Source organism: Collimonas sp. OK307, from assembly GCF_900113705.1.
In the GTDB taxonomy this organism is placed as follows: Bacteria; Pseudomonadota; Gammaproteobacteria; order Burkholderiales; family Burkholderiaceae_D; genus Collimonas.
In genome coordinates, this window is record NZ_FOQI01000008.1 from 56,441 (window position 1) to 114,111 (window position 57,671).

Below are 57,671 nucleotides of genomic sequence, written 5' to 3' on the forward strand. Positions count from 1 at the left end.
GCAACAGATCGGATGCTTGCGCCGCGGCGCGCGCTGCCGTGGCATAAACTTCGGTGAACACCCGGCTGCCTTCGCCGGAAGGCGCAAGCGCCCGTTCCAGCGCAGCTTCGGTGAGGGCCGCCGAACTGACGCTATTTTGGCGCAGGGCTTCAGACAGGGTATGCAGGGTAGGGGGCGTGGTAGTCATGCGGCCTCGGGAAATGAATGAAATTTGATATCTGGCTTAGGCAACTGCCGGCAGTACTTCAACCTGGTAGTGATGGCGCAAGGTGCGTTGCCGGCGCGGATCGAACAGTTCCATTGTAAATGACTGTGCCGGGCGGATGCCACCGATTGCGCCAACGGTGCCGCAGGTCATGCCGCTGCCTGCCGGCAGCATGGCGGCGCCACCGGTGTAGCCCGCGATCAAATCCTGCGGAGTGCGCAGCGACGCCAGCGGGCCTTCCTGATATAGCAGTTCTTCACCGTTTTCTTCGATGTAGGAACGGATCACCAGTTCGTCCCAATAGTCAGCCACGTCGGCCAGACGCCAGGCGCTGGTGGCGACCGGTTTCACGCATGCCTGTTTTGACAGCGCTACGCTGTGAGCTTCCAGCTTGCGGTCGGTGTGGTCGGAGGCGATGCTGACATACAGTTCGCCGTCTGCAGCAAAGACAAAGGTTTCTACTTCGCCAGATGAATCGGGACCGACTACCTGCACCTGTTGCGCCTGGGTCAGCTGGTTGCTGGCGATGCGGTAATACAGCGGAACGGCGCTCGGACGCGAGATGCCGAGTGCTGCCAGTTCTTCGATGTGATGCTCGATGGCGGCGTGGTCGCGCCCGGCCCAGCCGGCCACGATCAGGGTGTTGATGTCGGTGTCGAGTTGACGGGGGCCTTGCTCGGTTTCGATTTGAAAAGAGATTTGCATGATGATTCCAGCTATAAAGAGGCAACCGGCCTGGCGTTTAAGCCAGGCGGCGCGGATTTAAAATGAATGAGGAAAAAGGAATGAGTTTGTAACTACCGGACTTTTTTGATGAACAGCAAAACCAGAATCGTCGCGCAAAACTCCAGCGCCGCTACGAAGTAGAGGCCGGAAGCCACGCTGCCGGTGGTGGTTTTCAGCGAACCGATCAGATACGGTGCGGCGAAGCCGGCCAGGTTGCCGATCGAATTGATCAGCGCAATACCGCCGGCGGCTGCGGTGCCGGTCAGGAATGCAGCAGGAATCGACCAGAATACCGGGAACGCAGCCAGGATCCCAATGGCGGCCAGTGTCAGCGCACATAGCGCCACCACCGCATTGCCGATGAAAAATCCGGTCAGTATCAAACCGATGCTGGCCACCAGCGTCGCCAGTGCACAGTGCAGGCGGCGTTCGCCGCTGCGGTCGGAATGGATGCCGTTCCAGATCATGGCGACGGTGCCGGCAAGGAAGGGGACGGCAGAAATCAGGCCGATCTGCAGGTTGCCGACGATGCCGATTTCCTTGATGATGGACGGCGACCAGAACGCAATCGTGGCATTGCCGCTGACCACGCAGAAATACACCGCAGCACAAATCCAGACCCGGTAATTGCGGCAGGCGTCGCGCAGCGAAGCGTGTTTATTATCGTGATTTTCAGCGGCCAGTGCGCGGGTCACTGCTTGCTGCTCTGTCTGGCTCAACCATTTGGCGTTGAGCGGTTTTTCCGGCAGGTAAAGCAGTACCAGGATGCCGGCCAGGACTGACGGAATACCTTCCAGCAGGAACAGCCATTGCCAGTTGGCGAAATGGCCGACGCCATCCATGCGGCTCATGATGAAACCGGCAATCGGCCCGCCGACCACGCCGGCGATCGCGAACGAGGTCATGAACAAGCCGTTGACGCGCGCCCGCCGTGCAGCCGGGAACCAGTAGGTCAGGTACAACACCACGCCAGGGAAAAAGCCGGCTTCGAACACACCCAGGAAGAAGCGGATTACATAGAACGTCGCCGGTGTCTTGACGTACACCATGGCCATTGAGGTCAGGCCCCAGAGGATGGTGATGCGGGCCAGGGTTTTGCGGGCGCCGATTTTCTCAAGCAGCAGGTTACTCGGTACTTCAAACAGGAAATAGCCGATAAAAAAGATGCCGGCGCCGAGACCGTAGATGGCTTCGCTGAATTGCAGGTCCTGCAACATTTGCAACTTGGCAAAGCCGACATTGACCCGGTCTATCCAGGCCAGCACGAACAGGAATACCAGGAATGGAATCAGCCGCCAGGCGATTTTCTTGTAGGTATCTTCCAGCGCAATCGCTGCATTATTGATGTTGTTGCTCATTTGATGTCACCCGAAAATGGATTTGCTTCGCAGCAATTGGCGAAGGATGGCGCGGTGTTTCTTTGACGACCGTCACCGGTGGCCAAATTCGTTGCGGACAAACTTGGCTACCGGACGATTTGAGTATGCGCAGTCGATTAACAGCTGTCCAACAAGAAATTGTCAGCGCGATTGAATGGAAAATCTTATGAGCAAAAATGGGGAGATTGGGAGGGGCGCGCGCACAAATGGTGCCGTGCCTGCCTAGGCAGGCGGAAAGGGCAGTTCCAGCGGGCCGGCCGGCAGCCTGGCGATTTCAGGTCCCCAATTCAGTGCGAATTCGGATGCGGTTTCCTGGGCGATGCTGGCAATCGTTTCGGTCAGCGCATTTTCCGGGTCGTTGCGAAACGAGGCCATCAGCAACAAGGCCGGGAAATCGGCGTCGACCCGCAGCAGTTGCAAGCTGCCGTCATTGAGCTCGCGCTGGATGATCGCCGGCGGCACCACGGCAACGCCGAAACCATCGCTGACCAGCCGTATCATGGTCGCCACCGACGTAATGCAATTGATGTGCAGCGAGCCGCGTTCGCTGTTGGAAAACAGTTGTTCGATGATGGTATGCGGCCCGGAGTTGCGGGCAAAGCTGACCAGCGGGAAGGCAGCCAGATCGGACAGGCTCAAGGTTTCGTTGCCGATCTCCAGCTTGCTGCTGCCGACCCAGCGCATCGGCAATTCGCACAATTTGAGATTGCGGATATTCGGCGCGATCACCGGCTCCGCCTGCAGCACCAGATCGAGGTCGCCCTTGCTGAACTGCTCGCGCAAGTGGATGGTGGTGTCGCTGGCGATTTCGATTTCCAGTTGCGGAAACAGTTTGTGGATGCGGCCGATCAAGTCCGGGAACCAGCTGTGCACGATCGATTCGATCACACCTATCCGCAGCACGCCGGAATAGTTGTCGCGAGCCGACATGTCTTCCTTCATTTCGCGCATCAGCTTGACGATGCGTTCGGCATACACAAGCGCTTTGCTGCCATCGGTAGTCAAGGCCACTTCGCGCGCGCCGCGATCGAACAGGCGTACGCCGAAATCTTGCTCCAGCGTGGCGATGCGGCTTGATACCGCGGCCTGGGTGGTGTGCAGTTTTTCCGCCGTCAGCCGGAAGTTTTTCAATTTCGCCAGCCAGACGAAGGTTTCGAGAAAGCGGATGTTCATCGGCGCTGTCGAGAGTCGATCATGGGTAAGCGTTCAGTGTAGCGCATTGCCGTTGTTTGCTCATTCGCCAGGCAGTTTGCCTTCGTCGGTGAGCGTAATGAAGCGCCGCAGCAACGTGCGCAAGGCGATGGTGTCGACTGCGCCCAGGCTGCCCAGCAATGCGAGCTCGGTTTGCTTGCCGGCATTGGCAATTTCTTGCGCCAGCGCCTGGCCGATGGCGGTCAGGTAAAACAGTCCGCGCTCGTTGCGCTCGCCCTGATCCACCACCACTTGCAACAAGCCACGCGCTGTCATGTCGTCCAGCACATTGATCAGCGGCGTATGGCCAGCGTAGACGAACAGGCGATTCAGTTCCGCCAGGCTGCGGCCGTTACGCGCGGCCAGCGTGTTGAGCACGAAAAATTCAGCATCGTTCAAGCCTTGCAGTGCGCCGAATTCGCGCAGCTTCCCATATAAATGGAAATAGGCGCTGCCGAGCAGGTAACTCATCGAATTTTCATCGAAACTGTCGGAGGCGGCGGTGGCCTTGATCAACGCTTCTGCTTCATCGGCCAGTTCCTTGCGGGTGGCGATGGCGTAATTGCCGCGCTGGTAAACCAGAGGGGCGATGTCGGAATGTTCAAAGTGCATGACTTCGCCGACCATGATGATATGGTCGCCGCCATCGTAGCGGTAGGCTGTCTTGCATTGCATGCGGGTAGTGCAGCCGTCCAGCAACGGCGCACCGCCCATGCCGGTTTCGAGGTCGAGACCGGCGAATTTGTCGTGTGCGCGCTTGCTGAAATGGGTGGCCAGCTGGTCCTGGTCGTGCGACAGGATATGCACCGCCCAATATTCAGCGGCTTCGAAAGCCGCCAGGCTATTGGACGATTTTGACAAGCTCCACAATACCAATGGCGGATCGAGCGAGACCGAATTAAAGCTGTTGGCGGTGACGCCAATCAGTTTGCCATCGGACGAGCAAGCGGTAACGATGGTGACGCCGGTGGTGAAGGTGCCCAGGGCATTGCGGAATTCGCGCTGGTCGAACGGGGGTGACGGCTGGTGTGCTGTGGACATCTGCATTGCTTTCTAACAAATACTTTTTGGCATCATGTTATCAGGCTCTGGGCTGGAGTGAGGGATTGTTTATCCGGATGCTTATATAAGTGCGTTATCAGCGCATGCTACGATAACAATCTATTAAGCCTTGTCTTTACTATTTGCTCTTCCTATTTTTTGAAAAGATCATCCGATGTGGATAGATACCCACTGCCATCTCGACGCCGCTGAATTTGCCGGCGAACAGACGCTGGTCGCGGCGGCGGCGGCGCAGCAGGACGTCAGCTGGATTGTGATTCCGGCGGTGGCGCAGGCCAATTTTGCTACGGTCGCCGCACTGGCTGCGCAACTGCCCAATTGCACCTATGCGTTGGGCATACATCCCTTGTATGTGCCGCTGGCCGAGGAAACTGATTTGCTGGCATTACGCAATACGATCGCTGCGGCGTTGGCAGACCCGCGTTTTGTCGCGATCGGCGAAATCGGCCTCGATTTTTTTGTCCCCGGCATGGAAAGCGGTCCTTTGCGTGAAAAGCAGGAGCATTTTTACGTCGAACAGCTGAAATTGGCGCGTGAATTCGATTTGCCGGTCTTGCTGCATGTGCGCCGCTCGCAAGACATTCTTCTCAAACATTTGCGCCGGATCAAAGTGCAGGGTGGTATCGCCCATGCATTCAACGGCAGTTTCCAGCAAGCCGAGGCGTTCATTGGCCTGGGCTTCCGGCTCGGTTTTGGCGGTGCGATGACATTTACGCGGGCGCTGCAAATACGGCGTCTGGCGGCCGAATTGCCATTGAGCGCACTGGTGCTGGAGACCGATGCGCCCGACATGTCGCCTGCCTGGCTCCATCCGGACATCAACCAGCCTCAACAGATTCCCCGTATTGGCGCTGTGCTGGCCGAACTGCGCGGGATGGCCGTACCTGAACTTGCGCAGGCAACTGCCGCCAACGCCCGCGCTGCATTGCCGCGTCTGGCGGCTCTGGCTTAAATAGCGCAAGGCGGCGAGTCTGCGTAGCGCCGTCATAGGGTTCGTGCTCGGCGTTGCATTTTTGCAAACTCGGGCGTCGCTGCCGGACGTTTGGTTATTGTGCGGATTGCTGCTGCTGGCGATATTGCCGGCCGTGACCGCCCGCAAAATCCGTCATCCATGCCTCAAATCAGCCGCGAACATGCTGGCCGGCGCCTTGTTCGGCATAGCCTGGGCGGCACTGTTTGCCCAATATTATCTGCAGGATGTGTTGCCGCCGGTATGGGAAGGGCGCGACATCACCGTGATTGGTACGGTTGACAGCTTGCCGTCTTATTTCGAATCAGGTGCCCGTTTTACTTTTGCTGTAGAGAAAGTGCTGGATCAGGACGGCGTTTCACCGATCGTTCCAAAACGCCTGGCGCTGGCGTGGTACCAGACCGAAGGTCAACTGTTGTCGGCTCAAGTACAACCCGGCGCGCGCTGGCAATTGACTGTGCGCTTGAAACGTCCCCACGGGAACGCGAATCCACATCTTTTCGACTATGAAGCGTGGCTGCTGGAGCGCAATCTGCGCGCCACCGGCTACGTGCGTTCCGATCAGAAGCTGGCGTTAAAGAACCAGCAGTTGCAGGCATTCGTATTCAGCCCCGGCAACCTGATTCAAGTATTGCGCAGCGGTTTGCGCGAGCGGATTTTGCAAGCCTTGCCCGAGCATCGTTATGCCGGCGTGCTGGTGGCGCTTGCAGTAGGTGACCAGCGCGCCATCGATCAGTGGTGACCGACATTTAAGAAATGAACAATTCTTTTTCTTAATTCTTTTATTTTGCTCAGTTTTGCAGATTTAGTGTTTTTAGATTTGTATTTGAAGCCTGAAGTGAACCAAGAATTTAGTCGCGGTGATTTTCATTTAAAACCTGAATTGAGCCAAAGTAGTCCAAATATTTAATCAGTCACTTATACGCAATTCTCTAAACCGGGTAATGCGATAGTCGTTACAGCAAAAATACTCGTACTTTCGGACAACACGGGACTTGATAAACTACTTTTCGTGAAGATATGGCTATTTTGAGCCGGCTGCGACAGGCTCAATTCGCCCCTGAACGGCCGGTCAACGCTTCCTGCTTGAGCGTCTGCAATGCGCAAACAGACATTCAACCGGCACCCAAGCTGAGAAAAAATGCACTGAATATTTGGCTAGTTGACGAAATTGGCTGTTTTCTCTGGAAAACACATGGATTACCAACACGGCATGTGATTGCGAGCCCTCTTTCTACGGCGTAGACTAACGGCAACACTACTACACGCCAACGCCAATCCATGGATATTTTTGCGCTGCACCCGACCTCGAAAAAACACTTTTTTATCACCGAAGCGACCTATTTCGAGCAGACACAGCGCCGGCCGCAATGGGCCACCAAAACAAAAAGCATCCCTCAGATGCCGCTGTATCTCGCCACTTGCCCCGAATGCAAAAATGCCATCGAGATTCGGGAGCTTGACCGCGTTCGTGGGGAGAACAACAGGGCGCCTATGGCCCCATTCGGAAAACACTACCAGCACGACGTATCAGGCCTGGACATCGTGTACAGCCAGGAGGCGTATGACCGTTGCTCCTTACGCGCAAAAGTTAGCCTTGGCGCATCTGAACCACGGCAGAACACCGCATTCAATGCAGAGATTCTGATAATGCTGGTGGAGCACGCCGCGGTTATTCGAGGAACCATTAGCAATGTGATTGGCATTAAGGTTAGTTCGAAGCTCTTCAAATCTATGATGAAGAAATTCATCGAAGAATCGCGCTACAAGTGCAAAGGTGTCATCCCCTCGAATCTACCTTTTGCGATGGCCTACTGGATGGAGAGCCAAAGTTTGGTCGGGCAGTATGTGTTTGACGTCAAGATGGTCGAGGCCGTCAATAACTCACACCATTTCTGCATCGATGATGAACAAATTATTCCGAAAGAATGGAAGAAAATCCGGGAGGACGCCAAACGCGCCGGCCGGCTGCCCGCGACAAAGATGTCCTGGGGTGCGCACAACCTCGCCTTTTATTTCGGGCGACGTGTTCATCGTGGCGCCGAGCACAACGGGGAACTCAATCACATGACCCTGAAGGTCACGGAACACCCAAACAACAAGCAAACGGGCCGTGAAATTTACTCGACTAAAATCGAGTATTCGAATAGTCATTTTTTCAAAGCGATTGTTGCTGAAGAACGGCAATTGGCGCAACCTGAGAAGGCACAAGAAACACTTCGAAAAAAAATTGAGGCAGGGGAAATGGCCTTCACCTTTATTGCACCTTTGCTGCCCAAGGACTGGAAGCCCAGTTGGCGGAGTCAGACGAATCCGCAGTAGGAATCAACGATGAGTGTCTTCGAGCGACCGCTATTTGGGAATTTCCTGGACCGACGGATATTGACTGACTACTGTCTGTCACGCCTGCATGCTACTGTGCGCGTTGGTCAACCTTCCTTGGTTCCGTTCTCTCTGACCCAGGATAGTATCGATATCTGCATTTGGGCGACCTTCACAGCTTCCAATTTGCGCGATTTATAGGGGGATGAATTTCCAATGACGCCCGGTGCCGAGTAGTGGATTGAGTAGGTCAAACGGTTTAAGTAGGTGTGGCCGCCCTCAGCGTACGCTGCCTTTTCTGCCTCATTAAGTTCGAGCTGAAAGTCATATTGAAATGCGCTGTGGCTGCAGGCAACATCAAGTAGGACGGCATCGCCGTCCTGGACAAGAAACCATTGCTGTGGCTCATGGTCAAGGATTTTCATGTAGTGCTAGCGCCCATAGAACCATTGCATGAACTCGCCGGCAGTTTCTGGCGATAGTTCTAGCAAAGCTTCTGCGACAATATGCTGCCCCTTTGATGCTGCGATAGCTGAGAGAGCGCAAGACAAAAACGAATTATCCCATTCGCGAACTGCAGCTGCACCAACGATAGTTGGCAGTCGCGATAACGATTCGAAGTAAGAAGCAGCGAGGTCTTCTGGTACCGCCAATTTATGTTTCGCACGACAAATTTCGACCCACGCAGGAAACTGAAAGTATGCGGAGTCGGCCTTCAACGGCGCAGAAGCAAGAACCTGAATTATGTGCGGAACTGCTGCGAATGACGCTGAATAGACGTCCCCTTGGTGAGCAAGTGAACTCCACAATGAAAACCACGGCTCCGCATCGCCCCTTGAGTCCGGAACATTGGTAAGCTCCCTGAGCAAATCTGGAATATCGCTTGCCGTGCCATAGGCATGTTGAAGTTCAGACCAACGACTGCTGTTAAGACTAAGCAATATCCTCTCCCAAGTTGCATTCAATGCTCAAACGGCAGGCACTTTCTGGCATCAGTCCCACCAATCCCAATTTTTCAGCGAATGCCAAAATTCATCACCGTACTTCAACGCCAGTATTCCGCATACAAAAACAGAAAGTACTATCACGGCGGTAGCGGCTCCGTACGAAGATAACGTGAGATTAATGACGAATGCAATCCCTAACAGAGCGCCCAAAAAAGCACCGCATCCAAAACAGGTTATTTTTTCCGAATCATTTAAACTGCTGTCTTCTTTTTTAATCATAATCAATAGGACTTAAGCCGTAGACCTCGTAGTATTTCATATACAACCTCTGGGTCAATCTGGGCATGATAGTTGAAGTGAATGTGAAGAGCGGAATTTCTAATGTCTAAGCTTTCCTTATCCCCTAGGAATAAGTTTTTGGGAGCAGCCCATTCTTGGGCAATGACCGCAAGCGTGACACTAGAAACTGCCGACCAAGTGGCTTTACCACCAGAGATACTTACCAAATAGTTGGACCGGGCAATCGTCGTCAACGCATCAGGAAGCGACGTGCCATCAGCAAACTCGAACTCACGACGATGAGGCGCATCAACGTCATCGCCTGCTGCTACGCTGTCTCTAGTGGTTATTATCTTCATTGCGTATTCTTTGGGGAAAATCTGCGAGAGTCGGAGAATATGGGTTTTCGACCATCCTATTTGTCGCGAAGCTGGCTGATGTAATCATATGCGGACAACTTCCTGTGCTGCGCCCAGGCACTGGGAGCATCGGAGTATTTTGTAACTACCTCATTGAAGTGATGGATGGCGGCATCGGTTTTGCAAAGTGAAGAATAGCAAAACCCAAGATTGAAATGACGCCACCCTATGTCACCACCGAAAGCATCTTTGTGCGATAAGGTGTCTGCCTCATAAGAGCTAATGATTTTGGAAATTGAATCGTGTTGCACAAGGTAGGGAAGAGCTGCACCAAGTACAAGTTCTTCAACGAGTTGAAAATTTGTATCCAAGCTATCCAACTCGCGCGAAAACCATCTGTCTGGACCTCCCGTCAAATGACCAATGCGTTTGACGGCGCCCATGGAAATCCCCTCATCTAAGGAGTGCATGAAACTCCAATAGACATTGAGGGTGTACTTGCCTTCCAAATGGCCTGTTCCCGGCTGAAACTCAATGCCTTGCCTCAATCCCGGCAGTTTGCGCTCAGGAATGCGAGCGCGTTCAAGCGAGAAGCCCATTGACTCGAGATGTGTCTTAAAGAGCTGCCTGATTTTAGTTTTTAACTTTGCGTTGCTCATCGTTACATACTGGCGTGCGTTTATGGCAAAGGGTTTGTTAGTGGCCAAAGCCAGTTTGGGCAGAGCGCTTTCTCCATAAGCCATTGATTATTAAAGATTGGCCGTATAAATTTGAATTTTCAATTCTTTACGGCCATTGCCCCAGATACCGGGTCACATTCACTTTTATGCCCATTCGGTGACCCACGCAAAGCAAATTGTAGGCTTGAGTTGCAGTGACAAAAATCCCATGCCTGGCTGATGAAATTTGAGGAAAAGGACTTCTCTTTGGGAGGTGCAGTCCAGGCTCCAGTCGACAACGCCCTTCAAATTAAAATCAGCGCGAAGCGTCCTGTTTTGCCACCATTTGAATGAAATCTCACCTTCGCCCGGCGCAATGACGGCAACAATCCGGTCGTCGTCGCGAGTTGAAACGAATTTTGCACCGTAATACCAACCTACCTCCGGAATAAGTATTTCTGGTTCAGTCTCAAAAAACGCAAGATAGTCGTCAAATTCAGGTTGGTATGCCATGGGAGTCTTACGAGTATCAAGTTAAGCGCCTTTTGTAAATCGGCGAAGTTGTTGCATGATTACTGAGTATTGTGATTGGAGAGCTAGATAGCAAAGATTTTCTGCATCATAGTTGATGCCGATTTCATGCAAAACTCTTATCCCTTTCTCGTTCCCATTTTGTGCAACGATGTACAAGCTATCACGTAGGCCGTAGAGTAGCCACAACGCCCCGTCTTTCATGCGGAAGTAAACCCTCTTACTGTTCTGCTCAACGATAAGTCCCGGCCTCTCACTTAAAATGACTGCCAGCATCTTGGATACATAGGCGTGCTTGTCCGCATTGCTTTGTGTCGCAGCTTCACTTTGCTGCCGATTTCTAGTCGCATCGAATTTTTCTTTTTCAACTCGCTTCTGTTCGTATTCGCCTTTCTGAAGCGACAATTGTTCTAAATTTTTGGTTTGAAGATTATTTCTGATTGCTGCTTCCTTAGCGTTAAACAGCCAGCACTTGTACTCACTATCTGTAAATAGAATTTTTTCAAAATCTGCAACCGTATCTAGCCGATTTTTAGACAAGTCAATTTCTATTGCGGACAGTTGACGTTTCTCGAACGATGCCAGTCTTTTGGCCTCAGTCTTTTTCGTAACCGAGATTTCGAGCAATAATTCGCGACCACCAGTACGGAGCACCAAATCTGGCCTGGTATGGTGGCTACGCTTTTCAAGCTGAACCGAGTCAATATTCACCTTCTTGCTTGGCAAAATTTTTTGATTCTCAATCCACTGAACAGGGCCAGGAATTGATTCGTAGATTACCAATTCCGGAGTTACAAAATATCCATGCGCCGAAATTAACTCCTTTGCTAACCACTGGAGCATTGTTTCGACCGCATACAGGCATTCCGTGCCGGATTCATGCGCAAAAGAATGCGACTTGAGCTCTCCTTGCCTAGCGATTAGTGACTCACCGCATGACAGGCATCTGCATTTACATGCTTTGCCTCGAGATACTGCATCGACATGCGTCAACTCCTCAGTCTCATTCAACGCATAGACCACCATGCGCTGATGGATTGCGCTCAAAGAAATTGAAGAATTTAAAACTTTGAATTTCTCTGTAATCATTTAAGAACATGTGGAGGAATGCATATTTGGCAATCTAGTCTGCTACCAGCAGAAATTTATCATTCGCTAGTTTGGATTATTTCTTAATGGAAAGTTGTATTATAGACAGTAAATGACAATCGATTGCAAGCGTTGCGTGCTGGAAACACACATTTATCAAGAACTTATTGGCCGGCATCGTTCATTTTTCTGTACGTTCGCAAAATCGCTCCGGGGAAGGCTGGCCGATTCGCTGGCGACGGGGTATATTAATTTGGCAGTTGCTTATCTGCAGTGTTGCTGCAGCTCCTTTCTGGTAATGTGTTCTTCCTGGCAACATAACAAGAATAGAAAACCACCTTTAGGGGCTGACAGTGAGATATGAATATCCAGAAAATCACGGTTTATCTGAGACAACCGTTAGCCACCTCGTTTTCAAAGACGGGGAAAACCCGGCACTGAGCAATGCTCAATTTGCGGCGCTTGACGCAGGCATTGGTCGTGATGAGAGCCTTTTGGTCGTTTCTCCAACATCGACTGGAAAGACACAGATTGCGCTTTGGGCAATAGCGAAGAGCTTGGAATCCAGTTGCAATACCGTCTACCTAGTTACCCACCGCGCCCTCGCGAAGCAGAAATTCGAAGACTTCAGAACACTTCTGCTCCCTAGCTATCTAGGTGGGGACGGTTCGTCGCTAGTGATGGCAACGGGAGATTACATAGAAGATGCGGATGGCGAACCTCCGAAGGAGCCATTGGCAGCGCCACTCCTTGTCGCAACTTACGAAAAATATCTGGCACTATTGTCCGCTTCGGGAGTGCCCTCTGATATGCGCAGAACCGTCGTGGTTTGCGATGAAATACAGCTTCTCGGAGACGCGAATCGCGGGCAGAGCGTCGAAGTACTCCTGACATTTCTCAAGAATGCGGGATGGAAACAATTTGTTGGCCTGTCTGCAGTACTTCAGCCAAAGGACGCAGAAGGTCTTGCCAACTGGTTGGGAGTAAAGCTGGTTGTCGAACATGCTCGCGAAAAACATCTCAGATATGAATGCTGGACCGAGGCAGGCATTGCAGTTTCGAGCTCCGAAAATCCTGACCATATTGAGGACGGGCTGTCTGCACCTGCGGGCGTAGACAACAGACCAGTTTCGGTTCTTCTGTCCTTGTTGAAGGAGAAGGCACCTCCTTTGCCTGTCATTGTCTTCTGTATGAAGAAGCAAGATACATATGACCTAGCAAGGCAATTTCTGGACGCAGCTAAACACGCCAATAAAGGGCAACTCTCCTTAGCCTTTGATGCACTTCCCGAAACTACCGCGAACAGCTTCCTCGCAAAAACACTTGAATATCGCGTGGCTTCTCACAACGCTGATTTGACAGAGGAGGAGCGAAACATTGTTGAGCAGCATCTCCTGGCCGGAAAGCTCGACGTTGTATTTGCGACTTCTACACTCGCGGCTGGCGTGAACTTTCCTCTCGGCGCCGCAATATTTGCCAGTTGGCAGCGGTGGGACTTTGACCAAGGAAAGCATGTTCCAATTGAATCAGCTGAGTTTCACAACATGGCCGGCAGGGTCGGTCGAATGGGATTCGAGCATGAACAAGGGCGAGTTATTTTCTTTGCGAACGGTGGTGCAGAGGCTCGCAAAGCGCGCGAATACTTGAATTTGGGCGACCTTCCTGCTTTAGTGGCAAGAGTCACTCCCGAAAAATTTAATCAACTCGCATTGCAGCTGGTTGCATCGGGTTTATGTTCTTTTAGAGCTGACCTCGAAAAACTCGTATGTACAACCTTTAGTGCTCTTCGCGAGCAAGACAAAAATCTAAAGAGCTTTGCATCTTGGCCAGAAAAACTCGCATCTGCCGTTAATGGATTAGTAGCTGAAGGTCTGCTAATTCAGACCAGCACCGGGAAGCTAAGTGCGACGCCAGTGGGGAGAGCGGTCGGGCACAGCGGGTTGTTACCTGAGACATGTATGTTTCTCTTGAACTATCTTGCAAATAAGGCCGACGCCTTAATCCAGTGCCTTCCTGTTGCCGGCTCGGCAGGTAACGTCCCGAAGCTGGCATTTTTGTTGTTCAGCGCATGTTTATCGAGTCCCGAGTTTCGCGCTTTCAACGGCACTCGTCCGACTCGTTTTTTGCCTTATCCACTGGACAAATACCCACTTTTTGACGCGGACGTATATTCGGCGGACTTGGTGGAGTCGGTGTGGCGAGCGGATATCATGCCGATTAATGCCGCAAAACTCAGCTGCGACTGGATAGATGGAGGCGAAATTCGGCAACTTGAAAGCACGCTGCCACATCTCAGTGCAGGTATGTTGTTTGAATTATTTCGGAATCTTGGCTGGGTCTTGCAAGGGCTTTCCGCTATCGTGACAGCGGCTTCTGATAAACGCGTCGCTAAGGAATTTCTACCTAAAGCACTCCAGCGGAGAGATGTAAATCTAGAGACGTTAGCCAAACTCCCGCGTGTAATTCGGCGATTAAGCTTTCGTTTGACAGAAGGCCTGCCAGATGATGTTCTCTGGCTGACATTTTTGAATCTACCTGGTCTAGGGTTCCGACTCACCCGCGGCGAGATTCTCGCGCTCAGAGCGGCTGGTTACTCGTCACCAGAGAGGGTTATGCTCGGCTCGGGTGAGGCCGATGCGGCTCGTATTGCGGTATTTGCGAAAGCTAAGCCGACTCCGCAAGTGAAAGCGAATTGGCTTCGGGACGCGTGTCGTGATTGGAAGAGTCGCCAACGACAACGGGCTGCCGAACGACATCAAAAAAGAGCCGCCCGATGCCTGCGACCTGACCTTGTCGAGCAGTACTATGCAAAGAAAGGTGCTGAATTCGAGCAAGTTTTCGAAGGCATACTGGATTTTTTGAAAATCCAATATGAAAAGCTTGACGACAAAAACAAGACAGGTGCCCCAGATTATCTTTTGAAATTAAAGAACTCCCCAGCATTAGTCATTGAGCTTAAGTCCAAAGAAGGGGATAAGCTGGTTGATTACAACAAGGCAGTAGAAGTTCTTGCCGCCGCTGTCGTGCATGGGCATAGAGATATTTTTTGCGTGACACTTTGCCACCCAGGCGTGGACCCAAGTGTGCCAATGGTCATCGAGGCATGTGGCCTACTTAGCGTCGTTGAGAGTAGCGACCTTGGCGAAGCATTGCTTCGACTTTGCGAAGGAAGACTTTCGGAAGAGCAGTTATGGCGGTGGCTTGCAACTCCAGGTCAAGCTCTTTCGGGGGAACTACCTTTCAGAGAATATGGCTGATTTGCTTTTTGCTAGCATGACGTCTCTCACATGGACATTCAGCCGAATGTGACGCGTTATTTTTATAAAAGTGCCTGTTTGACCTATATTGACGGAGAATTTCCAGCATTGAAAAGAACTCTATAGTTCGCCGATTGTGCTTACGTCGCCCGCGATTGTGCCAAAATGATTTGAATTTTCTCCCAGCGACTATCCTTTTTGCATTCTCCGTACAGTTTACTTGCGTTGGACCAGGTTCCAGTTTTGAACACGAATTTTCTCCAAGGAATTTCTGTCCCAAGTTTTGCGATAATTCCATCAATGAGTGTACGAAGGTCATGTTTTCGCTTTGAGCGTCCTCTCGTTTCTTGCTCAGAAAATATTGGGTAAATTGAGCGCCATTCTTGGTCCGTTATTTCCCATCGACTATCAGTTGGCGAAAGCGCCTCGTCAGGTCGCGCGACGAAATCGAACGGTTGTTTTGTCCGAAACGATGCTCCTTCGTGGAACACGATTGTTGTCGGGTGACCCAAAGCGAACTCAAAGGGCTCTTCCTCTGCAGTGATTTGCAATAGGGTCATTTCAGTAACGAAGAATTTTTGCTTTTTCTTCCTACCCTTTACAACAACTCGTGCCTTGCCGAGAGGCAGGTCGCATGCAAACTGGCCTCGGCACGCATAATCGTACGCGCTGTTCCACATTCGTTTTGCAGATGGAAAGCACCACATCCACGATAATGGTTGTTGTAGCGATAGGCAGCTTTGGTTTCGGCCGCTAAGTCCTGACATGACGAAATGGACGCCGGCGCCCTTTAGGGTTGGTACGCAGACTTGCTCCAAACTTTGAGGACGAAAGATATGAACGGCCATTAAGTTCAGCGGACGAAATATAGCTTTGAATAAAACGCCGGCCGGTATGAGATAGGTCATTTGTTCATGCTGGATTTTAAACACGCGATGGTGCTCCTTGACTGAGTCGGAGATTCCAAAGCCGTGTAAGTACTCAGCGACTGAGGCGAGCTGCCAATCTTGAAAATTCGTGTCAAATTTTCTTTTATGGCGGGAGGCGTTGTCTTTCAAGAAGCTCCCAATCTCGGTTAATGGATGGGATTGACGTGTTCCATCCTTGTCGATTTCTATCGCAACGAATTTTGTATTTTCTCTCGCAATTTCTTCAACCCATCGCATAAACACCCCCAGATAATAGGGGGTATAGCGAGTCAATTTAGCCTTTTTACATAAAACGGAAAATATTTTTTGTGGGAAATCGGTAGCGTTCAGGGTGCATGAAATGACACTATTTCTGCATGCTGCTATTTATCGAGCTTGGCGCCGGCGATTCGGAGTTTGAACAGGAGATTTACTATGTTTGGATTTGAAAATTTCGACAAGGGCGGCCGTTTTTGGGAAATTTTTCCTTTGATGCCGATAAGGCCCCCAGCAACCGCATTTAGTCATGAATTCGGCCAGTGTCAAATGAGGCAGATGTTGGCGCAATGTCTTAAGACCCGCTTTAATTTTTTTACTGAATTCTTCGTCTAGAACGGAAGTGTCGAAAGGTCTTTTCCCTGGTTTTGTGTAATCCAGTTTTTTTTCGGCACTCCCGCAATGCTCCAGGAAGGTATAAAGCAAGATATGTTTCACTGGGATAAAAGGCACTTCCGTCCTACGTCGGACCATGAGGGCGGGCCAGGAATTTCTTCGTTCCAGCGGGTAACTGCACCCGGCATTAACCAGAAATCTCGAGCCATAGGCACGCTGCAAGTCCCGAGCTAGCTGCCAGCTTGCAATGGATGGGGAGGACTGGAGATAGCCCTTGTGTTCAGCTAGTTCTCTGTACTGAGCATGCCAATCGGCCACGCTTTGTGGGTAGTCCGCATGCTTTGCAAGTGCGTCTTTGGAATGGCGAGCAATTTCCAGAAGTATCGAGCCAGGTATCTCAAAATCGATAAAGCGGCCCATGACTTCATGTGGCAGGTAGTAGGACCATCTAGCATTGAAGTACTTAACTGCTATATTTGTTTCCTCGAGCACTTGACCGTGCTTAACGCAATAATAGACGGCTGGCAGCATATGAGACCTGTGCCAATAACTGGTTCCGAATTCTTGTAAATCCTCAGCGACGCATTGGCGACATAGACGTCGATAAAGTACTCCTGATGTCACCGAATTGGCTAGTGAATTAAACGAGCCGCCTGATACTCCCTGCCTTTTGAGTACCAGGTCTTTGAGACGTGTCATCAATGCGGCCGGCATAAAGCTGACGATATAGGGGAAAGAACTATGGGAAAACACTAGCTCTTCAATATCGATGTCCGTTAGGACGGACAGTTGCTTTAAGTAAGACGGTAAGAAGATGGAGCTGTATGTTCCACGCTCGCCGCTGACTGCAAAAACAAGCTCTTTATGGGGTAAGCCGATTTCCCGGCATGCCCTACCGATGAGACTTCCTAGAAGCTCATCCGGATAAGGCCGTGGGAAATACAACATAACATCAGACCGGTAGAACCTTGCCGAGGTCACAAACCGCACCCATCTGCGCTAATTGTTCATAAACGCTGGTGTTTTGAGACTTCGCTAACCGAATGGCGTTGCGCAGGTCGCCGGAGGCAAGAATTGGTGCTGGTTGGAGTTTTGTTGTTTTTGATTTCAATTTGGCGGGTGATTGAAGATGTTTGAGCGCCAAAGCTGCGCCGTCCAACGTATTGCTCGCCATGCCACTGGCCTCGACGTCAGATGCTATTTGGCTGGCATGTTCGGCTTCGACACCTAAATGCGTGAGGACGGTTGCTACCGATGGTGCAAAATACTCGTTTCCAGGACGTGTTGATGCCGCTCTAAGGCGCTTGCCTGTGTATTGACTCTCAGCGTTACGCAACATGTCTTCAAAATCAAGCGGAGCGATGTCGTCGTAGGCCTCCAATGCCTTGAGATTATTGTTGCGCAGTGCCTCAATCATCGGCATCACCATGGACAGTTCCTTCTTGGCGACAGCGTCAATGAGCTGAGCCGTAATGGTTTCGGAACCATCCAACATGGCACGCCATTGGCAGGCGGCAAAAAGCTTGATTGCAATATCTATGACACCCTGTGAATAGTGATACATTGTATCGGACAGATGAGGATTGAGGTCAATCGGTTTCTGTGTCCACTGGAATTTCCACAGTACCCCTAAAAAATCATCCCATTCGCCAGGTTCCTCGGGGCTTCCCTGCATTAGTCTGTCCCAATAGACGGACCCCTTGCCGACAGAGCGACGCGCCTGTCGAAAATCCATACCCAGGACGCGCCTGGCCTTATTGGTGCCAATGAACATAATTGGCACTCGCAATTCATTGGACGCAGAAACCAGCAAAGTCATCAATGATTGCTTGTTCTTCGGGGCGTTTTCAAGGTTTTGAATTTCATCGCACACAAGCAATCCGACGCAGTGAATATGCATCACGCGAGCTACGTGATTCATTAGCGTCTCTACGCTGGGTTTACCTCGCATCCCATATAGTTCATAGTAGTTTGCGTCTGGAATCAGGCTGTCAACTTTTCTAAGTATGGAGTGAGCTAAGCCTTTGACGCTGACCCCATCGTGCGGAGTTTCGATATGCAGATACGGAATTTGCCAAATGCCTAGCACCGGATGATGTAAGACTGTAGGTGTCATTGCTAAAACACGCTCAATTGTCGTGGTTTTTCCGACGCCGGAAGGCCCGATAAGTGATGTCGATAACTGCGGCGTTGTTGAGGCCCGGCCCGTTGAGAACGATATACCGGCTTTCTGGTTTTCGTATATCTTTTGGAACATTTGCGTATGCTGAATCGTACGTGGTTCGCGACCTACGTAACCCTCACGCATCAGTACATCCAACGTCCGCGCCAGTTCAACGTGACGTACCAGTGGCACCATGAAACTCGATAAGCCTGCCACAAGCTGCATGCGCTGATGCATGGCCCAGTTTCTCTGGTCCGAATGAAAATCTGGGTATTGCATAAGGGCTTCAGTTAGCGCAATATCGTCGAGACTAGGGGGTAGTGCTTCAATCAGCGGATTGCCTTGATACCGCGACAGGCGCGGGTCAGAGTAACGTGCTTCGACAGCGGTATTGGTGGAGTTACGATATTCCATTTTGCATTTCCATTCTCTTCATTTTTAGTTTCTCTGCGAGCGACATTGACTCAGTGGGCGCCTGTTCAGGTGTGGTCAAGGTTTGTGTCGCTAGCACGTTGGTCGGGGAACCGGAAAAAGTATTTTCTGATGGATGTGCTGAGGGCATTACGGCTTCCTCCTGCCTCCGTATCCTTCGTTCTTCTGTCCTGTCAACCACGATGTCCGCTTTCCGAGCACTACGTGATTTGCCTTTGCTTACGATTTTTGTTTCTGTGCGCGCGCGTTTTGCAATTGGGTCGACGTGTGCATGATAATTAGAGCGCTGTTGGCGTTCCAATTGCTCATATGAATGTCCGAGTTTTCGTTTCATGGTCTCGTAAGCCTCGACTTCAGCGTACGACAGACCTTTATATTCACTGCTTTTATCCAAAAGGCGCGCTATACAGAATTTGGTCGGGTCCTTAGCGTCATGGATATAAATGGCATCCACAAGCCTGCGGTCGTATGAAATATCAATGGAAGAAATGCCTTTCCCAGATTTCACGAACCAGCCATTTTCGAAAGCTTCAGGAGTTGAGTAGTAGCAGCCGTTAAATGAAATACCCCCTCTGGTAATCGTCGCGGTACCCATAGGTAGCAAAGAAAAGCGTACATAATCTTCTGCAAATCGTGTCAATGAGCCCATGCGGGTGGGTGCCTCATCGTCCCAAATTTCGCAGGGTATTGCGCGGATACCACGCGACATGGATTCAACGGGCAGGGGGTAATTGGGCATAGGGCTTCGATTATGCGTAATGATGATTTTTATGAGGATTGAGACGAATTCATCAAGGGTTAAGCTCGCGTCCTTGTCGAAGCGCTTTCCTTGGCGCTTGAATACGTTATCCGGTGGTTCGTAGCCAGGAACTGAATCCACCATTTCTCTATGCACCAATTTGAAACCGCACTCGACGATTGGCTTATAGTCAGGACGTTGTCTTGGGAGATTTCCAACCGTTATTTTTAACCCGTTCACGACCAAGCTACTGTCGCGCGATATCATTTCTCCGCGGTCGGCCAAGAACATTTCTGGATAAACCGCGTCTGCTGGCCAATCGTCTGCTGAATAGTCGACACCATTTCTCGCGCAGAGTGCGGCCTTGTCTTCCGATATGGAGAGAATTGCATGCATTGCCGCCGGCCAGGAAGCAGCTTCGAGACCGACATAGAATCCCACGATGAGGCGACTGCGACGGTCAATAACGAGGTAGAGAGTAGGCTTGCCAATAATGCGAGAGCGGTCATGACTTGAAACCAGGAACACATCTGCAATTGTTGCGTCGATTTCATATATATGGCCGACGCCCAGACAATCCTGCTTAACGCTACCGGTTTTAGGCGCGTAGTCACGCTCAAATTCGGAATTGCCTTTTCGACGACGAATAATATTTTCCAAAGGATAGTGTTTGTGCAGAACGGTGGTGTATTGGCGTAAAGTGGGACGGTCGCCAAGTTCGTTTATTGTTCGTGTCCCATTGCCATCGTTGTACGAGTAATGCTGTTCCAGCATACGTTGATATGCGTCGGTCACCGTTGCCGCGGTTAAACCACCTGCTTTTAGGTAAACCCTTTCTATGGTTTCTCTGATGTTCGCTTCATCCGTAGGCTTAATTCTGAATATCTTGTAGTCCGAAAGATGCGGCTTGCGGCCAGCTGAACTTAGGTGTCCTGGCGCTTTGTATCCGCATAGATGGAATTTCCCAAGAAGTGCCGTCTTGGTTTGACCGCCGGCCCAGTAACGTCGGAGGTCTTTGAGGATGGTCACTACCGAACATTTCATTTCACGCGCGCGCTCTTCTACTAGAGAAAATCTAGTTTCCCTTGCATATATTGCTGGCTGAGCCGATATGAGGGGCTCTATTCTGGCCCAAGCGGTATCGCGTCTTGCCTGTGCTTTCGAGCTCGCCCGGTTTTCATTGATTGGCGCCAGAAGACCCTTTTCGACTGCCAGGAATCCGCGGCGCTCTCTTTCAAGTAGGTCGCTTAGCGACTCTATGACTGGCAGTGCGTTGGATTCGCTCAAATCAAAAGTCACCACCTCGTTTCGTGCCGGATAAGCGTCAAGCACACGGGCTTTACGTTCCGGTGAGCGCTCGATAAATACGTCGTTTCGATATAGCATCATTGAGCTCCTAACATTTCTGGCACGTGTTCTGCCGCTACGATTTGGAATGCTGAAAGCGGACATGTCTCCAAGCTGGGGTTGTTCAAATCTGCGATGAGCATATGATTTGCTATCAGCAAGCGAGCCACTCTTAGCCCAGTGCCGGTTTCATAGCCGTTTCGGCGGTCGAATGTCTGACTGTATTCGGAGAGCGTGACACTTCTCTTCGAGTTGTTGCGCAGCTCCGATGTCATCTTGCGAGCTGCCTCATCCAACATGCCAGGAAAGGTTTGTTTTTCTCCTGACTTTAAATGGGCGCTGCGAATCCACTCGATGTTTCGAGTTTTGCTAAGTGGAATGGCGGAATGGAAGACTAAGTGATGCCGGATGTCGACGCCCTCTAAGTAGGTGCGTTGAATCTGAAGCTTTTCGATGGACCGCTCGTCCTCAGCTTCTTGTTCTCGCTTCGTATCGAACGCTTCTAAAATGGTCGCTCCATTACGGACCCTGGTGACCAGGAAGTCCGTTGTCATTACCACGGGGACTTGGGTACCCGGGTAATACGGATGTCCAATTCCAAGGGCTGCGGCAATTTCTAATGTGAGGTCACGGTCGAGCGGATACTGTTCACGAATGTCGACGACGTCCGGACTAAATTCGAGTAATAAAAATAAATTCCATTCAACGTCGGATAGAAAGTGATGCTCGCGCCCCGATTTGATACCGAAAGCGCGCCGGCTGCGGCCGCTGGAGGAAATCTCAGCAACGTTTATCCACGGGAGATAGTCCTTCCCGGTTCCCTTTCCGCGGCCTAGTCGGTAATGTTTTTCTATAGCGTCTTCAGACCATTTGCGAGGGCCTCTTGGCATATTTGTCCTTTTTTCATCAGTAGTTTTCCAAATAGAGGCAAAATCACTTTATGCTTTAGCACTTAGCGTCTGCCTGTATCACCCACACTGTGGGAAAACCGTATAGGTACCAAAAGACGGCCACTCGCAGTACATCTTAAATATAGGATATTTATCTCAAAATTGAACATATAAATCTCATATATGAGATTTATATGTTCGCCATATTGCTGCGCGTAAAACTTTTATCAGGCGAGACGAATGGATTGGAACAAAGAGGCGCGGCGAGTTCTCAGATTTGAAATGAAAATCCGTGAGATTGGCTATAAAGAGTTGCTAAAACGGCTAAATTCCATTGATGTCACCAATGAGACTGAGCGCTCTATCGCGAGCAAAGTCTCACGCGGCACGTTTTCGGCGGCTTTCTTTTTACAATGCATGCGCGCTATGGGGGTTAGTGCATTAGATGTTTCAGGAGACCCCGTGACATCGGTGAAGAAGAATGAATAACTGCACTAGGCTTCTTGGCAGTCAATTCAGCCGCTGTGGAGGCTGAATTGTTTAGATAGACAAGTGCGCTGCTGTAGTAATAACTACTATATGTAGATTTTTCTTTATAAATTTTCCCATATCTTGTATTTTTTTCTTTGAGGTTGTACTATTGGCATGTGGTAGCGCCCTCAAGCATCTCTGGAGGTTGCGCTGCACGTTACCAAGCGGCCAAATGGCGCAAAGGCGAGCAATCGCGTGAGCGTGAGCGGCGGAATCTGCGGCAGGGACGACTCGCAAGAGGCTCTCAGCATAGCGGCTGCCGACGGGGCTTGGGATTCGTCTTCTACTCCCGGATATGTCGGGAAGGCGAATAAACAACGTGCGGGGCGGTCGGTAGGTGGGGAGGCGGGCGCGCCGCGAACGTTGGGACGTCGAAAGGCCCCGATTTTCGTCTATTCTGGTTGGGCTAGCTATCTAGCTGCCATGGCCGCCGTTCTTGTAGTGACTTTTAACTTCAATTCGGGAAGGATGGGTGTCGAAATGGGACGCATTCACATCTTGGCGGCGGCTTCGGTTGATTTTCAGCGCACTCATGCATCTCTGGAGGTTGCGCTGCACGTTACCAAGCGGCAAAATGGCGCAAAGGCGAGCAATCGCGTGAGCGTGAGCGGCGGAATCTGCGGCAGGGACGACTCGCAAGAGGCTCTCAGCATTGCGGCTGCCGACGGGGCTTTCGGTTGCTGGTCCGGGGGGAACGACGCCAGCATAGAACCAAATCATGTCTGCTAATGCTTTCGGTAAGGCTTTGTCTCGCGACACCATACTTCAAGCGTGGCGAGAGATATATCAAAATTCTTCATCTGCATCTCGGAACACCCTGAGTTCTGACGAGATATCCATCAATGATTTCGAGCACCATTACAAAAATCATTTGGCACACCTAGGTAGGGATTTGCGGTCAGATAAATTCCAATTTCAATCGCTGCGTCCTTATCTCATTCCCAAGCCAAACGGTAAATTTCGTCTTATTTGTGTCCCTACAGTTCGAGACCGTATTGTGCAACGGGCCTTGGTCAATTATTTATCCGAAAAATATCGGTCACAATTGGCTAATAAGATTAGCTATGGTTTTATAAAAGGACGCTCCGTCAAGCAAGCAGCAAAAGCGGGTTGTGCTTTGCGCGCGTCGAAGCCATGGGTATTTAAAACTGACATTACGGCCTTTTTTGACAATATAAAGCGAGAAACATTAATTGCCGGGCTAAAAAAAATTGTCAGGGATAGCTCCCTCCATAACGTTTTAAGAGGCGCTATTGCGTGCGAAGTGCATACGTCGTCAAATGGCACAAAGAAGCAAATAGAATCCTTGGGGATAAAGCACGGTCAGGGCATAAGACAGGGAATGCCGTTGTCCCCACTATTTTCAAATATCTTGTTGTCGCCGTTCGACGAGCAGGTTCAAAAAAAAGAAATTAGCGCAATTCGGTATGCGGATGACTTGATTTTTTTTGCAAAAAGTAAAGATGAGTGTGTGGGAATCGCGAGTTTTTGCGAAACTGAACTGGCCAAATTGGGTTTAAAAATACCCCCAGTTGGGCCTGAATCAAAATCAGTCATCTATGAGCCTGGCGAGGCTGCTGACTTTCTCGGACTTGAGTTAGCTGTGTCCGGGTGTTCCTACCAACTCAGACTGTCGCAGAAACAAATTGAGCGCATTAAAGATGAGCTATTGCAATACGGTTCTATCGGCGAATTGCTAGCCCGCAAAATTACTCTTCGAAATTTGGGACAAATATTAACCAATAAAAAAAATGGTTATTTGGCAGCATACGATGTTTGTGAAAATCTACCAGGCGTTGAGGCCGCGCTTGCTGATGTTGAACAAAAAGTTTTACGACGTGTGTACACCAATGGTCTTGGAATCAATTTATCTACCATCAGTAGAGAAGCAAAGACGTTCTTAAATCTAATAAGTTAGGCCTTCGTCGGCGTGATAGATGACTGGCCAACGGAGTTTTTGACATTCGTTAAGCAAATTCCTGCAGTAGTGGCATTGTATCCTGAGCGGAAATGTCAGAGGAAATTCAATTAGCAACCCACAATCCCCAGCAAGTTGATTTCGTAGGAAAGCGGATATCGTCGCTGACCGTATCAGCTAGTCTTCCCTTGTATGCTGAAGCATACCGAAAAACCTAAACAGTTTTAGGAAAAGAGAAAGTAGGACGGAAAATTAGAACTAATCCTAATCCTTCTTTGGATTTCAAGTTAATTCCCTCTCGCTTTTAATGAATCCGAATACTGGTTAGGATTATAGGTATTTTTTCTCTCAAACAGAGAAAATCCGAATACTAGTTAGGTTTTTTGGCAAACCCATCCCTTTTGCTGTATAATCTTAACTACTGTTAGGATTTTAAGGATGCATGATGCGTATTCCACTCACACAACCTATCGACATTGGCTGTCTCATTCGTGCAACTCGGAAAGCACAGAATCTAAGGCAGGACGACGCTGCAGGGTCAATTGGCGTCTCCGACGTATTTCTTGGGAGATTAGAAAATGGTGCGCCAGGTGCACGGCTCGACAAAGCACTGCAAGTGCTCAACGAACTCGGAATTGTTCTTTACGTAGACGTGTCTGACAACGTTTCTCAAAAGTATCTTGAATTAAAGAAGAAGAGAAACGACACATTTCATTCAAATATATTAAAAAAACGCTGATATGCGAGAACTCAAAACCTATATCAATAGCAGGCTTGTAGGAAAGCTCGTTGACGAGAATGGAATCTGGTCTTTTGTTTATGACTCGACATGGGTAGCAGCGCCTGACGCGTTTCCTCTTAGCAAAGCGCTTCCTCTACAGACCGCTACACATATCGACGCAAGTTCGTTACGTCCGGTCCAGTGGTACTTCGATAATTTACTACCTGAAGAGGGAGCTCGTGCACTGCTCGCTAAGGATGCGAAACTGGACGCTAATGATGCATTTTCGCTCCTCGGCTACTATGGTGCCGAATCAGCAGGTTCGCTTATCCTCACAAATGAAGACCCAGCTTTAGCCAAGACGGGGGAGCGCGCTTTGCCTGATGCAGAGTTGCAAACGCGGATTGAGAACCTCCCGACTATCTCCCTTGCCGCAAACGCCCCCAAGCGGATGTCACTCGCTGGCGCGCAGCACAAACTCGCGGTTATTTACCGTCCAGACGCCTTGTTCGAGCCAATAGAGGCGACACCGTCAACATACATCTTGAAACCCAATCATCAGGATGCAGATTTCCGCAATAGTGTAATTAATGAATATTTTACGATGCAATTGGCTAAAGCTGTCGGACTCGACGTACCAGCAACTTATCGAAAGTACGTTCCCTCGCCGGTGTATCTCATTGAGCGATTCGACAGAGCTGTGGACCCGCGGCAGGTCAGGCGCCTACACGCGATTGACGCATGCCAGTTGTTAAATCTTGACCGTCAGTTCAAATATACTGCCGCAAGCCTTGAACGGCTAGCTGAATTGGCCGCGGCCTGTACAGCACCTGCACTTACTCGTGTGCGACTTTTTTCGTGGTTTGTTTTCAATCTGCTGGTCGGAAACAATGATGCCCATCTAAAGAATCTATCTTTTTTGGTTGATGCGCAAGGAGTTCGACTCGCGCCACACTACGACATGCTAGCGACCGCGGTTTACCAAACAAAGGCACTCGACAAAGATATCTGGCCGAAAACCAAGCTATCCTGGCCCATTTTCGAGAGAGAATCGTTTGAAGAGCTTGACCGAGCTTGTATTATTGCCGCAGGACAAGTACTCGGGTTGACTGTAGAAACTGCGACTCGTTTGTTGGATGCGCAACTCAAATCGGTTCCTAAAGCTGCGGATATTGTGTTCGCTGGCATCGAGGAGGAAAACAACAAGCTGCGGGCGGAGCGGCCGATTTTAATCCCTGTTTTCGGAAATGAGCTGCGGACAGTCCGGTCCATCATCTTTATAATCATCAAGGATATGGTCGAAAAATTGTCACAGAAATGATAGAGCTTTCCTGGAAAAATGCGGCGAAGAGCGCCCCAACCAGGAGTTGCTAATGCCAAATGATATTTACACAAAGGACGCAACTTATGACTAAGTTTCTTCCTTGTGCATCTGAACCAAGCGCTCGTGACAGAGTAATCAAAATATTGGTTTGTTCGCCATCGACGGTGGTAGCCTCGCCGCAGATGCGGGTAGCGGAGTAAAGTGACTGAAAAAACTGCTCTTCCAAATGCGGTAACATTTATTTCAGCGAGCCGAACGAATGGGGACACCAGTTTCGTCGTTTAAGAAACAAGCTTCCTGACGAGCAGGAGCGAGTCCTGGCGCGCCATTTCCACGGCGCTTATCCAAGTAGGCTCACGAGAAGCTCCTTTAAGGTTCTTTCCTATAGCCATCAGCACCCTAACGATTGCTGCTCGCAGAAGCGGCGTAGCGTAGTTATTGAGCCCGCCCCTTAAGCTTTCTCCGCTATTCTGCAAATCCCGTATCATCATGCACAACGTCACGCTGAGGGAGCGGAGATGAGCTTGGAGGTGCCGCTGTCCGCCATTTTCAAGGAGCTCAGCAATAGTGTTTAGCTTCAGTTCGAGCTGAAACTCTGGCCCGCTGCGGATGCTGTCGACGAGATAGTTGACGAAGCGCCGCGACGATTCTGTCGGAGATTCAATTTCGAGAAGCCAAAAGGCGGCGGCGTTGAGCGCAGCCGACGATACGCTGCGGCTTTGGTTTGCACCGATTACTGAAATCGTCAGGTCAACGACATCCATCGTCCTCTCTGGCCACCATCGTAGACCGGCGAACAACAGCGACACGAGCGGTGTATTCAAGCTCACGCTGCAATTCCATAGTTCTTCGAACCACTCGTCTAGTCGTTGCGCTTGGATGTTTTTGAGTGAAAGCGTACTTGAGAAAACACGATGAATCACGTGTGCAATTAGTCTCAGTCGAGGTGTAACGTATTCATGCGTTGAAATGCGGCTGGGTTCCGTCAAACGGCGTCCTTCGTCAAGCCACCAACTTCGGAGTTTTTCTATGGCTGAAAGCAGTTCGTGTTCAGGCCAGTCGAATGAAACGTTATTGCTTTTGGTGAGTAGTAGGTCGGAGAGCAGCTCCTCGCGGGACTGGCTCAGGGTCCTCTGCAGCTCTCCCATGACGTCAGTGAGATTCTCTATGGGCTCCATCTTTTGTGTTTCTAACCATCTACGGAAAGTCCCTGCAAGCGCTGCGCTGCCAGAGAGGCTCGGCCAAGTGAGAACCGCTCCAGTGTAAAAATTCGGAATCTGAGGAAGGCCATTCGGGCCGGCATTCTGCCAGATAAGCTTTGCGAATCTGTGCTGCTGCGGCACCGTCATCAATCCCTCCCGATGCAACCAATCCAGTCGTTTGAAACAGCCGCTTAATTCTTCATCTGAGCGCTCCGATGGCGAAAGGCTCTGCACTTCGTCCATTACTTGGTCGACCACTTCAATCCACTGCCTACCAGCTTGGAGTGCTATTGGCATGTTGCGCAGCATATTAACTACATCAGGCCACGAACGGCGGTAAAAAAAATTGATATCGCGTGCCGATAGGGAAAGCAGGGTTGGACACAGACTTTCGAGTTGTTCCGCAGGAAGCAGTCGTATCGCCCTGGTAAAAAATAACTCAAATGGGCGATGCAGCGAGTTGTCCTCTCGCAGCGCCGGTAGCGCGTAGAGCCGAATCGCAAGCCCACACAAAATGGACGCGTGGCTTGGTTCAAGCCGGAACGCAACTCTTGATGCAAGGTCCAGCAGAAATTTTAACGAATATGCGGCTCGCTTGTCCCAGCTCAAGTCATTTGTGAGAGCGTTAATTACCTCGACGGAATGTCGAAAGACTTCTCGAGCCTTCTCCGACGTCATTGCAGCAATAGCTGGGAGCTCAAACGACTCGGCTGAGCCGAGCGTAGCTCCGCCGCCTGCACGCGATAGGATTCGCATGCTGCTCATCGGGTCAACGGTCAGCGACAGAATTCTGTAGCAAGTTGCCATTTCCTCCGCAGTGAATCTGACGTTCCCAACAGAAGGTGGTAGTGACACGCGCTCTATCAGACGGATGTAGGTGACAGCCGCATTCGACGCTTCAGGGCGCAGATTCGGTGAGCGCTTGTCGTCCGATAGAATTTCAGCGTCGATATTGGTAGCACCCGCATTTAACATGCTTTCTGCAATGTCAAGCTCATTCCGGATAGCTTCCATGAGGAAGTTAGGATGTTCAATGTTATCGAGTGCGTTCTCGTCGCGTTCGACCTTATCCTCTTGAGCCTTCGAGGATACTTTCTTTTCCTCCACGGCTATACGTGTCCGGAGGCCGGGTTCCGTGGACCATGTTGTAGGCTCGTTTTCGACAGAAGATACTGGGACTACCAGTCTATCATCGTCGTCGTCTTTTACCGCAACATCTAGTACTCTTAGCAGCCGCTCAGACCATTGCTCGCGCGAGACTAAATAAGCCGATTCTCCTTCGAACTGAATTGCGTCCCGTATAGCGTGCAAGCCACTTCTAACCAGCTCATATGCACGGCGCACAACGCCGACTTCACCAAGCAGCGCGCCTGTCCGTATGCGCCAGTATGGGTCCGCACCTGAGGCGCAAGCCTCCAGGGCGTTTAACAAATCAATCGCAGAATGTTTATCGCGATGTTCAAGACGAAAAAGTACCTGCTCATGAAGCAGAGCGCATTGCAAATCGGACGGAAGTCGGTCTGCCGGAAACTCATTGAGTTGCGATACCCACTTGACGAAATCTTCGTTGTTATCATCCTCTCGGGCGTCACGAAGCATGGCGAGCGCAAGACGAGCGTTTATAAGCCTAATGTCGTCATCTCCAGGCCTGAGTAACTGAGCACTGTCTGGAATTAAGGGGGGCGGCGATTGTTTGTCTATTTTGACTGCGTCGGCGAATTCCAACGCAATGAAATTTGCCAGCTCCGGATGTAGCGGCATCATAGCGATATCAAAAATCCAGGTAATTTCGTCAAGAAATACCAACTTGAGCCATTGAGGCATCGAGTTCGCATTGGCTTTAAACGCTCGCCAGACTATCCAATGCGAGGAGGAGTTTCGCAGCCGGATGCGGTTATCGGCCGGCGCCACAAGCCAGCCAGGGTATTCTTTTCGATTCCGTTGAGCGACCCGAATCCACTCCGTCAACTGCGAGACATCAGGCTTATACGACTTCAGCACGCTACCGGGATTATGGAAGGGCCACTTCGCTCGACGGACCGGTGGTTCCTCGTGCCAGAAATCCAATAGCGCATTGAGAGCTTTTGCGTAGTCAACCCGACCTTTATTCTGACCCAACTCAGCAATATTGATTGGGAAAATATTGCGCTTTTCAAGAAGGATGCGCTGCCCCTCAGAAACGTGACTTAACGTTATAAGGTAGACAGGCGGAGCTTTATCTCCGAGATGGTCGCGTGCCCAGCCAGTCCACAACAAAAAATTTGGGTCATCGCCGGAGAATCCAATTAGGCAGAAAACGTTCTCAAGCATTGATTGTTGAACTGTATTGACGAATGGCGCGAAATCGGTCGGGTAGCAACGATAGTCCTCTTCGGTCACAATCAACCTCGTGCCGCCCCGTAGACTCCCATGAAGTTTTACGACGCGCGGCCGGCCGTTGCGCTTCGAAAACGGAACATCGTGGGCTGCAATTACAACCTGATAGCGAGGTTTGATGCGAGGATTGAAACGACCGCGGTCGGTATCGAGAGCGCGCTCGAGCAGTGTGTCGTAATTCGTGGTGAAGACGTCGTTCCAATATAAGGAGAGTAACTTGGTGTGTAAATCTCCCGGCATTACCACCCCAGCGTCAGGCAGTAACTCGTGCAGGCGAGTGTCCAACTGGACGCGTCCGCGGACTGCGGCATACTCCTCGGCCAAACGTAGCATCCCGCTAATCCCTCCAAGTCTTTCTTTTTCCTTCTTGCGCGCCATTGCAGTCGGGTACAGGTCTACAAGCAGCTTGTCGATAAGCTGGTCCCATACAGGGAGCCTGTGACCGCCTTGCGCATTCAGGCTGAACCCCGAACCGACCATAACCGACGCTTGCCCCTTACTTAGTGCCGCACGAATGGTGTGCAGATGAATACCATTAGGAATTCGATTGATGATGTCAGTTGTTGTTTCGGATTTCCCGGATACGTCGTCTGGTTGCTTATTCATGTTTTTTGTTCTTTAGCATATCGGATTGCAATTAGGTCTTCGGTCTCGAACGTTTTTTCAGCGTTGTAGCTGCTCCCTGATGCCTACTACAAAGTAGGAGCCTAAGCGCAAATGCCGGGCTCACTTCTTCTCTACGTCTACCACGCCAAATGCACGATTAATCGTGTCTAGTGCTCGTTTTTCCATATCCGCATGCTGCTCCAAAAACTCCAATTCATCAGCTGGCAAATGAATTTCTTTCCTGAGTGAGCTGACTAGCTTCACTATAGTTTTTTGCACGACTTGCATATCATCAAACGTTGCTCTTATATGAGCTAGGCGTTCCGAAGCAAGGGAATCAATTGTGCGCTGACGCGACTTTTTTAATGCGACTACCCAGTCGTTCGCCATCACCCAAGAATTCTGGGCGGCCTGGCGAGCACTCGAATCGGCCGCTTGCTCATTGAGTTCTGCAAGCTTAACCCTGATGCGCTGCACCTCGCCCTCTGCATGCACGAGCTGTCTGTTAATGTCCCACACAGGTTCAAATGCTAGTCTTAACGGGTAGGCCGATGCCATAGTCTTGTGATACAACTCGCCCATTTGACTTGCAAGTTCGCGGGACAAATGGGCCGCTTCCGCCTCTGCTACAAGCCACACTTTTGCATTAGCCTTCAGGAAGGATTGAAGCGCATCCGCATCACTGCTTCCGGACATGTCGAGTGGCTTTACTGGGAAACCACCAATAGCTGCCAGAACAGCATGCACTTCCTCAGCCGCTTTCGTATAGACTTCACGACGAATTGCAGCCTTGCGGTCCTCTTCCTTCTGCAGCGCGTCATGTGCACGTTGTTTCTGAGCTTCGTCTCTGTCGTAGTCGTGTTGAGCACGCAAACGCGCAAGACTGCTCTTATTTGCAGAGCGAACGCCGAAGTAGGAAATCCCGGACGCTATCACTGCACCAAGCGCCCCTGACCATATGACGACAGGGATGCTGTTGAACCAGGCAAGAAAATTGTTCCAAAAACCCATTTATATCCTCGATATCTATATCGTATTCGCTGGCTCTGTCGTGCTTACCACCGACCAACTTGCTGGGCATCCGAGGTATTCTGTTCAGCTGCAATTTGTTCCTTCAAATAAGCTTTAAAGGAACGCACCCAATCTCGTACCGACTTCACACGACTGCCGTCAAATTCGCTCAATATCTGGGTTAATTTTTGGAAATACTGCGTGCGAGGTCCCCAGAAAACTCCAGACATAAGATTGCTATTGATTGCATGAAGAACTTGGACGTCTTGACCGAATTCTTCTATAAAGAGCCGGCCCAACTTTGTCCACGCAAGTTCTCCATCAGTCGAATCAATTAGCTTAACCATACCAGCGGCCTTCTTTGCTGATTTTTTGTTTGTGCGTAACCATTTTTCCAAAATGGACTCATCAAGACTTGCGAGAGGAAATTTCGATTCCTCTGCATTTCCTCGCATCCCCCGACCAAGAAAATTACCGAGGTTCCAGGATGCCTTTGGGTTGTCACCGAGCAGGGCATCGGCGAAGACCGGCCATACCGATTGAGCGTGCAATTTGAGCAATTTTTCTGCAACTTCATCTGGCAAATCGAAGGACGAGACATTTTCGGTTGCAGCGGAGACCAGCTGCCTTGCAATCGCAATTGAGAATTCACTATCATCCCTCTCCTCCAGAATCTTCAGAGCAACCTGCGCCCAGGAATGAACATCTCGCCCACGATGAATTTTCGAAAATTTTAATCGTCCAGATAACAATAGTGTCCTCATTGCTAACCGAAGCCCAGGCCACATGACATCGGCCCGACTGAAGAAGGACATATATCCAATTTCAAGGGCGACCCAGGACGCTTCTTCGCCAATCAAACTTAATGCCAATATGAAGGTTGAGACGTCATTTGCCGGCAAATGATTTAGGGAGCCGCCGAAAGAAAAGCGGGTTAATGACCCCGCATCAATTCGACCATCTGCAAGCAATTGAACAAGTCGCAATAAGGTCGGTAGGTCTGGATAGAGATATGCAATGATATCTATTGCGTATTCATGGAGCTCGTTATCTGAAAGTAGCCGTTCAACAACGGCATCTGACCATGGCCGGTCAATTTTGGAAATCGCATGTACAAATCCGGCCAAGACAATGAGATTTATTCTGCCTTGAGATTGGGACCTGACCAACATCAACATCAACACCAACTCGAGAAAAGCGTCGCGTTCCCGCAATCTCTCAGCCAAATACTCTCCGAACGCGTACCCTAGCCTTTGCTCGCCAAAAAAAAGTGCATTGAGATGCGGAGACCATTCGCTGAAATTATTGGCACACAGTTGCGCCAACTCCCTTACCTTCTGATTTGCTGGTGGGAGTTCGCCACTATCAGAATTTGGCTCTGCGAGGTGCATCTCGGACCACCCAGGACGACTGACGTATAAGGACAATTGACCATCTATATCTTCAGAGTTAGGGGTGAATTCATCAACCCATGACTTGACTAAAATACGCTCAGACTCTTCCAACCTGTCGATATCAAACCGAATAGTGTCGCGAATAGCTTCGAGTCCATCCTCCCAGGGCATAGATTTCCATCGATTCGCCATTTCAATAATTTTTCCCGCAAGGTCAATCACCCCCGCTCGCACAAAACTTCGGATATGCCCGGCAAGCATTGAAAGCGCTGCGGATTTTGTGCAGCGTTCAGCTTCAACCGATGCTGCAATACTCGCTAAAACGTTACTCCAATAGCTATGCACTTCTTCAAAGGTAGAAGCCTCATAATCGTCCAATGATGGACTACTCCCTTGATGTTCGGCGCCGCCAGTGCGGCTGAAATACTCGCCACGCATAGCTGCATCAGCTGCGGATAAAGCAATGGATATCACAGCCTCGTCTTCAGATAAAAATAAGTCCGCAAGAAAATCGGCGCGTTCGTCGAGCGTCGCTTCAGTTCCAGGTAAAACTATCTGAAACGTCTGGACAAGTGTTCCCGTAGCATTATTTGCAAAACGTTCGTTTTCGGCGAGTGCCAGTCTCAGAAGAGATTGAGCTGCCGATGTGTATGCTCTCTTATGAAAAATCAATTTCGTTAGTGTCCACACCCACTCTCGACGCGCTGTGTGTTCGTTTCTTAAATTTTCCAGAGACGTCGCGCATATAACATCATGGAGACGTTCACTTGTAACTTCGGGGTTGACTTCGGCAAGTGCGCGGAAGATGCGAGCGCCCCGAGCGCTAAAGAGCACTTCCGCTTGACCAAAAGGGGCAGTAGGCTCACAAAGCTTAGCTGTCACTTCACGCGCTTCCGGCAACGTGTTGAGCATTTTCAGACGCTCACAAAGAGGGTCAACCATGGACCGAGGGATAGCCTCAAATACTTCCTTAGCGCGGTGTGGCGACACACCCTCCCACCAGGTTCTACATAGGCTCAATGCCAGCGGGTGAGGACGAACTCGGATGAATCGTCCTGTCTTCTCGATAATGCCGCGTTTGATGAACTCGCGAACTCGTCGAGAAAATTCGTTACGGTCTATCTGGGAAATTGCTATGGCAGATTTGGCTTCATCTGTGTCGCCATCCATGTAATCTAGGCTTTCAAATAGAGAACAAGCCTCTATTGTCCTCAATGCCGGCTCATTTACCTGATTTCCCGCTCCCCATAAAAATTTGAGTAACTCATTGTCTCGAAGTAGAACGTCATCGATACCCATGCGTCGAACAAATGCGCCGCAAAGCAAATTGGCGAAAAATATGAATCCCCCTGACATATGCGCAATTACATCTGCATCTGCCTCGGACAATCCTGGCGTATGGGCCATCGCCAAAGCGGAGATTTCCTTTTCCGGTAGCGGACTCATCAGAAATAATGGCACATTCCTTAGGTTTTCCGATGGATTGGAATAAATCGTCATCAAGCTAAATTTAGAATTAGCAGTAAGAACCTCGGCTTGGAGCGTTAGGTGCACATCAGGTAGACAATTATCAACAATAAGAACTCCTCGCCTCCCTTGACGTATCCATTCAAACACATGTTTTGTTAGTTCTGTTTTTTCAAATTCCGCATCGTAATAGACGATATGTGGTGCGAGCCCCGGACCTCCTCCCGTTGGCCCGAGAGATTCCAGGGCAAGTCGTGTTTTACCCAATCCTGGGAGGCCATTAAGTCTAATTGCCTGCCTCGGCTGAGACATTGTCTTGCGAATGGCAAGGATGTCCGCGTTAGTTGAGGTTGATGAGTGGAATGCCCAATCGTCCGGCATAACCTCTAACCATTCGGTATATGTCTTCAGGCCAGGAACCGTTGCTCTCCCAGTTACTGCTTGCACGTACACAATCGCTGGAAGGTAATCATTGGTCCATCTTGCAATATCTTCTGCGCTCCAAACCAGCAATTTTGCACTTGCGGACTTCGGGGTTCCCAGTTCCTTGAGTTTCGTACGCATAGCAGTTATACGGTCCGTCTTTTGCTTTCCATTGGCGGTGCCGGTGGTAAATAGAATATACGTATCCCCATTGCGCAGCGCTTCAGCAACGAGGGCTTTCAATGCCTGCGGCTCTCCTTTTTTTGGGGCTGCCACAAGTTCGCTCGCGCATTTCGCCGGCCCCATATTTTCGGCCTTGCACTGAAAAACAACCCTGTTTGATGGGAGAAATTTAGTTTTCGCCGGTTTTGTGTCCCATCGAATTGATGCGTCTATGCCACCGTCACCGGTCTTAATATTCAGACCAACTTCAATTGTGTTGATAGCGATTGCGTGAGCTTCTGCCTCAAGAATGAGGAGTCGATTGAGTAGGCTGGTGAGTTGTTGGTCAGTTAATTGACCAATTTGGCGCGAATCAACTTCAAAGATGCGGTCTGTCATTTTAGGCTTTGGATTTTTTTAGAAGCTCAAATGTCTTTAAATGGAAGCGGAGCAATTGAGACATTAATTTCATTTATTGGTATTAGAAACCAGGGACGCAGGACTCGGGGCAGCCCCCTACTTCTTGGAGGAGAAGCTTGCTTGGAGTTCACTTTGCGGGAATTGAAGTGCAGGTTTCACCGCCAATAATGCCCTTCGCTTATTCAAATTCACTGAATCCGTGAATACATTGCTAGACAATATCACAAGTTTCTAAGCAGCATCACCAATTGTAAAAATGTAAATTCGCCCTTGATGCGAAGTGTGTGTGTTAATTGACGAAAACGCTGAATGAACGGGAATGGGAATGTCTCTGATGTCCTCGCGAGATGACCCGGCTTGGCGGTCAGTAAGCTACCGTCGGTTACTCTGGGGCGATTTTTTGAGCGGAATATTGGTAATAGTTGAGACCTTCTTGCGCCAAGCATCTGGCGACATTTTGTACGGGGCTAGAAGCTCGCAAAGTTTTTTACTTGGTGCAGACGTGGAGTACGCTCCCTTTGCCCACGATGCTGTCTCGGTCCATCCCATGGCCTTGGCAATGTCAACCGCCTCCGAATATGTAAGAGCAAAGCTCTGAGCATGCTCTGGCGCACGAAGGCCCCAGACATATGCGATGACGAGATTTGAAATTTTGGCATACTTGGTATCAATGGAGAACGCACGAGTCGATGCTACCTTCATTTGAATAGGGACCGCCGCGAACCTCGATACTACAGCAGCCAAGTCAACATATGCGACCAAATCAATACCTCTATCTCGCAGCGGAAGCGCAACTTCCAACCCTGCAACCAGTAACTCATCAATTAGTCGGTTGCGACCCAAGATTTCGATGGTTTGTGTATCCATGTTTTGTGTTCTAAACATTCGTGAATATCAGCCTACGAACCAATGCAGGCTGGCGCAACCTAAAGCTTAGCCAGTTAAATAGTCGCCTCGTCAAAATTAAACGATACCCGGTATGTAACCAACTTCAGACCTGGAATCGCCATAGCGGAGTAGCGTACGGGGTCTGAAAACGCTCCTGCCACCAATATCGCACGTGGTGGCTTTTTGTCGCGACGTGCGAACCAGCCGATGTACCGCGCTATCTGTCCGATTGCGGCGTCTTTTGCTTCGCCGGCCTTTAATTCAATAATTACAGTTCGGCCCTCGCAGTCCATAGCCAACAGGTCTAGGCGACCAACCTCGATGGTCTCCTGCCTGGATACCAGCTTTAGTCCTGGCTCCAACGTTTCCAAGTGGCTGACGATGTGGTCCTCAAGGTCCCGCTCGAGACTAAGGCTGCTCTCAACATACTCGGTCAAAACCTCCGACGTTGACTCGCCAACTACAGCTGCCGCCAACTCTCCGGTTTCAATGGAGTCATCCTGCGTAAATACGGCCAACTTCATCCTGAAATCCGGCGACGCACGCCTGCCGGCATCAAGCCAGAATTTGGAATGTGGCTGACTGCTAGCCTTATTGGCCCACCATGCACCATACTTCTTTGCCGAGTCCGGAAGCCCCCCGACAATTGCGTCCAGCTCATCAAACGTCAGGACAATTCTCTGCTCGCCACTCTCAAGCAATTTTCCGGTTAGTGCGGCATATCGGGACATTTTCATCCTTCTCAGCGTTTACATGAAAAACAATGCAGCCAGCATACCGCCGATTGCTGAACTGTTCCAAGGCCAATCTAAATGCCTGAAACGCGTCAATCATCGTCCGTTAACTCCACGGACTATACGTCGCATACAAACTCGTGCATGCATGGACGTATTGGAAATCAGCTGCGTTCGACGCATTCGCTAATTCTAGTTTTGATTACAGCGATTTCTTATTGTCTCTGAATTGGTTCGAAGTTTGTGAGCACCTCCCAGCTTCGGATTGCTCGAACAAGGCAGGAATATGCAGCCTTTGTTCACTAATCCGAATTAGTCCCTGCGGCTCCAAGTTGCGTCTTCATCTTTCTCAACCCGAAGTTGGAATTTAAGGGTCATGGACGCAATGCTAAGTCTTTTTGGCAACAAAAATTGAATTGATGGCGATATGTCCTTGGACTTTGATGTATGCTAATTATTAAACTTGCCAATATAAAAAAACCAAGTATATCTAGGGGGGTCCAATGGGAAGCACAGGGTCTGGCCGTTTTTCCGACTATTCTGGTGTCAAAAATACAAATACAGCAGGTGAAGGAGGTGGGGGCGGAGGTGGGGCGAGTGGTGTCGATAAATGTCTGCAGGCGTTCTCATGCGTTCTGGAAGAAGTGGCTCAGTGTGACTACTACGGTCAAACGATGGCAGTTCCTGCGCAAGGCTCAGAACTAAGCATTTCCCTCGCCGGACGGTTATTCGCCGTCGATTCTAACGGTACTAAGGTCGGTGCACTTCCCACGTCGCTCAATTATCTCGCTGCATGTTTGGCAAGTGGTGTTAGTTATGTGGGAGTCGTCAAATTCTCGGCGTCCACACCTGTGCCCACCGTTGAGGCAGATTTCGTCCCGCAAGAATCATGACTAACTCAGATGCGGTCTTGGTGGTAGGGGAAATCGTTGTTGATTTCACGCTTCCTCAAGATGGCGCTGAGTGCAAGCTTCGCTTAGGAGGCATCGTTCATGCCGCAAGAGGCCTCTGGGCAGCAGAACTGGAATACTCCGTCGCGGCTTTTTGTCCTCAATATCTTGCAGAAGATGCGCATCACTATCTTGCTGCTCATGGATGCAAAGAGTTCCTCTGGCTTGGCGACGTAGTCGGGGCGCCGAACGTAATTGTTATTGGGGAGCCGACGGAGCTCTCGAAGCAGGGTTATGAGGATTTGCTCCGGGAAAGCAAACAAATCAGGCTGCGCGAACCTTTCCCGAACCTGGAGAGCTACCAACGTGTAGTTGTCTTCCCTGGCAAGTTCGACATTAATTTGTTGCTAGGAAAATTTTCTCCCACCGCAAAATTTACGTTTGATGTCGCGTATGACGTTAAGGACCTGTCTTCACTTTGTGCTTTTCAAGGGCGCACGCAGGCCATCATCATCTCGACGTCGTCAGAGCTCTTTCTGGCTGTAGGGAACGAGAATATCGACGAATTGATTACTGAGGTTGGGAAAGTCTCTCCAGATATCTTCCTGTTGAAAGAGAATCGTGGCGGGAGCAGGCTCTTCAATCTGTTGGATGGCAGCGTTGAAGAAATTCCTGCGTCGTTAGGAAAAACCGTCAATTCAGTCGGCGTGGGCGACGTGTACTCAGCCGTCATGGTCGGATGTTCTAGTCGAGGCTGGGCCGAGGCTGCGTGGCGCGGATGCCAGGCCGCGACGGTTTATTCGCAGACCACTTACCCTGATGACGTGAAGCGGGATGTGCAGCGAAGCTTCAACCTACCGCTAGAGGTCCTGCGCACGTTAGGTGGAACGATGCTTCCCTGGCATGACCGTCAGCAGTTTTCTATCTATCTGGCTGGCCCCGACTTTTCGTATGTCGAGAAACCAGAACTTGACCGTGCAGTTGACAGCCTTACTTATCACAACTTTAAGGTGCGGCGGCCAATCCAGGAAAACGGTGAACTCACACGGCCAGCAAGTAAATCAGACATTAATCGTACTTACCGCTTGGACTACCGGCTTTTGGTGGAGTGTGATGCCGTCTTTGCGGTCCCGCTCGGACGTGACCCGGGAACGTTGGTTGAAATCGGCATAGCAATCGCGTTAGGAAAACCTGTTGTAACCTTTGACCCGCGAAGGGAAAACGACAACACGATGGTAGTGGGCGGAAGTGTTGTATACTCTTCGTCCCTTGATGAATGCCTGAAGGGGACCTTCAATTCTCTCGCTAAATTGAGGGCAGAATCGACATGAAGAGAGCCATTCTCCTAGCTTCAGGCGGACTAGACTCAACGACTGTCGGGTACCGGCTGGCGTCAGAGGGCATTGAAGTCGTACCTATTTTTTTCGACTACGGACAGCATTGTGTAGACGTTGAATGGAGCCGGGTTAACGAAGTATTGCCCTCCAAAATGCAAAGGCCCGAAAAGTACGACATATCCGACATCTTCCGGGGTTCACAATCGCGCTTAATCCGCGAAGCGGACCTCTGGAATGAAGAGGTCAAAGACGATGACCTATACATCCCATATCGGACAATGTTGTTCTTTGCGGCCGCTGCCGCTAGGGCACAGACCATCGGTGTTCTGGACGTTTACACAGGCTTCATCAACAGTAACCATGCCAAAGAAATTGATTGCACCGCCGCATTTATGAATAACCTTGAGGGACTTACATCGAACATTGGTCCCGTTCGTTTCCACACACCATTTCGCTACTCGTCTAAAGCCGATGTGGCGCGAGCTGCCGCCGAACTTGGTGTTCCAATCGGCAGAACTTACTCGTGCCAGGCTTCGGGGCAGTTTCCGTGCGGTGCATGCCCTAACTGTGTCGAACGGCTTAACGCTTTGATAGAGGCGGGGCTCGTATGAGCGGGATTGGGCCAAAAGGGGCTGCCATTGAGGTTCTACTTGCAGCACGTCGTATTGCCGACCACGCAAAGGACGAGGGCGCCCTTTGGGATGACAAGGCGCCACGGGCCACCTGTGAGCATGTGGGGGCGATTCTTGCAGACTCAGTGCTGCAAGCTGGGCTCAATTACGCGACAGTTGTGCGTCCGAGGGTGTTGGCTATTCTGCGAAATTATGCCCAAGTAGACACAGTTTCGGCCGTGTTTGGTCTGACTCAGGAACAAAAGACTGGTGAGTTCCTGAACTGGAGGCATCACGAGAAGGTGACTCGTTTCGAGACTTTAGTCGCTTTCTTGAAGGATTGGGATATCGAGGACGCTCAGGATTTGCGGACCCACTTGGCAACCGAACGGTTTTGTGACGCTGTCCAGACTATCAATGGGGTGGGTCCGAAGACCGTTGATTATATGGCGTGCCTTGTGGGTATCGACTCTATCGCGGTCGACCGACATGTGCGTACGTTTGCGAAGAATGTTGGGGTCGAGAACAACGACTACCATTTTTTGCGGAGGTCGTTCTGCTGTGCTGCGGACCTGCTGGAACTCCCGCGGCGTGAATTTGACGCATGGCTTTGGAGAAGGGCCGCGTCTTCTGGGCAAAAACAGCTTAGCTTGGGTATTTAACGTCAGAACAGCTTGCGTTGCTGTTTCCTGCTAGGCTTGGCGCTGCGTGTATGCAGCTGCTCAGCCGGGTACGGATAATAAGCCAAATGGTCCCGCAGTATATTCAAAGTAAATTACATGTTCAAATAGTCATTTTTTCAATGCTATCGCGGCCTTTGAGGAGCTACTGGCGCAACCTGATTCGGCGCCTGAAGCTCTACGAAAGAAAACCGAAGCCGGGAAGATGGCCTTCACCTAAATGCTCTCTTGCTGTCCAAGGAGTGGCAGCCTAGTTGACAGAGTTAGACAAGCGTACGAAGAGCAATGATGAGAATCCGTAGCGAGAACCCCTTGTCTGCTTCAAGATTTCGCAATGTCCGAACACTGATTCCAGCCCCTTCTCCATAGTCGGCAACAATATTGCTGGTTATGGTGAAATCATTTTGGCTTGACACATCGTATAAATGCTCACTATTATCTAGATACGGTTCAGCCGAACCGTGGGTGAGTTGCTCCCGTCAGTGCACGCACCGGACACCGTCCGGCCTGGCAAAACCAGTTTGTAGTCACCTTTGTCCTCCCGGCTTTGGTTGAACTCTTGGAAAGCCGAACAACGCGTGCCGTTCATGACTGTGCTTTCCTTAACGGAGCTCATCCAATGAAAAGCCCATCATCGGCCAATAGGCCAAAACCCACCCAGCTTACACCTGAAGCACAAGCAGCAGCCTTATGGGCATATGTCCAAGCCAAGGTGCCTCGCTTTAGCATGGATGCCGCACGTGAAGTGGCAAATCGGTTGGACCTGCGTCCAGACGAAGCCCCCAAATCGCTTGCCAAGCGTCTACGCATTGAGTTGCAAAAACATCGCGTCAAGCTGAAACATACGAATGCATTGCAAGCAGCCTCGCATCTTGCAGGCTTTACGAGCTGGCACACCAATGAAGGCGATGACGTTTATCGTCTGACGTTCGCTACTTTCGATGCGGACTTGATGGGTGAAACGCACTTCAGGTCCTGGGATGAACTGGCAGCCGAATTGCGCAGTTGGGCTGACCGCCTACTAGCTCGGGGCCAGCTTCCACTCGGAGTACTCACGCTTAACTTTACCGGCCAAGTCTTGAACCTATCGACACCCGTGCCGCCAGAGAAGGACCATCCACAACAGAGCAATCAGGCTTGGCCGCTTGGCACCATCACCTCTGCAATCGACGAACAGCAGTGGCTCGACGGAGCATCAGCTGCGCTGGAGAAGCTACGTCGTCATCTTGAAGAAAACGGCCATGCCGTGCTCGATGGTTACGCAGTATTGCGACTATGCGCAGACTCTCTCGACCAAACAGGACATCCGATGGCCGTGACCGCATCGGATGTCGTCAACTCGGAGCTTGTCCTTTTACGCGAGGACTTCGACGATGAACCCAACAGCGGCTATGAGATAGCGCGAGGAGATGAACTGACCTGCTGGCATCAACTTGAGTTGTCCCTCCGTAAAGACGGAGCTCAGGCGACCCCCTCCGTTGAGGTCACTATTCCCAATGAGGGAGCCGGAGCATGGCATGTCAATGGCATCCGCTACGTATGGGCCGTAGAGACGCTTAAGCCGCAGGCATATGTGCCTGGACGTGTGAACCGCCAAATTGGCATTACCGATTGCGAACGATTGCTGCGCCGCTACAAACTAGCCAAGCGCATTCACGGCAAGGCCTTCAAGCATCACGAGCAGGCTAAGCATGTTGACTACCTAGGCGGACCGCCTGAAAGCTACCGCATTGACCTGCATTTTCTTCTGCTGCAGTTGAATAGAGCCAACCTCACTTGGGAAAGTTACATCGAGAATTTCGGCGCGGAACCGCTCCCGATGACGAACACCTTGCCTGTAGGATTCGTTTTCCAGCTTCTTGAGAACTTGCAGATTGACAAACCGAATCAAATTTTCGCCAGGCCTAATCTGTCCGAGATGGCGCGAGTCGACGATGACGGTTTGCTGCGGGCACTGATGTCAAGAGTCGAGCACGTACGCTATGTGACACCGTCCGATTTGGATGAGGTCCGAGTCAGTGCATTGAGTGATGTCGTGGAGGAGTTCGCCAGCGGCTTGCATGCGCAGAAAATGTTTACCTCTGGTGGACTGCAAATGGGAGACGAACTGCCTCATCTAGTTTGGGCTACTGACGCTGAAGAGTTTCGCTTGGCGGGTGAAGCGCTGGGCTTAGTTATGCACGCTGCTGTGATGCCACACTTACATTCTACAAAAGGGATTTTGCCGGATGTACCAGATATGAAGGTTTGGCCTTGGGCATTTGGCAATGCCCTGTTTTTGCGTTTTGAACATGACGGGAGCCAGCAATGATTCCGAACGCTGATAAATTGCGCGAATTGATAGAGGTGTGCAGTATTTGCGGCCTCCTGGTTGTTCCACACCCGTCAATGCCTAATGCTCCTGCGGCACCTGCGCAGCCTACTGCCTCAAGTTCCGTTTCACCTGCAAATCTTGGGGAAGAATCATGGGCGTCCTAAATCGCAATCCCAAAGGACCGGCGCCGAATCGCGAGAGTCCTTATTGTGCTTTTAAGGATGACCGCCATCGGTTGTGGGCGCTCATCTCTCGCGACATCAGGGCGGTCGTCGTTTGCGCGATACTTCTGTTCGCTGAACCTGCACTGACTTCGCGTTTTTCGCATGTCCTGGCTATGTTTGGAGTAGCGTAAATGGTGCTATTCACTCAAAATCCTCTAACAGGGGCAAATACAATGAGCTACGCTAGGTTAAAAATTAGGAGGCATTTTGAAACTTGTAGACGAGACGATTGAACTTCTCTCCGGTACTGACCTGACTTTAGAAAATGCTCTAGTTAATAGATTGGCGCAGAAATGCATTTGACGTTGTGCGCTCTTCGGTTGGTTTCTCCCACCAACCCGGAAGTGCCAACGCGGTCAGGTGTAAATCGCCATCTGATGGATAGTGGCGTAGTAGTCGACGTGCTTCCGTGCGAACAGATTCCGGCACATCGGCACTACGCGCGAGTTCCTGGAGAAATTCGCGGGCTTGTACAACGGAACGCGTACGCTCATGTGGCATTGTCATAAGTTGTCCGTCGAAGTGACAGCATCTAGTGAATTGATATCAATGACGCACGCCCATTGAAAGGCAGGATTCTCGAATCGGAGGTCGCTAGCCTTTGCGACTTTAGTTCGATTCCAGGCGTAGCCAAGCGGATTTGCCACTACGCGACACCCGGCAACCAAGTAATCGAAGCTGTCGTGTACATGCCCATGCAGCCACAGGTCTGCCTTGAACAGTAGTTCGTCCAAGTTGCCGCTAACGAATGCCGCGTTTTTTGGGTCACCAGCGTAACGCGGATGAACTGACAGAGCATGTGGCCCGTGATGCGTGATGACGACGGTTTTTCCGTCATAGGGCTTTTTAAGTTCGCGTTCTAGCCATTGACGTGATTGCTGATGCTCGTCCAACGCTTTGCTGGCGGTGAAAAGCCCTTCCTGGCTACGAATCAGACGGTGGTCATTCAATACACGCTCGGCGTTGTCCATCAGCTGTCGCTGCGTTTGATTGCTCGGCAAGAGGTAGTCTGTCCACAATGTGGTTCCCAAAAATCGCACACCTCCAAAGTCAAGCGAATCGTTGTCCAAAAAATGAACGGAAGTGCCTTCGGCCGCTTTGCGTAGGCCGACACGCGTCCGGTCAAACGAAAGGCCGTAAAACTCGTGATTGCCGGCTAGGTAGAAAACTGGCACAGGCCAGTCTTTGAAGAGTTCAATGGCTTGCATGCCATTTGCAATGTCACCGGCAAGAACCAACACATCCGCTCCGTACGCAGGCGCAATCAAGCGTTCGCCAGGGAAGTCCCGTTGAAGGAGCTCTAGGTGCAGGTCAGATGCTAACTGGATTTTCATCAAAATCGTTCCAACATTAATCGAATTGCTTCTTGTATGGCCGGGTCACTGATGCCGCGCGTACCATCAGTTCTAATTAGATTGTCTCGACACCATTCCGGCCATCCGAGATAGTCGTCATCGATTGCAAACCAGCTCTGCGGCCCTCTTCTGAAGACGTCATTGGCGATTTGCACACCACGCGGCAGACAAACAAACTCGTCCTTGCGCATGAGGCGATTATGAAACGTCGCCCCAATGACTTTGGCCTGTAACGACGGGGTTAACTGCTTCTTTGCAAAGTGATAGCTGCGCACACGCACCCAACTGGTCGACAAAACGATACGCACATCTGGATGTGGTGCTAACAGTTCGTCGAGAATAGGTAACCATTCAAATAGCGTGCGACCTGGCGTATTCATATAAATACCGCTCCGCGGATGAAAATAGACTTCTTGGTCGTGGACCACCCCGTCAAAATCGAGATAGCATAGTTTTTTGGAGTCCGTGGTTGATGCCATGTTAAAGTCTTCTTCCTGCCTCGTGCACAATCCACTTCCACTCTGCTTCAGTACACATGTCGCAATCCTGCACATGTGCTTCTCGCGTAAAGCCGTTGAGCATTTCGCCGGTGCGACGAACCCGATTTGCCAGGTTGCTAGCGTACTCATCGCAGATTTCAATGCGCTCGTCAGTCGGCGCTGGATAGAGCATGTCTTTGATAATATAGTCGAGTTCTAAGTTATCCCAGGAACGACCTGCAGCTTTACATCGTACGATGTACGCCTGAATTTCCGCGTCTTGTTCGCGAGTAATCGGCAAGCCTCGAAATGCCCGGAATCCGTCGGATTCATTGTCCATATTATTTCCTCTTGGAGCGCCTTGCGCTTCTCTCTTTAAGTCGCGGGCGTACTTTCTCGCGCACCCAAGGTGAAATTACAAATTCCTGCAGTCACATTCCTCGCCAACCGAACCGCTTATCAACTTATCTAGTTGGCAGAGCTATCGAAGGCACGGGCCACTTGAGTAGCTCGCCGGTTCTACGAATGACCCACCGCAATTCCTCATCGGAGGCCCAGCCTGTTTCCAGCAATCGTACGCAGTACTGGGCGAGAATTTCGGTTTCCGATAAGTGCGAGTATTTTCCTGTTCGGTTTCGGCGGCATTTTTCGACGAATACGTGGGCTAAGTCTTCGCACGTTTGCCAGCGATGAAATATTTCTGGTGGTGCGCAACCTTGCGCATAGAGTTTCCCCTCGTAATTGACCATTAGTAGTTTTGGTTGCGTTCCGGAAACTGTGCCGGTATGTCGGTGTAGTGGGAAGTCGGCAGGAATCCGTGAGAAATCATACGGCAAGGCATTTTTAGATGGTTTGACCTTTTCCATGGCGGCATCTCAGGCATCGTTATTGGCGATACCCAATGTGCCACTAATTTTCTGGTGAGGGTAGTGCGTGCTGCTGTATCACAGCATAGCAATCGTAAATTGAATGGAGGCGAGCTGGTCGCTTGTTCAAGTTTTATTGGAAGTGGTACCTGTCTGGTTCAGGTTTTATTGGTGACGATATCCCTAAGTGTTTGATTTATTTAAGAGGATATTTTTTGTGCTCTTCTACCAGTTTTAGCATTAGATGAATTCATCTGTATTTTCTACCGACGCAGAAAAAATTTACACTGCCAGGAATTAGATTTTGAACCGTCTCAACACAAGTAAATTCGCGCCTATTCAGGTTTTATTTGTAAATTTCAAAGCTCAAACTGCTTCTTGTGACTCAGGTTTTATTGTGCAAAAATCGTAATTCAGGCTTTATTGTCGCAGTTCAGATTTTAATTGACTGGAACCATCAGTCCGACTGGGAGGTATTCAATCGTACCGGTATCAGCCACCTTGTCGCCATTTCCGGCTTGCATATCACGATGATTGCCGGCATGTTCGCGGCCATCATGGCGGCGTTGTGGCGCCGCTCCTTTTTCACCAAGGCGGCCTTGCCGTTGCTGCTGCCGGCGCAAAAGGTTGCCGCATTGAGCGGGGCGCTGGCGGCGCTCTGCTACGTGCTGCTGGCGGGATTCGGCATACCCGCGCAACGCACCTTATACATGTTGCTGACCGTCGCGCTGGCTTTGTGGAGTGGACGTATCACCAGCGTTTCGCATGTGTTGTGCGTCGCCCTAGCGGTGGTTTTGCTGATTGATCCCTGGGCGTTGTTATGGCCGGGATTCTGGCTGTCGTTTTGCGCCGTCGGCGTGATCCTGTACACCAGCGTCGGCCGTAGCCAGGCCGTGGCTGTAGAAGGGAAGTCACGCATCGCGCGCTTCCTGGACGTATTAAAAATGGCCGGCGCCACCCAATACGCAGTGACCATCGGCTTGCTGCCGTTGACGACATTACTGTTTGGTCGTGTGTCGTTGATCGGCCCGCTCGCCAATGCCCTGGCGATTCCTCTGGTCGGGCTGGTGGTCACGCCGCTGACGTTGTTTGCCAGCGTGCTGCCGGCGCCGTTGTCGACCTGGCTTTGGCGTGGCGCGCATGCGTTGATCGGGCAGCTGGCAGTTTTTTTGAACTGGTTAAGCGCTTTGCCGTTTGCTGTATGGCAAGCGGCGCTGCCGCAGCCATGGACTTTTGCATTGGCGCTGCTGGCCACGTTATGGTTGCTGGCGCCGCGCGGATGGCCGTTGCGCTGGCTTGCGCTGGCCGGCTGGCTGCCTTTGCTGCTGGATAACGGCAGTCGTCCCGGGGCCGGTGAAATGTGGGTTACGGCGCTGGATGTCGGCCAGGGAATGGCGGTATTGATAGAAACCGCTGATCACCGTTTGCTGTACGACAGCGGCCCCGCTTATTCTCCCGCATCGGATGCCGGCAGCCGCGTCATTGTTCCTTATCTGAGAGCGCGCGGCATCACCGGACTGGATGCGCTGGTGGTATCGCATAACCACGATGATCATTCCGGCGGTGCGTTGTCGATCATGAATAACGTCAAGGTGAACACCGTGTATTCATCCCTGCCGCTGGATCATCCGATTGTCACCGCCGCGGCAGATCACCGGCGTTGCAATGACGGTCAAGACTGGCAATGGGGCGGTATGAAATTTGACATGCTGTATCCGGATCTCGATCACTATTCGGTGCAGGAAGCGGCGCAGGAAGCGTCGAAAAAACACAATCCCAATACGGACAGCTGCACCCTCAAGATAACCCATGGGGCACACGCCATTCTGTTACCGGGGGATCTGGAAACAGCGCAGGAAAGAAAACTGGTTGCCAGGCACGCCGGACAGCTGAAGGCCAACGTATTGTTAGCGCCTCATCATGGCAGCGGCACTTCGTCTACCGCCGCGTTCCTGGCGGCAGTCGATCCGCAAATCGCCATGTTCCAGGTCGGCTATCGCAACCGCTTCCGCCACCCGCAACGGCAAGTGCTGGAGCGCTACCAGGCTTTGGGGATTGAGGCCTTACGTAATGACCAGGATGGCGCAATCATGCTGAAATTCGGCGCTTCCATTGTCGCCGACACGTATCGTGAGCAGCACCGGCGCTATTGGTATGGCCGTTGACGGTGCAGGCGGTAGCAATGCGGTTCTGAGCGCCAGCTCTAAAATTCCCTTTGGAACATAGCTGTTTTGGGTTTTAAATGAGACCCCATCAAGACAGGTCCGCTGTTTTATTTATGAAATACATGAAATAACCTTATGCAACCGATTTTGCACTTCATTCACGGCAACAGCTTTCCGTCAGGAACTTATCGGCAGTTTCTGGAGTACCTGGGACACGATTACGACGTGCGCTCGCTCGACATCCACGCCCATAATCCAAAATATCCCGTCACCGACGGCTGGCCGGCTCTGGTGCAGGAATTGATTGATGAACTGGCGGCGCGTTATTCGCAGCCGGTGATCCTGGTCGGTCATTCGATGGGCGGCGGGCTGGCCTTGCTGGCGGCGCACCAGCGTCCTGACCTGGTCAGTTGCGTGGTGATGCTCGACACACCGGTAGTGGTCGGCTGGCGCGCCAGCTTGCTGCGCGGCGCGAAAGCGTTGGGACTGGATAACCGGGTATCGCAAGCACGCTTCTCTGCCAAACGGCGCAATCTGTGGCCCAGTGCCGAGGCCGCCTATCAGCACTTCGCAGGCAAGCAGGTGTTTGCCAGCTGGGCGCCGGAAGTGTTGCGGGATTACATTACCTACGGGCTGGAAGAAGAGCAGGGCAACATGGTGTTGCGCTTTCGGCGCGATATTGAAACCGCTGTCTACCGGACCTTGCCGCACGATATGGGCAACGTCCTGAAGGGCGGTTTTCCGGTGCCGATCGGTTTTGTCGGTGGCGTCGACTCGGTCGAATGCCGGCAGGCCGGCCTTGACGCGACCAAGCGCCTGGTAGGGAAATATTTCAGGCAAATCCCTGGCGGCCACCTGTTTCCAATGGAAACGCCGGAACTGGCAGCGGCCACCACTCGTCAGATGATTCAATCCCTGTTGGCTTCCCGCACCGTTTAGGCAGCGGGTTTCCGGGTGGCGGATCGCTGATTAGTTAGTAACAAATAGTAGCCATTCGAGGTCTGATGCCCGGCATGTTGTAGGATACAGGGCTATTTCCATCGAATATTGCTATGTCATCAACACAGAAAACCAAGCAAGATACAAATAAGTCCCGCTCTGGCCAGATCGGGAAAAACGGCAAGGGCAGCGTGGCGCACGCGCTGTTGCTCACCATCGGCGGCCTGGTTGCTGCCGGCGTGGTTATCGGCGGCTTGCTGGTGACGTATGCGCTGGTAGTCATGACGCCACAATTGCCGGCGCTCGACGCGATCACCGACTATCGGCCGAAAGTGCCGCTGCGCATCTACACCGCCGACCATGTCTTGATCGGCGAGTTTGGCGAGGAACGGCGCAGCCTGGTCAAGCTGGACGATATTCCGGCGGACATGAAGAATGCGGTGCTGGCGATTGAAGATGCGCGCTTTTATCAGCATGGCGGCATCGATGTCATCGGCATTCTGCGTGCAGGCCTGACCGATATCATGCATGGCGGCGCTTCGCAAGGCGCCAGCACCATCACCATGCAGGTAGCCCGCAATGTTTTCTTGTCGAGCGAAAAAACCTATTCGCGCAAGATCTATGAAATTCTGCTGGCCTACAAGATCGAGACAGCGCTGAGCAAGGATCAGATCCTTGAGGTCTACATGAATCAGATCTATCTGGGCCAGCGCTCCTTCGGTTTTGCCGCCGCGGCACGCACCTATTTCGGCAAGGACTTGAAAGACATCACCTTGGCCCAGGCAGCAATGCTGGCCGGATTGCCGAAAGCGCCTTCTGCCTACAATCCGGTGGTCAATCCGAAGCGCGCGCACGTACGCCAGCAATATATCCTGAAGCGTATGCTCGACCTCAAGTTTATCACCCAGGAACAGTACGATCAGGCGGTGAACGAAGACATCCAGGTCAAGACCAAGGGTAACAACTACAGCGTGCACGCCGAATACGCCATCGAAATGGTGCGCCAGATGTTGTACGCGCAATTCAAGGAAGACACCTACACCCGCGGCCTGAGCGTCATCACCACACTCAATGCTGCCGACCAACAGGCCGCGTATGACGCGGTGCGCAAGGGCGTCATGGATTACGACCGGCGCCACGGCTATCGCGGTCCGGAGGCAAGCATCGAGTTGCCGGCCCCTGGCGACGAGCGTGACCAGGCGATCGAAGACGCCTTGCAGGACAAACCAGACAATGACGACATCGTGCCGGCCGTGGTGTTGAGCGCCGACGCCAAGCAGGTGCAAGTGATGTTGCGCAACGATAATACGGTCACCATCAGCGGCGAGGGCTTGCGCCTTGCCACAGCTGCTTTGAGCCCGAAAGCCGGCAAGAATCTGCGGATTCAAAAAGGCTCCGTGATCCGCGTCATCAATACCGCCAAAGGCTGGCAAATCACGCAATTGCCGCAGGTCGAAGCCACCTTGGTATCGCTGACGCCGCAAAGCGGCGCTATCCGCGCACTGGTAGGCGGCTTCGATTTCAACCAGAATAAATTCAACCACGTGACCCAGGCCTGGCGTCAGCCCGGTTCGACATTCAAGCCATTCATCTATTCAGCTGCGCTGGAAAAGGGCTTCGGACCGGCATCCATCATTAACGACGCGCCGGTATCCTATCCCGGTGCCCCTGGCCAAGGTAACTGGGAGCCGAAGGATGACGACCAGCCAGACGGCCCGATGCCGCTGCGTACCGGCTTGCAACGGTCGAAGAATCTGATATCGATCCGTTTGCTGGATGCGATCGGCGTCAAATACGCGCAGGAATTCGTCACCAGCCATTTCGGCTTCGATATGGATAAAACCCCGCCTTATCTGCCGTTGGCTCTGGGTGCGGGACAAGTCACGCCGCTGCAACTGGTGGGCGCCTACGCGGTACTGGCGAATGGCGGTTACAAGGTGAATCCTTATCTGATCGCCCAGGTAACCGACTCACGCGGCGCCGTATTGACCAAGGTCGAACCGCAGATCGCCGGCCAGAATGCCACGCGGGTGCTGGATGCGCGTAACAGCTACATCATGACCAGCCTGCTGCAATCGGTGGCGCAACGCGGCACCGGCGCCGGCACCAACGTACTGCACCGTACCGACCTGGCTGGTAAGACCGGTACCACCAACGATGCCTTTGACGGCTGGTTTGCCGGCTATCAGAACAGCCTGGTGGCGGTGGCTTGGATGGGTTACGACCAGCCCAAGAGTCTGGGTAGCCGCGAGTTCGGCGCGCAGCTGGCATTGCCGATCTGGACCGAGTATATGGGGCGTGCCTTGCGTGGCGTGCCGAGCTACCAGATGCCTATGCCGGATGGCATCACTACCATCAACAATGAGTTTTACTTCGATAATTTCACGCCGGGCAATGGCTTCATCGCTTCGCTTGGGCTGGGAGCAGGTGCTGCGGCCCCTGTCGAAATCGGCCCTGATGGATTACCGGTACCCGGACCTGTGACGCCGGTCACGCCGCAAGAGGATGAGAAGCAAAATATTCTCAAGTTGTTTGGCGGTCATTGAGGCGACACGAAGTCTGTAAGACAGTCTGAAAACAGACCGGCAATACTCGTTAAGGGTATTGCCGGTTTTTTTGTAAATTGGGCAGCGGTCATCAAAATATTTTTGATATCGCATCGATAATCACGTAGTTTATTTGCCTAAAGGCAACTAAACTACGTGCATTTCTGCAAGCGTCAAATAGTTTTAATCCGTAGTGAAGAGCCGTCCCGGTAGTTAACCAACAGCTAGCCCGAAGGAAGATTCAATGCCTCATGGTTTCCGTAACTTGCAAGGTATCCGGCGGTTCTCCGCGATACTGATGCTGTCGTTGTCCGTAATGAGCGGTATATGCGGTATTTGCGGTACAGCCGGGGCACAAACCCCGGCCAGCTTGCCCAGCGTTGCCAGTTTCTTCGAGCTTCCAACGCTGAGCAGCGCGCAGTTATCTCCCGATGGCCGTTACGTTGCGATGCTGGTGCCCCTCAAGGGCGGCTATGTGCGGCTTGGCGTGATGGATGTTGCTGAGCGTATTCCGAAGGTAGTCGCGAGTTTCGACGACGCCGACGTCAGCGGATTCCATTGGATCAACAATAACAGGCTGGTGTTTGAAGCCGGAGACAGGTCGATCGGCGTTGGCGACCAGCATCAGGGCTCGGGCTTGTATGCAATCAATCGTGATGGTACTGAGTTCAGGCAGTTGGTAGAACGTTCTTTCCAGCTATTGGCGGCACGTAGCAATAACGTACACGGCCCGTTGCCGGCAAATAATCTGTTCTACGCGACGATCAACGACTCGGACGAAATCTATCTCCTCCAATTTGACGTGACCTGGGGAAATGTCGCAAAAAGCCAGGCAGTAAGACCGGTAGGTTTGCTGCGCCTCAGTACCAAGACAGGTCGTTCCACCATGATTGAACGCCCCGGCGTGACCACTGCCTGGCTGATAGACAGGAAAGGAGAGCCCCGTGTCGCCACCACGATCGATGGTGAAATGACGTCGGTGTTTTATCGGGATCCGGAGCAGAACCAATGGCGCAAGCTAGCAGAGTTCAACGCTTATACCGGTGACGGATTCACCCCCTATTTTTTGAGTCCCGACGGTACGCTGTATGTCAGTGCACGCCACGGTACCGACAAAGTGTCCTTATATCGTTATGACCTGAATAAAAAGAGTATTGATCCGGAGCCCGTGGTATCGCTCAAGGATTACGATTTTTCCGGAAGCATCGTTTATAACGATAAGAAAATCCTGGGTGTACGATTTGAAACCGACGCCGACGATACCAAATGGCTGACTCCGGAAATGCAGACGATACAAAAAGCGGTGAATGATTTGCTGCCGTCGACGGTCAACCAGATCAGCGTTGCCTATCATCCGGAGACGTCGTATGTGTTGGTGCAATCGTTTTCCGATATCCAGCCGGCGGTATATTTTCTCTATGACAGTGCGGCGAAAAAACTGACGCTGCTCGGCAGCTCCATGCCGCGCGTCGATCCGCAGCAAATGTCGGCCAAGGATATGGTGCGATATAAAGCGCGCGACGGCCTGGAAATCCCAGCCTATCTGACCATGCCGAAGAATGCTGGCAAGAAGAATTTGCCGCTGGTGGTGCTGGTGCATGGCGGGCCGTTTGTGCGTGGCGGCTCGTGGCGCTGGAATCGTCAGGTGCAGTTCCTGGCGTCGCGTGGTTATGCGGTGCTGGAGCCGGAATACCGGGGCAGCACCGGCTTCGGCTGGAAGCATTTCAGAGCTGGCTGGAAGCAATGGGGCCTGGCCATGCAGGACGATGTCGCCGATGGCGCCAAATGGGCGATCGCCCAAGGTATCGCCGATCCGAAACGGGTTTGCATCGCGGGCGCCAGCTACGGCGGTTATGCCACATTGATGGGTTTGATCAACGATCCCGGGCTGTATCGTTGCGGGATCGAATGGGCCGGGGCGACCGACATCAACCTGCTGTATGACGTCAGCTGGAGCAACCTTTCCGTTGAATATCAGAAATACGGCATGCCGCTGCTGGTCGGCGACCAGGAGAAGGATGCGGCGCAACTGAAAGCTACCTCGCCGATAGTCAATGCTGCGCGCATCAAACAGCCGCTGTTAATGGCTTACGGCGGCTCCGATTTGACGATCCCGGTGGTGCACGGAACCAAATTCCGCGATGCCGTCAAGGCGACCAATCCGAACGTCGAATGGATCGAATATCCGGAAGAAGGACATGGCTGGCGGCTGTTGAAAAACAATGTCGATTTCTGGACGCGTGTCGAGAAATTCCTGAATCAGCAGATCGGCAAACCATAATTTTGTAATTTTGTAGTCTAGATCGCCCAGGTACGCTGCAAAATCTGCTGCTGCAGATGCGCCGCCGCCAGGGTGCCGTAGACGCGCCCGCCCATCGCCTCGCTGCGGCTGGCGATAAACGCTTCCGCGATCGCCGCCGGCGCATGCTGCAACATCAAGGCGCCCTGGACCGTCAGCACCAGGCGCTGCACAAAGCGGCGCCCCAGCATCTCGCGCTGTTCCGCCGGGGTGGCCAGGTCCTTCAGCAAATCATCCAGCATGCTACGCAGGCCGGGATGATCGCGCGCCACCTCAGCCAGTTGCGCCAGCAGCAAACCAAAGCCGGCCGGCTCGCGCTCAATCGCGCGCAGCACGTCGAGGCACATCACATTGCCAGAACCTTCCCAGATCGAATTGACGGGTGCTTCCCGGTAGAAGCGCGCCATCGGTGCGGTTTCGACGTAGCCGTTGCCGCCCCAGATCTCCATGCATTCGCCGGCGAATTCCAGCGTCCGTTTGCAAATCCAGAATTTGGCGGCGGGGGTGACGATGCGGCGCCAGGCGCGTTGCAGCGGATCGTCGGGCTGTTCGAAAGCGCTCGCCAGCTGCAACATCAGCAGCGTCGCCGCTTCGCTTTCCAGGGCCAGGTCGGACAACACGTTTTGCATCAGCGGCTGTTCTGCCAGGTGGCGGCCGAAAGCGCTGCGGTGGCGTGCATGATGCAGCGCTTGTACCAGCGCCTGGCGCATCAGGCCGGCAGAGCCGATGACGCAATCGAGGCGCGTGTGGTTGGCCATTTCGATAATGGTCGGGATGCCGCGGCCTTCGTCGCCGACCATGATGCCGAAGGCATCCCGGAATTCCACCTCGCTGCTGGAATTGGAGCGATTGCCGAGTTTGTCTTTCAAACGCTGTATCTGCACCGGATTTTTACTGCCATCCGGCCGCCAGCGCGGTACGAAAAAGCAACTCAAGCCCATCTCGGTACGCGCCAGCACCATGTGCGCATCGCACATGGGCGCCGAGAAAAACCATTTGTGGCCGGTCAACAGGTAACCGGCGCCGCGGCCGCTACCGCCGGTCAGCGGTGTGGCTGCGGTAGTGTTGCTGCGGACATCGGAGCCACCTTGTTTTTCTGTCATGCCCATGCCGATCAGCATCGAGCCTTTGTGATCCAGCGGAAGATCACGGCTATCATGTTCACATGACAAGAGTTTTGCCTGCAAGGCGGCAAATAACGCTGGTTCTTGCTGCAGCACCGGAATCGAGGCGAATGTCATGGTGGTAGGGCAAAGCGATCCCGCTTCCACCTGGGCGTGCAGGAAGTAACCAGCTGCCCGCGCCACATGGCTGCCGTTTTGCGGCTTGATCCAGGGCAGGGCGTGCAGGCCTTCGCGCCGCAGCAAGCCCAGCAAGGAATGCCAGGCCGGATGGAAATCGACGACATCGACGCGATTGCCGAGGCGATCGAAGGTATTCAGTTCGGGTTGGTGGCGGTTGGCCAGCTCCGCCAACTGCCAGGTTTCCTTGCTGCCCAGCTCGGCGCCGTAGCGTGCCAGCTGGTCGGCGTGCCATTGTCCCTGCAGGCGCTTTACGCCAGCTTGCAGGATGGTATCGTCCAGGAATAGATTGTTGCCATACAGCTCAGGCACCTGATTCGTCACTTCATGGGTTGGCCCTTGCATGATTGATCTCCTGATATTGTTGGGCTGAGGCACTTGACGTTGTAGGGTGGGCACTGTGTGCCCGCACGTTTGCGTTATAACCTGAGTATAAGGCGGCGAGGCGCTGCGTGGGCACACGGTGCCCGCCCTGCAAGGGCCGAATTTGGCCGCCAAGTTTAAAAACCGTGTTAACTTCGTCTGTCAGGTAAAATGCTGTTTGTATTTCACAACCTGCAGCCCATATTCGTCGCCTATGTCCTACCAAGTTCTCGCCCGTAAACATCGCCCCAGAAGTTTCGATACGCTGGTCGGCCAGGAACACGTCGTTAGGGCCTTGACGCACGCCTTGGAGCAACAGCGCTTGCATCACGCCTATCTCTTCACCGGCACCCGCGGTGTCGGCAAGACGACTTTGTCGCGAATCCTGGCGAAATCGCTGAATTGCATCGGGGCCGACGGCAACGGCGGCATTACCGCGGCACCGTGCGGTGTCTGCGAAGCCTGCGTGGCGATCGATGCCGGGCGTTTCGTCGACTATATCGAGATGGATGCGGCGTCGAACCGCGGCGTCGACGAAATGGCGCAACTGCTGGAACAAGCGGTCTATGCGCCGTCGAACGCGCGCTTCAAGGTCTACATGATCGATGAAGTGCACATGCTGACCAACCACGCCTTCAACTCGATGCTGAAGACTCTGGAAGAGCCGCCGGAACATGTCAAATTCATCCTGGCGACCACCGATCCGCAAAAAATCCCGGTAACGGTGCTGTCGCGCTGCCTGCAGTTCAACCTGAAGCAGATGCCCCCCGGCCATATCATCAGCCATCTGGATAATATCCTGGGCCAGGAACAAATCGAATTCGAAACTCCCGCTTTACGTTTGCTGGCGCAAGGCGCGCACGGTTCGATGCGCGATGCGCTGTCGCTGACCGATCAGGCGATCGCCTATGCCGCCGGCAAAGTAACATTGGATGCGGTGCAAGGCATGCTGGGCGCGCTCGACCAGTCTTACCTGATTCGTGTGCTCGACGCGCTGGCGCAAAAAGACGGCCCGGGTTTGCTGGCAGTGGCCGACGATATGGCCAGCCGCAGCCTGTCATATAACGCTGCGCTGCAGGACCTGGGTACTTTGCTGCATCGGGTAGCCTTGGCGCAAAGCGTCCCCGCCGCTCTGGCCGACGATTTACCGGAACGCGAAGAAGTGATCCGGCTGGCGGCCTTGTTCGATGCCGAGGAAGTGCAACTGTTTTACCAGATCGCCGTACATGGCCGTAATGAACTGGGATTGGCGCCGGACGAATATGCCGGTTTCTCGATGACCTTGCTGCGTATGCTGGCATTCCGGCCGCAAGCCGACGGCAGCACGGTAGCACCGCCGCCAGTCAGCCGGCCGCGGCCTCAGGTTAGTGCGGCGCCAGCACCGCAGCCGGCTCCTGCATCCAGGCCTGCGGCGGCGCAAGCTCCGGCGGCAGCATCGGCAGCATCGGCAGCACCTACGGCAGCGCGCCTGAGTAGCGCACCGCAGACGGTCAGCACCAGCGCGCCGGTAGCGCGTCCAGATGCTAGTAACGGCGCCAGCGCCATGAGTCCGGCAAGAGCCGCGCTGGAAGCGGCGCGCGCTGCTGCATCTTCGCGCAAGGGTGGCGCCGCGGCGCGGCCACAGCCAAGCCAGGCGCAAGTAGCGCCAGCCAGCCAGCCAGCCGTGGCGGAAGCCAAGCCTGCGGCGCCCGCTTATGTGAAGCCGGTGCCGCAAAATTCTTCCGTGCCGCCATGGGAAGAAGAGATTCCTCTGCCCACGGATTTGCCAGATACCGAATTTTCCAGTTCGGCGGCTGAAAAAAAAACTGAATCGTACGCACAATTCGCACCCTCGCGCCCATCTGCAGCCACCGGCGGAGTGAATGGCGCGGCAAACAATAATCGTCAAGCCGCGCGTCCCGAACCTGTTGCCCGGCAGCCCGCGGCGCCGGTAGAGCCGTTACCGCCACTGGTCCTGCAACCAGATCCCAACCTGAACTGGGACGGTAACTGGCCGTTGTTGGCCGCCAATCTGGCAGTACGCGGCGTAGCGCATCAGCTGGCACAGCAGAGCGAAC

43 protein-coding genes (2 of these 43 running past the window's edge) are annotated in these 57,671 nt (G+C 52.0%); 17 read left to right on the top strand and 26 right to left on the bottom strand.

The window, feature by feature from the left end:
• From BM205_RS12125 to BM205_RS12145, 5 genes are all read right to left on the bottom strand, one after another.
• Nucleotides 1-187, bottom strand: partial view of an amidase gene (locus BM205_RS12125; protein ID WP_092414780.1) — the 5' end (the start) only. 1,172 nt of this gene lie to the left of the window's left edge; 187 of the gene's 1,359 nt are visible here — the first part of the coding sequence; the start codon lies at nt 185-187; the stop codon falls past the left edge of the window.
• Between the two features lie 36 nt (nt 188-223).
• Nucleotides 224-910: a DUF2848 domain-containing protein gene (locus BM205_RS12130; protein ID WP_092414782.1), complete on the bottom strand. Its 687-nt coding sequence runs from the start codon at nt 908-910 to the stop codon at nt 224-226.
• Nucleotides 911-1,002: 92 nt separating this feature from the next.
• Complete coding sequence (locus tag BM205_RS12135; protein ID WP_092414784.1) at nt 1,003-2,289, bottom strand: MFS transporter; 1,287 nt, start codon at nt 2,287-2,289, stop codon at nt 1,003-1,005.
• A 243-nt stretch (nt 2,290-2,532) separates the two neighbouring features.
• Nucleotides 2,533-3,483: a LysR family transcriptional regulator gene (locus BM205_RS12140; protein ID WP_092414786.1), complete on the bottom strand. Its 951-nt coding sequence runs from the start codon at nt 3,481-3,483 to the stop codon at nt 2,533-2,535.
• 60 nt (nt 3,484-3,543) lie between these two features.
• Nucleotides 3,544-4,542 (bottom strand): flavin reductase, encoded by a 999-nt coding sequence (locus tag BM205_RS12145; RefSeq protein WP_170851013.1) that lies wholly within the window; start codon nt 4,540-4,542, stop codon nt 3,544-3,546.
• Between the two features lie 175 nt (nt 4,543-4,717).
• Here BM205_RS12145 and BM205_RS12150 point away from each other — a divergent pair, with 175 nt between their 5' ends.
• From BM205_RS12150 to BM205_RS12160, 3 genes are all read left to right on the top strand, one after another.
• Nucleotides 4,718-5,515 carry a TatD family hydrolase gene (locus BM205_RS12150; RefSeq protein ID WP_092414790.1) on the top strand — a complete coding sequence of 266 codons (798 nt, stop codon included), beginning with the start codon at nt 4,718-4,720 and terminating at the stop codon, nt 5,513-5,515.
• Between the two features lie 61 nt (nt 5,516-5,576).
• Complete coding sequence (locus BM205_RS12155; protein WP_254783864.1) at nt 5,577-6,275, top strand: ComEC/Rec2 family competence protein; 699 nt, start codon at nt 5,577-5,579, stop codon at nt 6,273-6,275.
• A 539-nt stretch (nt 6,276-6,814) separates the two neighbouring features.
• Nucleotides 6,815-7,855: a hypothetical protein gene (locus tag BM205_RS12160; protein ID WP_092414794.1), complete on the top strand. Its 1,041-nt coding sequence runs from the start codon at nt 6,815-6,817 to the stop codon at nt 7,853-7,855.
• 107 nt (nt 7,856-7,962) lie between these two features.
• Here BM205_RS12160 and BM205_RS12165 read toward each other — a convergent pair whose 3' ends face one another.
• The 6 genes from BM205_RS12165 to BM205_RS12195 form a co-directional block, all read right to left on the bottom strand.
• A complete protein-coding gene (locus BM205_RS12165; protein ID WP_092414796.1) occupies nt 7,963-8,280 on the bottom strand; it encodes a hypothetical protein in 318 nt (105 codons plus the stop codon).
• Between the two features lie 6 nt (nt 8,281-8,286).
• Nucleotides 8,287-8,796 carry a hypothetical protein gene (locus BM205_RS12170; RefSeq protein WP_092414798.1) on the bottom strand — a complete coding sequence of 170 codons (510 nt, stop codon included), beginning with the start codon at nt 8,794-8,796 and terminating at the stop codon, nt 8,287-8,289.
• 287 nt (nt 8,797-9,083) lie between these two features.
• Nucleotides 9,084-9,440: a hypothetical protein gene (locus BM205_RS12180; protein ID WP_092414802.1), complete on the bottom strand. Its 357-nt coding sequence runs from the start codon at nt 9,438-9,440 to the stop codon at nt 9,084-9,086.
• 56 nt (nt 9,441-9,496) lie between these two features.
• Nucleotides 9,497-10,183: a hypothetical protein gene (locus BM205_RS12185; protein ID WP_092414803.1), complete on the bottom strand. Its 687-nt coding sequence runs from the start codon at nt 10,181-10,183 to the stop codon at nt 9,497-9,499.
• 81 nt (nt 10,184-10,264) lie between these two features.
• Nucleotides 10,265-10,612, bottom strand: coding sequence for a hypothetical protein (locus BM205_RS12190; RefSeq protein WP_092414805.1), 348 nt, complete (start codon nt 10,610-10,612; stop codon nt 10,265-10,267).
• Nucleotides 10,613-10,633: 21 nt separating this feature from the next.
• Nucleotides 10,634-11,719 carry a competence protein CoiA family protein gene (locus tag BM205_RS12195; RefSeq protein ID WP_092414807.1) on the bottom strand — a complete coding sequence of 362 codons (1,086 nt, stop codon included), beginning with the start codon at nt 11,717-11,719 and terminating at the stop codon, nt 10,634-10,636.
• Between the two features lie 353 nt (nt 11,720-12,072).
• Between BM205_RS12195 and BM205_RS12200 the strand changes: the two genes are divergently transcribed.
• On the top strand, nt 12,073-14,976 hold the full coding sequence (locus BM205_RS12200) for a DEAD/DEAH box helicase (RefSeq protein WP_092414809.1): 2,904 nt from the start codon (nt 12,073-12,075) through the stop codon (nt 14,974-14,976).
• Between the two features lie 140 nt (nt 14,977-15,116).
• On the opposite strand, the gene BM205_RS12205 is transcribed toward BM205_RS12200, so the two are convergent.
• The 5 genes from BM205_RS12205 to BM205_RS12225 form a co-directional block, all read right to left on the bottom strand.
• Nucleotides 15,117-16,178, bottom strand: a complete 1,062-nt coding sequence (locus tag BM205_RS12205; protein WP_139227258.1) for a transposase — start codon at nt 16,176-16,178, stop codon at nt 15,117-15,119.
• Between the two features lie 93 nt (nt 16,179-16,271).
• Nucleotides 16,272-17,444, bottom strand: coding sequence for a TnsD family Tn7-like transposition protein (locus BM205_RS12210; RefSeq protein ID WP_092414813.1), 1,173 nt, complete (start codon nt 17,442-17,444; stop codon nt 16,272-16,274).
• A 4-nt stretch (nt 17,445-17,448) separates the two neighbouring features.
• Nucleotides 17,449-19,074 carry an ATP-binding protein gene (locus BM205_RS12215; RefSeq protein ID WP_092414815.1) on the bottom strand — a complete coding sequence of 542 codons (1,626 nt, stop codon included), beginning with the start codon at nt 19,072-19,074 and terminating at the stop codon, nt 17,449-17,451.
• Entirely contained in the window at nt 19,061-21,220 is a 2,160-nt protein-coding gene (locus BM205_RS12220; protein WP_175511252.1) for a Mu transposase C-terminal domain-containing protein, read from the bottom strand. Before BM205_RS12220 ends, BM205_RS12215 begins: the two co-directional genes overlap by 14 nt.
• Nucleotides 21,217-22,068 carry a TnsA endonuclease N-terminal domain-containing protein gene (locus BM205_RS12225; RefSeq protein ID WP_092414819.1) on the bottom strand — a complete coding sequence of 284 codons (852 nt, stop codon included), beginning with the start codon at nt 22,066-22,068 and terminating at the stop codon, nt 21,217-21,219. Before BM205_RS12225 ends, BM205_RS12220 begins: the two co-directional genes overlap by 4 nt.
• A gap of 240 nt (nt 22,069-22,308) precedes the next feature.
• Between BM205_RS12225 and BM205_RS12230 the strand changes: the two genes are divergently transcribed.
• The 4 genes from BM205_RS12230 to BM205_RS12250 all read left to right on the top strand — a co-directional run bounded on the left by BM205_RS12230 (nt 22,309) and on the right by BM205_RS12250 (nt 26,559).
• Complete coding sequence (locus BM205_RS12230; RefSeq protein WP_092414821.1) at nt 22,309-22,557, top strand: DUF6471 domain-containing protein; 249 nt, start codon at nt 22,309-22,311, stop codon at nt 22,555-22,557.
• Between the two features lie 760 nt (nt 22,558-23,317).
• On the top strand, nt 23,318-24,517 hold the full coding sequence (locus BM205_RS12240) for a reverse transcriptase domain-containing protein (RefSeq protein ID WP_092414825.1): 1,200 nt from the start codon (nt 23,318-23,320) through the stop codon (nt 24,515-24,517).
• A 442-nt stretch (nt 24,518-24,959) separates the two neighbouring features.
• Nucleotides 24,960-25,256, top strand: a complete 297-nt coding sequence (locus tag BM205_RS12245; RefSeq protein WP_254783865.1) for a helix-turn-helix domain-containing protein — start codon at nt 24,960-24,962, stop codon at nt 25,254-25,256.
• Between the two features lies 1 nt (nt 25,257).
• Nucleotides 25,258-26,559, top strand: coding sequence for a HipA domain-containing protein (locus BM205_RS12250; protein WP_092414827.1), 1,302 nt, complete (start codon nt 25,258-25,260; stop codon nt 26,557-26,559).
• Nucleotides 26,560-26,843: 284 nt separating this feature from the next.
• Here BM205_RS12250 and BM205_RS12255 read toward each other — a convergent pair whose 3' ends face one another.
• The 5 genes from BM205_RS12255 to BM205_RS12275 form a co-directional block, all read right to left on the bottom strand.
• A complete protein-coding gene (locus BM205_RS12255; protein WP_092414829.1) occupies nt 26,844-30,746 on the bottom strand; it encodes an SIR2 family NAD-dependent protein deacylase in 3,903 nt (1,300 codons plus the stop codon).
• Nucleotides 30,747-30,866: 120 nt separating this feature from the next.
• The gene (locus tag BM205_RS12260) at nt 30,867-31,757 is read right to left on the bottom strand and encodes a hypothetical protein (protein ID WP_092414831.1); all 891 of its coding nucleotides are present in this window, start codon (nt 31,755-31,757) and stop codon (nt 30,867-30,869) included.
• Between the two features lie 44 nt (nt 31,758-31,801).
• Nucleotides 31,802-35,602, bottom strand: coding sequence for a hypothetical protein (locus BM205_RS12265; protein ID WP_092414833.1), 3,801 nt, complete (start codon nt 35,600-35,602; stop codon nt 31,802-31,804).
• Between the two features lie 393 nt (nt 35,603-35,995).
• The gene (locus BM205_RS12270) at nt 35,996-36,490 is read right to left on the bottom strand and encodes a hypothetical protein (protein WP_092414835.1); all 495 of its coding nucleotides are present in this window, start codon (nt 36,488-36,490) and stop codon (nt 35,996-35,998) included.
• A gap of 74 nt (nt 36,491-36,564) precedes the next feature.
• On the bottom strand, nt 36,565-37,242 hold the full coding sequence (locus BM205_RS12275; protein WP_254783866.1) for an endonuclease NucS domain-containing protein: 678 nt from the start codon (nt 37,240-37,242) through the stop codon (nt 36,565-36,567).
• An 892-nt stretch (nt 37,243-38,134) separates the two neighbouring features.
• Here BM205_RS12275 and BM205_RS12285 point away from each other — a divergent pair.
• From BM205_RS12285 to BM205_RS12300, 4 genes are all read left to right on the top strand, one after another.
• Nucleotides 38,135-39,466, top strand: a complete 1,332-nt coding sequence (locus BM205_RS12285; protein ID WP_175511253.1) for a nucleoside 2-deoxyribosyltransferase — start codon at nt 38,135-38,137, stop codon at nt 39,464-39,466.
• A complete protein-coding gene (locus BM205_RS12290) occupies nt 39,463-40,083 on the top strand; it encodes a 7-cyano-7-deazaguanine synthase (protein ID WP_092414839.1) in 621 nt (206 codons plus the stop codon). The genes BM205_RS12285 and BM205_RS12290 overlap by 4 nt, the downstream gene beginning before the upstream one ends.
• Complete coding sequence (locus BM205_RS12295) at nt 40,080-40,745, top strand: HhH-GDP family DNA glycosylase (RefSeq protein WP_092414841.1); 666 nt, start codon at nt 40,080-40,082, stop codon at nt 40,743-40,745. Before BM205_RS12290 ends, BM205_RS12295 begins: the two co-directional genes overlap by 4 nt.
• 637 nt (nt 40,746-41,382) lie before the next feature.
• Nucleotides 41,383-43,074, top strand: coding sequence for a hypothetical protein (locus tag BM205_RS12300; protein ID WP_139227260.1), 1,692 nt, complete (start codon nt 41,383-41,385; stop codon nt 43,072-43,074).
• Between the two features lie 497 nt (nt 43,075-43,571).
• Here BM205_RS12300 and BM205_RS24705 read toward each other — a convergent pair whose 3' ends face one another.
• The 4 genes from BM205_RS24705 to BM205_RS12320 are packed head-to-tail and all read right to left on the bottom strand — an operon-like array spanning nt 43,572 to nt 45,475.
• Complete coding sequence (locus BM205_RS24705) at nt 43,572-43,808, bottom strand: BPSL0761 family protein (protein WP_092414845.1); 237 nt, start codon at nt 43,806-43,808, stop codon at nt 43,572-43,574.
• Nucleotides 43,805-44,635 (bottom strand): metallophosphoesterase, encoded by an 831-nt coding sequence (locus tag BM205_RS12310; RefSeq protein WP_092414846.1) that lies wholly within the window; start codon nt 44,633-44,635, stop codon nt 43,805-43,807. The genes BM205_RS24705 and BM205_RS12310 overlap by 4 nt, the downstream gene beginning before the upstream one ends.
• Entirely contained in the window at nt 44,635-45,135 is a 501-nt protein-coding gene (locus BM205_RS12315; RefSeq protein WP_092414848.1) for an HAD domain-containing protein, read from the bottom strand. Before BM205_RS12315 ends, BM205_RS12310 begins: the two co-directional genes overlap by 1 nt.
• A gap of 1 nt (nt 45,136) precedes the next feature.
• On the bottom strand, nt 45,137-45,475 hold the full coding sequence (locus BM205_RS12320; RefSeq protein WP_092414849.1) for a hypothetical protein: 339 nt from the start codon (nt 45,473-45,475) through the stop codon (nt 45,137-45,139).
• Nucleotides 45,476-46,381: 906 nt separating this feature from the next.
• Between BM205_RS12320 and BM205_RS12325 the strand changes: the two genes are divergently transcribed.
• From BM205_RS12325 to BM205_RS12340, 4 genes are all read left to right on the top strand, one after another.
• Nucleotides 46,382-48,166, top strand: a complete 1,785-nt coding sequence (locus BM205_RS12325) for a DNA internalization-related competence protein ComEC/Rec2 (protein WP_371326484.1) — start codon at nt 46,382-46,384, stop codon at nt 48,164-48,166.
• A gap of 135 nt (nt 48,167-48,301) precedes the next feature.
• Nucleotides 48,302-49,105: an alpha/beta fold hydrolase gene (locus tag BM205_RS12330; RefSeq protein ID WP_092414852.1), complete on the top strand. Its 804-nt coding sequence runs from the start codon at nt 48,302-48,304 to the stop codon at nt 49,103-49,105.
• A gap of 113 nt (nt 49,106-49,218) precedes the next feature.
• Entirely contained in the window at nt 49,219-51,651 is a 2,433-nt protein-coding gene (locus BM205_RS12335; protein WP_092414854.1) for a penicillin-binding protein 1A, read from the top strand.
• Nucleotides 51,652-51,895: 244 nt separating this feature from the next.
• On the top strand, nt 51,896-53,932 hold the full coding sequence (locus BM205_RS12340) for an alpha/beta hydrolase family protein (RefSeq protein ID WP_254783867.1): 2,037 nt from the start codon (nt 51,896-51,898) through the stop codon (nt 53,930-53,932).
• A 17-nt stretch (nt 53,933-53,949) separates the two neighbouring features.
• Here BM205_RS12340 and BM205_RS12345 read toward each other — a convergent pair whose 3' ends face one another.
• Entirely contained in the window at nt 53,950-55,596 is a 1,647-nt protein-coding gene (locus BM205_RS12345; protein ID WP_092414855.1) for an isovaleryl-CoA dehydrogenase, read from the bottom strand.
• A 232-nt stretch (nt 55,597-55,828) separates the two neighbouring features.
• On the opposite strand from BM205_RS12345, the gene BM205_RS12350 reads away from it, so the two are divergent.
• Nucleotides 55,829-57,671: the 5' portion of a DNA polymerase III subunit gamma/tau gene (locus BM205_RS12350; RefSeq protein WP_092414857.1), read on the top strand. 305 nt of this gene lie beyond the right edge of the window; 1,843 of the gene's 2,148 nt are visible here — the first part of the coding sequence; it begins with the start codon at nt 55,829-55,831; its stop codon lies off the right edge, out of view.

Excerpts from the sequence above, each read along its gene's own strand:
- BM205_RS12185 (WP_092414803.1), bottom strand. The coding sequence starts at position 10,183 with ATGGCTTATGGAGAAAGCGCTCTGCCCAAACTGGCTTTGGCCACTAAC.
- BM205_RS12335 (WP_092414854.1), top strand. The coding sequence starts at position 49,219 with ATGTCATCAACACAGAAAACCAAGCAAGATACAAATAAGTCCCGCTCT.
- BM205_RS12265 (WP_092414833.1), bottom strand. The coding sequence starts at position 35,602 with ATGACAGACCGCATCTTTGAAGTTGATTCGCGCCAAATTGGTCAATTA.
- BM205_RS12225 (WP_092414819.1), bottom strand. The coding sequence starts at position 22,068 with ATGCCAAGAGGCCCTCGCAAATGGTCTGAAGACGCTATAGAAAAACAT.
- BM205_RS12250 (WP_092414827.1), top strand. The coding sequence starts at position 25,258 with ATGCGAGAACTCAAAACCTATATCAATAGCAGGCTTGTAGGAAAGCTC.
- BM205_RS12320 (WP_092414849.1), bottom strand. The coding sequence starts at position 45,475 with ATGGACAATGAATCCGACGGATTCCGGGCATTTCGAGGCTTGCCGATT.
- BM205_RS12165 (WP_092414796.1), bottom strand. The coding sequence starts at position 8,280 with ATGAAAATCCTTGACCATGAGCCACAGCAATGGTTTCTTGTCCAGGAC.
- BM205_RS12300 (WP_139227260.1), top strand. The coding sequence starts at position 41,383 with ATGAAAAGCCCATCATCGGCCAATAGGCCAAAACCCACCCAGCTTACA.
- BM205_RS12160 (WP_092414794.1), top strand. The coding sequence starts at position 6,815 with ATGGATATTTTTGCGCTGCACCCGACCTCGAAAAAACACTTTTTTATC.
- BM205_RS12285 (WP_175511253.1), top strand. The coding sequence starts at position 38,135 with ATGACTAACTCAGATGCGGTCTTGGTGGTAGGGGAAATCGTTGTTGAT.
- BM205_RS12180 (WP_092414802.1), bottom strand. The coding sequence starts at position 9,440 with ATGAAGATAATAACCACTAGAGACAGCGTAGCAGCAGGCGATGACGTT.
- BM205_RS12245 (WP_254783865.1), top strand. The coding sequence starts at position 24,960 with ATGATGCGTATTCCACTCACACAACCTATCGACATTGGCTGTCTCATT.
- BM205_RS12150 (WP_092414790.1), top strand. The coding sequence starts at position 4,718 with ATGTGGATAGATACCCACTGCCATCTCGACGCCGCTGAATTTGCCGGC.
- BM205_RS24705 (WP_092414845.1), bottom strand. The coding sequence starts at position 43,808 with ATGACAATGCCACATGAGCGTACGCGTTCCGTTGTACAAGCCCGCGAA.
- BM205_RS12340 (WP_254783867.1), top strand. The coding sequence starts at position 51,896 with ATGCCTCATGGTTTCCGTAACTTGCAAGGTATCCGGCGGTTCTCCGCG.
- BM205_RS12220 (WP_175511252.1), bottom strand. The coding sequence starts at position 21,220 with ATGATGCTATATCGAAACGACGTATTTATCGAGCGCTCACCGGAACGT.
- BM205_RS12275 (WP_254783866.1), bottom strand. The coding sequence starts at position 37,242 with ATGTCCCGATATGCCGCACTAACCGGAAAATTGCTTGAGAGTGGCGAG.
- BM205_RS12195 (WP_092414807.1), bottom strand. The coding sequence starts at position 11,719 with ATGATTACAGAGAAATTCAAAGTTTTAAATTCTTCAATTTCTTTGAGC.
- BM205_RS12215 (WP_092414815.1), bottom strand. The coding sequence starts at position 19,074 with ATGGAATATCGTAACTCCACCAATACCGCTGTCGAAGCACGTTACTCT.
- BM205_RS12190 (WP_092414805.1), bottom strand. The coding sequence starts at position 10,612 with ATGGCATACCAACCTGAATTTGACGACTATCTTGCGTTTTTTGAGACT.
- BM205_RS12260 (WP_092414831.1), bottom strand. The coding sequence starts at position 31,757 with ATGGGTTTTTGGAACAATTTTCTTGCCTGGTTCAACAGCATCCCTGTC.
- BM205_RS12310 (WP_092414846.1), bottom strand. The coding sequence starts at position 44,635 with ATGAAAATCCAGTTAGCATCTGACCTGCACCTAGAGCTCCTTCAACGG.
- BM205_RS12315 (WP_092414848.1), bottom strand. The coding sequence starts at position 45,135 with ATGGCATCAACCACGGACTCCAAAAAACTATGCTATCTCGATTTTGAC.
- BM205_RS12135 (WP_092414784.1), bottom strand. The coding sequence starts at position 2,289 with ATGAGCAACAACATCAATAATGCAGCGATTGCGCTGGAAGATACCTAC.
- BM205_RS12240 (WP_092414825.1), top strand. The coding sequence starts at position 23,318 with ATGTCTGCTAATGCTTTCGGTAAGGCTTTGTCTCGCGACACCATACTT.
- BM205_RS12295 (WP_092414841.1), top strand. The coding sequence starts at position 40,080 with ATGAGCGGGATTGGGCCAAAAGGGGCTGCCATTGAGGTTCTACTTGCA.
- BM205_RS12345 (WP_092414855.1), bottom strand. The coding sequence starts at position 55,596 with ATGCAAGGGCCAACCCATGAAGTGACGAATCAGGTGCCTGAGCTGTAT.
- BM205_RS12255 (WP_092414829.1), bottom strand. The coding sequence starts at position 30,746 with ATGAATAAGCAACCAGACGACGTATCCGGGAAATCCGAAACAACAACT.
- BM205_RS12140 (WP_092414786.1), bottom strand. The coding sequence starts at position 3,483 with ATGAACATCCGCTTTCTCGAAACCTTCGTCTGGCTGGCGAAATTGAAA.
- BM205_RS12270 (WP_092414835.1), bottom strand. The coding sequence starts at position 36,490 with ATGGATACACAAACCATCGAAATCTTGGGTCGCAACCGACTAATTGAT.
- BM205_RS12290 (WP_092414839.1), top strand. The coding sequence starts at position 39,463 with ATGAAGAGAGCCATTCTCCTAGCTTCAGGCGGACTAGACTCAACGACT.
- BM205_RS12230 (WP_092414821.1), top strand. The coding sequence starts at position 22,309 with ATGGATTGGAACAAAGAGGCGCGGCGAGTTCTCAGATTTGAAATGAAA.
- BM205_RS12330 (WP_092414852.1), top strand. The coding sequence starts at position 48,302 with ATGCAACCGATTTTGCACTTCATTCACGGCAACAGCTTTCCGTCAGGA.
- BM205_RS12145 (WP_170851013.1), bottom strand. The coding sequence starts at position 4,542 with ATGTCCACAGCACACCAGCCGTCACCCCCGTTCGACCAGCGCGAATTC.
- BM205_RS12130 (WP_092414782.1), bottom strand. The coding sequence starts at position 910 with ATGCAAATCTCTTTTCAAATCGAAACCGAGCAAGGCCCCCGTCAACTC.
- BM205_RS12210 (WP_092414813.1), bottom strand. The coding sequence starts at position 17,444 with ATGTTGTATTTCCCACGGCCTTATCCGGATGAGCTTCTAGGAAGTCTC.